General features: G+C 40.2%; 44 protein-coding genes (1 of these 44 running past the window's edge). 8 read left to right on the top strand and 36 right to left on the bottom strand.

What is annotated here, in order from left to right; translation table 11 throughout:
- From cysI to PTI45_RS14450, 6 genes are all read right to left on the bottom strand, one after another.
- Positions 1-1,635, bottom strand: partial view of an assimilatory sulfite reductase (NADPH) hemoprotein subunit gene (cysI, locus tag PTI45_RS14475; protein ID WP_069328315.1) — the 5' portion only. 93 nt of this gene lie to the left of the window's left edge; only the first 1,635 of its 1,728 coding nucleotides appear in the window; the start codon lies at positions 1,633-1,635; its stop codon lies off the left edge, out of view.
- Between the two features lie 63 nt (positions 1,636-1,698).
- Positions 1,699-3,540 (bottom strand): assimilatory sulfite reductase (NADPH) flavoprotein subunit, encoded by a 1,842-nt coding sequence (locus PTI45_RS14470; protein ID WP_069328320.1) that lies wholly within the window; start codon positions 3,538-3,540, stop codon positions 1,699-1,701.
- Between the two features lie 164 nt (positions 3,541-3,704).
- Positions 3,705-4,883 (bottom strand): alanyl-tRNA editing protein, encoded by a 1,179-nt coding sequence (locus PTI45_RS14465; RefSeq protein ID WP_069328314.1) that lies wholly within the window; start codon positions 4,881-4,883, stop codon positions 3,705-3,707.
- Positions 4,884-5,075: 192 nt separating this feature from the next.
- Complete coding sequence (locus PTI45_RS14460) at positions 5,076-5,516, bottom strand: GNAT family N-acetyltransferase (RefSeq protein ID WP_069328313.1); 441 nt, start codon at positions 5,514-5,516, stop codon at positions 5,076-5,078.
- A gap of 23 nt (positions 5,517-5,539) precedes the next feature.
- Entirely contained in the window at positions 5,540-6,562 is a 1,023-nt protein-coding gene (locus tag PTI45_RS14455; protein ID WP_069328312.1) for an acyltransferase family protein, read from the bottom strand.
- 304 nt (positions 6,563-6,866) lie between these two features.
- Positions 6,867-9,614 (bottom strand): alpha-L-rhamnosidase, encoded by a 2,748-nt coding sequence (locus tag PTI45_RS14450; protein ID WP_245703489.1) that lies wholly within the window; start codon positions 9,612-9,614, stop codon positions 6,867-6,869.
- Positions 9,615-9,767: 153 nt separating this feature from the next.
- Here PTI45_RS14450 and PTI45_RS14445 point away from each other — a divergent pair, with 153 nt between their 5' ends.
- Complete coding sequence (locus tag PTI45_RS14445; RefSeq protein WP_069328311.1) at positions 9,768-10,646, top strand: AraC family transcriptional regulator; 879 nt, start codon at positions 9,768-9,770, stop codon at positions 10,644-10,646.
- Here PTI45_RS14445 and PTI45_RS14440 read toward each other — a convergent pair.
- Together PTI45_RS14440 and PTI45_RS14435 are read right to left on the bottom strand one after the other, a co-directional pair.
- On the bottom strand, positions 10,643-11,701 hold the full coding sequence (locus PTI45_RS14440; RefSeq protein ID WP_069328310.1) for an LLM class flavin-dependent oxidoreductase: 1,059 nt from the start codon (positions 11,699-11,701) through the stop codon (positions 10,643-10,645). The two genes, PTI45_RS14445 and PTI45_RS14440, sit on opposite strands and share 4 nt — an antisense overlap.
- Before the next feature lie 119 nt (positions 11,702-11,820).
- Complete coding sequence (locus PTI45_RS14435) at positions 11,821-13,488, bottom strand: diguanylate cyclase (protein ID WP_069328309.1); 1,668 nt, start codon at positions 13,486-13,488, stop codon at positions 11,821-11,823.
- 298 nt (positions 13,489-13,786) lie between these two features.
- On the opposite strand from PTI45_RS14435, the gene coaA reads away from it, so the two are divergent.
- Both coaA and PTI45_RS14425 read left to right on the top strand, forming a co-directional pair.
- Positions 13,787-14,716, top strand: a complete 930-nt coding sequence (coaA, locus tag PTI45_RS14430) for a type I pantothenate kinase (RefSeq protein ID WP_069328308.1) — start codon at positions 13,787-13,789, stop codon at positions 14,714-14,716.
- A gap of 33 nt (positions 14,717-14,749) precedes the next feature.
- On the top strand, positions 14,750-15,118 hold the full coding sequence (locus tag PTI45_RS14425; RefSeq protein WP_069328307.1) for a DUF423 domain-containing protein: 369 nt from the start codon (positions 14,750-14,752) through the stop codon (positions 15,116-15,118).
- A 165-nt stretch (positions 15,119-15,283) separates the two neighbouring features.
- Here PTI45_RS14425 and PTI45_RS14420 read toward each other — a convergent pair whose 3' ends face one another.
- From PTI45_RS14420 to PTI45_RS14390, 7 genes are all read right to left on the bottom strand, one after another.
- Entirely contained in the window at positions 15,284-18,133 is a 2,850-nt protein-coding gene (locus PTI45_RS14420) for a chitinase N-terminal domain-containing protein (protein ID WP_069328306.1), read from the bottom strand.
- 316 nt (positions 18,134-18,449) lie between these two features.
- A complete protein-coding gene (locus PTI45_RS14415) occupies positions 18,450-19,562 on the bottom strand; it encodes an NADH:flavin oxidoreductase (protein ID WP_069328305.1) in 1,113 nt (370 codons plus the stop codon).
- Positions 19,563-19,758: 196 nt separating this feature from the next.
- The gene (locus PTI45_RS14410) at positions 19,759-20,772 is read right to left on the bottom strand and encodes an AI-2E family transporter (RefSeq protein WP_069328304.1); all 1,014 of its coding nucleotides are present in this window, start codon (positions 20,770-20,772) and stop codon (positions 19,759-19,761) included.
- A 155-nt stretch (positions 20,773-20,927) separates the two neighbouring features.
- Positions 20,928-21,980 (bottom strand): aldo/keto reductase, encoded by a 1,053-nt coding sequence (locus tag PTI45_RS14405; RefSeq protein WP_069328303.1) that lies wholly within the window; start codon positions 21,978-21,980, stop codon positions 20,928-20,930.
- 153 nt (positions 21,981-22,133) lie between these two features.
- The gene (locus PTI45_RS14400) at positions 22,134-22,931 is read right to left on the bottom strand and encodes a helix-turn-helix transcriptional regulator (protein ID WP_083243549.1); all 798 of its coding nucleotides are present in this window, start codon (positions 22,929-22,931) and stop codon (positions 22,134-22,136) included.
- Between the two features lie 39 nt (positions 22,932-22,970).
- On the bottom strand, positions 22,971-23,864 hold the full coding sequence (locus PTI45_RS14395; protein ID WP_069328301.1) for a fumarylacetoacetate hydrolase family protein: 894 nt from the start codon (positions 23,862-23,864) through the stop codon (positions 22,971-22,973).
- Between the two features lie 83 nt (positions 23,865-23,947).
- Entirely contained in the window at positions 23,948-24,259 is a 312-nt protein-coding gene (locus tag PTI45_RS14390; RefSeq protein WP_069328300.1) for an L-rhamnose mutarotase, read from the bottom strand.
- Positions 24,260-24,539: 280 nt separating this feature from the next.
- Between PTI45_RS14390 and PTI45_RS14385 the strand changes: the two genes are divergently transcribed.
- From PTI45_RS14385 to PTI45_RS14375, 3 genes are read left to right on the top strand one after another with little or no spacing between them, the layout of a single operon-like run.
- Positions 24,540-25,664, top strand: coding sequence for an ABC transporter ATP-binding protein (locus tag PTI45_RS14385; protein WP_069328299.1), 1,125 nt, complete (start codon positions 24,540-24,542; stop codon positions 25,662-25,664).
- Positions 25,664-26,317: an ABC transporter permease gene (locus PTI45_RS14380; protein WP_069328298.1), complete on the top strand. Its 654-nt coding sequence runs from the start codon at positions 25,664-25,666 to the stop codon at positions 26,315-26,317. Before PTI45_RS14385 ends, PTI45_RS14380 begins: the two co-directional genes overlap by 1 nt.
- A 26-nt stretch (positions 26,318-26,343) precedes the next feature.
- Entirely contained in the window at positions 26,344-27,255 is a 912-nt protein-coding gene (locus PTI45_RS14375) for a glycine betaine ABC transporter substrate-binding protein (RefSeq protein WP_245703488.1), read from the top strand.
- Positions 27,256-27,326: 71 nt separating this feature from the next.
- On the opposite strand, the gene bshB2 is transcribed toward PTI45_RS14375, so the two are convergent.
- From bshB2 to PTI45_RS14335, 8 genes are all read right to left on the bottom strand, one after another.
- Positions 27,327-28,019: a bacillithiol biosynthesis deacetylase BshB2 gene (bshB2, locus tag PTI45_RS14370; protein ID WP_069328296.1), complete on the bottom strand. Its 693-nt coding sequence runs from the start codon at positions 28,017-28,019 to the stop codon at positions 27,327-27,329.
- Positions 28,019-28,363 (bottom strand): YojF family protein, encoded by a 345-nt coding sequence (locus tag PTI45_RS14365; protein ID WP_069328295.1) that lies wholly within the window; start codon positions 28,361-28,363, stop codon positions 28,019-28,021. The genes bshB2 and PTI45_RS14365 overlap by 1 nt, the downstream gene beginning before the upstream one ends.
- A 248-nt stretch (positions 28,364-28,611) precedes the next feature.
- Positions 28,612-29,778, bottom strand: a complete 1,167-nt coding sequence (locus tag PTI45_RS14360) for a rhamnogalacturonan acetylesterase (protein ID WP_083243548.1) — start codon at positions 29,776-29,778, stop codon at positions 28,612-28,614.
- A 237-nt stretch (positions 29,779-30,015) separates the two neighbouring features.
- Positions 30,016-30,444: a universal stress protein gene (locus PTI45_RS14355; RefSeq protein WP_069328294.1), complete on the bottom strand. Its 429-nt coding sequence runs from the start codon at positions 30,442-30,444 to the stop codon at positions 30,016-30,018.
- 68 nt (positions 30,445-30,512) lie between these two features.
- Positions 30,513-31,604 (bottom strand): YhgE/Pip domain-containing protein, encoded by a 1,092-nt coding sequence (locus PTI45_RS14350; RefSeq protein WP_069328293.1) that lies wholly within the window; start codon positions 31,602-31,604, stop codon positions 30,513-30,515.
- A 99-nt stretch (positions 31,605-31,703) separates the two neighbouring features.
- Positions 31,704-32,135, bottom strand: coding sequence for a MarR family winged helix-turn-helix transcriptional regulator (locus tag PTI45_RS14345; RefSeq protein ID WP_069328292.1), 432 nt, complete (start codon positions 32,133-32,135; stop codon positions 31,704-31,706).
- 89 nt (positions 32,136-32,224) lie between these two features.
- The gene (locus PTI45_RS14340) at positions 32,225-32,476 is read right to left on the bottom strand and encodes a YolD-like family protein (protein ID WP_069328291.1); all 252 of its coding nucleotides are present in this window, start codon (positions 32,474-32,476) and stop codon (positions 32,225-32,227) included.
- A gap of 174 nt (positions 32,477-32,650) precedes the next feature.
- Entirely contained in the window at positions 32,651-34,639 is a 1,989-nt protein-coding gene (locus PTI45_RS14335; protein WP_069328290.1) for a glycoside hydrolase family 127 protein, read from the bottom strand.
- A gap of 200 nt (positions 34,640-34,839) precedes the next feature.
- Between PTI45_RS14335 and PTI45_RS14330 the strand changes: the two genes are divergently transcribed.
- On the top strand, positions 34,840-36,174 hold the full coding sequence (locus PTI45_RS14330; protein ID WP_069328289.1) for an MATE family efflux transporter: 1,335 nt from the start codon (positions 34,840-34,842) through the stop codon (positions 36,172-36,174).
- 98 nt (positions 36,175-36,272) lie between these two features.
- Here the strand turns inward: PTI45_RS14330 and PTI45_RS14325 are convergent, their stop codons facing one another.
- Complete coding sequence (locus PTI45_RS14325) at positions 36,273-37,037, bottom strand: SDR family NAD(P)-dependent oxidoreductase (RefSeq protein WP_069328288.1); 765 nt, start codon at positions 37,035-37,037, stop codon at positions 36,273-36,275.
- 206 nt (positions 37,038-37,243) lie between these two features.
- Between PTI45_RS14325 and PTI45_RS14320 the strand changes: the two genes are divergently transcribed.
- Positions 37,244-38,911: a putative bifunctional diguanylate cyclase/phosphodiesterase gene (locus tag PTI45_RS14320; RefSeq protein ID WP_069328287.1), complete on the top strand. Its 1,668-nt coding sequence runs from the start codon at positions 37,244-37,246 to the stop codon at positions 38,909-38,911.
- Between the two features lie 110 nt (positions 38,912-39,021).
- Here PTI45_RS14320 and PTI45_RS14315 read toward each other — a convergent pair whose 3' ends face one another.
- The 12 genes from PTI45_RS14315 to PTI45_RS14260 all read right to left on the bottom strand — a co-directional run bounded on the left by PTI45_RS14315 (position 39,022) and on the right by PTI45_RS14260 (position 57,521).
- A complete protein-coding gene (locus PTI45_RS14315; protein WP_069328317.1) occupies positions 39,022-41,163 on the bottom strand; it encodes a glycoside hydrolase family 6 protein in 2,142 nt (713 codons plus the stop codon).
- 475 nt (positions 41,164-41,638) lie between these two features.
- Positions 41,639-42,604, bottom strand: a complete 966-nt coding sequence (locus PTI45_RS14310) for a glycoside hydrolase family 12 protein (protein ID WP_069328286.1) — start codon at positions 42,602-42,604, stop codon at positions 41,639-41,641.
- 364 nt (positions 42,605-42,968) lie between these two features.
- On the bottom strand, positions 42,969-44,999 hold the full coding sequence (locus PTI45_RS14305) for a Na+/H+ antiporter (RefSeq protein ID WP_069328285.1): 2,031 nt from the start codon (positions 44,997-44,999) through the stop codon (positions 42,969-42,971).
- A 192-nt stretch (positions 45,000-45,191) separates the two neighbouring features.
- Positions 45,192-46,091: an ABC transporter permease gene (locus PTI45_RS14300; RefSeq protein WP_069328284.1), complete on the bottom strand. Its 900-nt coding sequence runs from the start codon at positions 46,089-46,091 to the stop codon at positions 45,192-45,194.
- A 14-nt stretch (positions 46,092-46,105) separates the two neighbouring features.
- On the bottom strand, positions 46,106-47,041 hold the full coding sequence (locus PTI45_RS14295) for an ABC transporter permease (RefSeq protein ID WP_069328283.1): 936 nt from the start codon (positions 47,039-47,041) through the stop codon (positions 46,106-46,108).
- Between the two features lie 10 nt (positions 47,042-47,051).
- Complete coding sequence (locus tag PTI45_RS14290; RefSeq protein WP_069328282.1) at positions 47,052-48,698, bottom strand: ABC transporter substrate-binding protein; 1,647 nt, start codon at positions 48,696-48,698, stop codon at positions 47,052-47,054.
- A 12-nt stretch (positions 48,699-48,710) separates the two neighbouring features.
- Complete coding sequence (locus PTI45_RS14285) at positions 48,711-50,042, bottom strand: LLM class flavin-dependent oxidoreductase (RefSeq protein ID WP_069328281.1); 1,332 nt, start codon at positions 50,040-50,042, stop codon at positions 48,711-48,713.
- A gap of 59 nt (positions 50,043-50,101) precedes the next feature.
- Entirely contained in the window at positions 50,102-51,316 is a 1,215-nt protein-coding gene (locus tag PTI45_RS14280; protein WP_069328280.1) for a M20 metallopeptidase family protein, read from the bottom strand.
- 218 nt (positions 51,317-51,534) lie between these two features.
- Positions 51,535-53,082 carry a sensor domain-containing diguanylate cyclase gene (locus tag PTI45_RS14275; RefSeq protein ID WP_139129256.1) on the bottom strand — a complete coding sequence of 516 codons (1,548 nt, stop codon included), beginning with the start codon at positions 53,080-53,082 and terminating at the stop codon, positions 51,535-51,537.
- 205 nt (positions 53,083-53,287) lie between these two features.
- Positions 53,288-54,235, bottom strand: coding sequence for an NAD(P)/FAD-dependent oxidoreductase (locus PTI45_RS14270; protein WP_139129255.1), 948 nt, complete (start codon positions 54,233-54,235; stop codon positions 53,288-53,290).
- A 247-nt stretch (positions 54,236-54,482) separates the two neighbouring features.
- Positions 54,483-56,549 carry an ArnT family glycosyltransferase gene (locus PTI45_RS14265; RefSeq protein ID WP_069328278.1) on the bottom strand — a complete coding sequence of 689 codons (2,067 nt, stop codon included), beginning with the start codon at positions 56,547-56,549 and terminating at the stop codon, positions 54,483-54,485.
- A gap of 291 nt (positions 56,550-56,840) precedes the next feature.
- Entirely contained in the window at positions 56,841-57,521 is a 681-nt protein-coding gene (locus PTI45_RS14260) for a pectate lyase (protein WP_069328277.1), read from the bottom strand.
- Between the last annotated feature and the right edge of the window lie 150 nt (positions 57,522-57,671).

Here is a 57,671-nt window from a genome sequence, read left to right as displayed (position 1 = left end):
GGCATATTGGTTCACCATCGGACGTAGTGAGTTCAAAATCTCTTCTTCACCAATGTTTTCTTTGTATAGCTTGTTTAGACGATGCCCTGTAAAGCTACCGCCTAAATACATATTGTATTTACCAGGAGCTTTACCGATAAATGAAATCTCCGCGAGTGCTGGGCGTGCGCATCCATTAGGACAACCTGTCATACGAATCACGATATCTTCATCACGTAGACCTGCTTCTTCTAAGATTGGTTCAATCTTATCAATCAATTCAGGTAAATAACGCTCTGCTTCTGCCATCGCCATTCCACATGTTGGTAACGATACACAAGCCATCGAATTACGACGAAGAGCAGAATAATGAGCACCTGCGGTTAATTGATGACGCTCAATCAGTTCTTCAATCTTTTTCTTTTTGCGATTGCTTACATTGCCGATAATTAGATTTTGGTTAGCAGTGAGGCGGAAGTCACCATCATGAATTTTGGCAATTTCACGTAAGCCTGTCATCAACTGATAATCACCATCATCCATAATCCGTCCATTTTGAATAAATAACGTCAGGTGGGATCTGCCATTACTGCCTTTCACCCAACCGTAACGATCTCCATTATGGTCAAAATGGAATGGACGTGCACTCTGCAACTGCCAACCTAGACGTTCATGTAATTCGTCTACAAACCACTGTAGACCACGATCATCAATCGTATACTTGAAACGAGCATGCTTACGTACCGCACGATCACCATAGTCACGCTGTATCGTGACTGTTTTCTCAGCTACATCAATCATTTGTTCTGGGGTGCAGAATCCGATCACTTTAGACACTTGCGGATATGTTTTGTCATCTCCGTGTGTCATGCCCATACCGCCACCCACTGAAACGTTGAATCCGAGCAATACATCATTTTCGACCACAGCGATAAATCCTAAATCTTGTGAAAATACATCAACATCATTAGAAGGTGGAACCGCAATCCCAATCTTGAACTTACGTGGCAAATAGACTGCGCCATAGATCGGTTCTGGTTCTACATCATTGCTGTCGATAATCTTCTCTTCATCCAACCAGATCTCGTGATACGCTCTTGTCTTCGGATCGAGATGATCACTGACTTTACAAGCCCACTCGTACACTTGAGCATGTACATCTGATTGATAGGGATTCGGGTTACACATCACATTACGGTTCACGTCTCCACAAGCCGCAAGTGTACTCAGTAGCGATTCATTGACTTCACGAATCGTATTTTTCAAATTCCATTTCAATACACCATGCAACTGAAATGATTGACGAGTCGTTAAGCGAATTGTATCATTGCCGTATTTATGAGAAATACTATCCATCATCAGCCATTGTTCCGGTGTCACCACACCACCAGAAGCACGCACACGTAGCATAAATTGATAAGCAGGTTCTAACTTCTGCTTATTACGTTCGGTACGTAAATCACGATCATCCTGCATGTAGCTACCATGATGCTTCATTAGACGGTTATCATCTTCTGGAATCGAACCGGTAATCGGATCTTTCAATGTTTCCTCTAAGCTACCTCGTAAATAATTACTATTGCGTTTGATATCCTCAACATCGCTATGCGCTCGATCATGTGGAGGATACGGTTTTTCTTTTTCTAGATTCCCCATCTAACTGTCTCCTCTCGATATCTACAGAATGAATCACGTTCAACCGCTTGGAACCTTGAACGTTTAATACACATCCCGTTGATAACGTTTTTCCTGTTGCATCCGTGTTAAATATTCAGTCGCTTCTTCAGGGCTTAATTGACCTTCTTGAGCGATAATTTGTTCAAGTGTTAAATGTACATCGTTCGCCATCTGTTTCTCATCACCACATACATAGATAGCCGCACCTTCTTGAAGCCACTCGAATAACTCTTTACTCCGTTCTAACATGCGGTGCTGTACATAGACTTTGTCAGCTGTATCACGTGAAAAAGCAACATCCATACGAGTTAACACACCATCTTTAAGCCAGCGTTGCCATTCGGTCTGATACAAGAAATCAGTAGCGAAATGCTGATCTCCATAGAATAACCATGACTTACCAGAAGCTCCTGTTTCTTCACGTTCTCCAACAAATGCTCTAAAAGGCGCTACTCCTGTACCCGGGCCGATCATAATAATCGGTGTCTCTGGATTCTCAGGTAGACGGAAATTATCATTATGCTGAATATAGACAGGTAAGGTGTCACCCGCTTCTAGACGCTCTGCCAAATGAACCGAGCATACACCATAACGTTCACGACCTCGTGCTTCATAACGAACCGCTCGAACAGTAACATGAACTTCTTCTGGGAAAGCTTGTGGACTACTTGCAATCGAATACAAACGTGCAGGAATTTTACGTAATACTGAAGTGAATTCTTGGGCAGACACGCCTGCAAAAGAATGATCTTGTATCAGATCCAGCAGATCAATGCCGCTGATATAAGCACGAAGGTCTTGTTCACGACCCGGTGCGACTAATGCTTTTAGTTCATCACTTGAAGATAATTCTGCTAATTGCTGAACAATCGGCTTGGTAACTGTTGTAATCTCATAATGATGAAGCAACGCTTCGTGTAGAGAAGCTTGATCACCATGTTTGCTAATCGTAACGATATCATCACTATTCCAGCTCATTGCAGAGATGATATCATTAACTAATTGCGGATGATTCTGTGGATAGACACCCAGACTATCGCCAGGTTGGTATTCCAGATGTGAACCTTCTAATGAAAGTTCAATATGGCGAGTCTCCCGACTGGAACCACGTCCGTTCAGGTTAAGGTTCTCCAATACTTCAGCTTGAAAAGGATTCGTCCGTGTATATTCTGATTCAACTGTACTGGATACCGCGGGTTGATCTGTCATAGCAGGGCTAGCTGAAGCAGTTGCCGATTGCGTCAAAGCAGCCAGTACATCATTCATCCATGCTGTTGCCGGTTCTTCGAAATCCACATCACAATCAACACGAGGTACAAGGCGTTCTGCACCCAACTCTGCTAAGCGCTTGTCGAAATCTTTTCCAGTCTGGCAAAAGAATTCATATGAAGTATCACCTAATCCCAACACTGCAAAACGTGCATGTTCTAATTGAGGCGCTCGTTTACTATGCACAAATTCGAAAAAAGGAATCGCATTATCCGGCGGATCTCCTTCTCCTTGAGTACTCACCACGATCAGCAGATTTTCTACTTTTTTCAATTGATTAGGCTTGAAGTCGCCCATCGATGAAAGTGTAATCTGAAAACCTTGCTCTTCTAATTTTTTAGACATCTTTTTCGCTAAGCCGTTACTATTACCGGTCTGTGATCCAAAAAGGATCGTTACGTCTTTGGAAAAGGATACCGTTTCTGTTGTTGTAGGGCTTGTCTCTACTGGCGTAGCAACAGCGCTTGCTGTTGTCGGACCTGCCGCCGTTTCAGGCAATGCCGCAATATATCCACTAAGCCAAATACGTTGTGTGGTATTTAGCGTAGGCAGAAGACGATTCAGCAGATCGACCTGCTCTTGATTAAAAGGACTATTCATCACTTGAAGTTCCAACAATATCCACCCCATCTGTAGCATCCTGCGATACTAATTCCTAGTATTGTGATCAGAATTAATTTACTTCTTTGAACTTATCATAGTGCGATGTAGCGGTCAATTGACTTCCAATCAGAATGCCTTATAGTACTTATCAGTTCTGCTGATAAACGGTGACCTATTTAATGCACAGTACCGAGTTGTTGTTCTACAAAAGTATAAAAGGCGATGAGATCAGCTTCAGATGTAAATGTAGCTTGTGCAGACAGATCACTTCCTCCACCTTTTCCATTAAATGTCGACAGATGCTCTTTAAAGAAAGCTCCGCATTTTAACTGAGGATGACCGTTCTGAGCTAGAAATACTTTGTATTCACTTGAAGTTGCCAAAAGTACAGTCAATGGTTGCTCAGCCATCAAGTTTGCTGCTATACGTTGCAAATCAGGTAATGTTTTGTGTTCAAACATATGAGTTAATTGTTGATTTTGAATCTGAGACGATAATTGCTTAGCTTCATGTATATCGTTAGCTTTACGCAATTGTTCTAATTCTGTTTTGAGTTGTTGTTGATCTTCTTCCCATTTGCCAAAGCGTTCTAGAATGTCTTTGCGACCAGTATTGAATTTGACAGCAAGCGTATTCAAAATATCCAGACTATCGTTATAATCTTGAAGAGCACGAGCACCGCATTTGAAATATAGACGGATACTCCCTTTTTGTTTTTCAGCTTTGAACAATTTGATGATGCCGATCTGCCCGGTTTGCGCTACATGTGTGCCTCCACAAGCATTATACTCAACACCTTCGATTTCCACGATTCGAATATGTTCAGTCACTTTAGGCATTTTGACGATGGGTAATTGAGCCAATTGTTCTTCATTAACGAAGTAACTGGTTACTGCTAGATTATTATAAATACGTTGATTAACCGCTTGCTCTAATGTAGTCATTTCTGCATCACTAAACGATGAACGGTCAATATCTATCGTGACCATATCTTGTCCCAAATGAAAACTAAGTGTCGGGGCATCGAATAATTGCAGTGCTGTCGCTGATAATAAATGCTGACCGGTATGATGTTGCATATGATCGAATCGACGTTCCCAGTTCAATTGACAGTCTGCTTGATCCTCGATTGGAAATCGCTCTACTTGATGCCAGATAACCTCTTCTTCTTTTACTACATCCAGTACAGCAATATCATTAATAATTCCTGTATCACAAGGCTGTCCTCCGCCATGTGGGTAAAAAGCAGTCTCTGCCAAACGAACAAAGTACTGCTGATCTTGTTCCTTGCGTTCGACAATCGTGGTTGTCCATTCTCGCAAAAATGAATCATTATAATATAAAATAGCTGACATAATCATTTCCTTTCTTCATATACACGTTCTGATTTATACTTCATTATCATATCTTGCCGATAGGGAGTCGTCTAGTGAACGTCATATCTATTCCGTCTCATACCCACGCAATCAATCATAATAAAAAAACGTTAGTGAAGTATCTGCAACAGATTCTACTACTGATCTGTTCAACACATACTTCATTAACGTTTAAGAGAAATGCTTGATCATTTGACGATGATTAATGCCGACTTCAGTAAAAGGTTCTCCGATCGACAAGTAATTCATTTTTTCATAAAAAGGAATAGCATTCTCACGCGCATGTAACATAATCGTTGTATATCCTTCAGTCACTGCTATATGTTCGGCGAGTTCGACCAACTTTTTACCCACTTGCTTTCCTCTAGCCGTTTCACTCACAGCAACCTGCTTCATCTGTAATTGCTGGGAATCAAGCGGACGTAATAACAGAACACCGATAGTGTCTTTATCAAGAGTGGCACAGATATGAATATCGTGTTGCTCCTGTTGCCACGGATCGTCCCAGATACTCAGTCCGAGAGGTTGCCGTAACACCTGATCACGTAATTCCAGACAAGCTCGATATTGATCTGTATTCCAATCAATACGCTGTACTTTCATATCCTCCATATGTTCCTCCACCTATACTTGGTTTATTCAGTCTGGCTTTTGCGATTAGAACGACTCTGGCTATGTTTTAATAATAATTTCATTTTAGGTTCGACTAACCATTTGAAAAGGTAACGGATACTGCTAAAAGATAATACCATCGTTAACATAATGCCTAAAGGAATTAATAATAACTTCTCAGTCGTCGTTGTAAAATGAGCATAAGCATCGCCTGCTGTCAGATACAATACAATAAATCCGTGTAGGAGATACGTATATAGCGTATTTGTCCCCATCGTCGATATCCATGGAAGTGAGCGCTGAGGAATCAAAATCATTACCATTCCACCAATCAGTACAGCAGCCACATAGACAGCAACTCGATAAAGTCCAGCACTCCATTCAGGATGTCCTAACGATTCATAGGAGAAGCTTCCGAAAAACCATTCTTTTTTATACATATAACCATACGAAGATATTATCACATACGTTAATATCAATCCGACGCCTGAAATGATACGCATTGTAGTGGTACGCAACTTCTCGATCCATGATTTATCCATATAATAACCGATGAGAAAGAAAGGGAAAAACACAAGTGTACGCGATACGCTGGCGTAATATTGAGCATCATTTGCATATCCAGCAAGTATAGCGATCCCAATAACAATAGGTAGAGCATAACGAATACGAATAATATAAGGCATTGCGACTTTCCACAAAATCATACTTAAAAAGAACCACATCAACCAGTAAGGGGTAAAATAAGAAAACTTCAATTCTGCTCGATCATATATCCAGAAATCAAATAACGAATATAATGACTCAAACAGCAAATAAGGCACAATTAATCGACTGATAACTTTATTTAAATAATCACCGCTACCAATATTTTTAGCAAAGTAACCGGATATCAGCACGAATAAGGGAATATGAAATGTATAAATCATCAAATAAATCGGTCGCAGTACTGGATCTTCATTTAAAGGCTCAATTAAATGACCAATAACGACCAATGTAATCAGAAGGAATTTTAAATTATCAAAATAATAATCTCTCGTGTTCATCTCTTTCGCTCCTTTGCTAGAAGAAAAATGCTATCAAAGACTAGCCGTTCTTCTAGTTCTGTGCTGAGAGGGCACGTTATTATAGGGGTATCTATAGGAATTGAATTGTAAATTTATGCATGTTTTACCCTACAATATTGTTCGTGAATCGCTAACACATTTCGTACGATTATAACAATGCTTGTATGACTATGCCACTTTAGCGTATCACCCAGATCATTTTCCAAATGCAAAAAGCCCTGTTAAATGATGCATTAACAGAGCTTTTTGATGTGATTATAAATGGAGAATACATCTGATGTTATCAACTGATAGGCTTCTGTGTATACGTGAAATGATAATGACCAGAACCAATCGTTACAGAAACAGCGCTTTGGATTTCTTGTACAGTCTGAATCCCTTGAACATCCTGTAATGACTGATCATTTTCTTGGATCGAAGATAATAGCGCATTCTCTAAGATAACGTCAGCAGTGGTATTTGGCGGAATAATGACTTCCAGTTGCCGCTTCTCCCCACTTTCTATCCAACTACATAAAATAGTACCGTAAGCAGACTCTAACGTCGCCCGGGCAGAAGTAATCTCTCCTTCTCCATACAGCGGATGAATCTTAACTTTCTTGTAAGCTGGAAGACTCTCATCCATATCGAGGCCTGCTACATAACGATACAACCATTCTCCTATAGCGCCATAGGCATAATGATTATACGAGTTCATATCGTCCGGCCAGAATGAACCGTCTGGCTTAATACTGTCCCAATGTTCCCAGATCGTTGTGGCGCCTTTGGAAAGAGGATATAACCAGGATGGGTATTGTTCTTGGAGTAATAACTTGATCGCTGTATCGTGATACCCATGATCTGACAATGCAAAGCACAGATACGGTGTGCCTACAAATCCAGTTGTTAAATGATAACCATTTTGGATCACTAAACGATTCAATTCTAAAGCAGTACGTTGTTGATCATGTTCATCTAGCAAATCAAACATTAAGGCAAGAGCATGTGCAGTCTGTGTCGGTGCAGCTAAACGTCCGGCAGGCGTTACAAATTCATGACGGTACGCTTGAATAATCTGCTGAAGACGTTCGCTGTACAATTGTTCATCTTCTACTTCTCCCAACACGACAGCCGTATCACGTACAATCCGTGTAGAATAAGCAAAATAGGAAGTCGCTACCAGATCCGTAGGCGTTGATCCCATATAACTATTTTCTTTAGCATCCAATGCTAACCAATCGCCAAAATGAAATCCTGTATTCCATAGATGCTGATTATTGCCTTGATTGTAAATATAGTCGACCCATGCCTTCATACTGCTATATTGTTCTTGCAATAACTTCTTATCTCCATAATGCAAATACATAACCCACGGACAGATAACAGCCGCATCGCCCCATGCCGCTGAACCAGGCAGTTCTGTATCCCCTTTCTCCTCGTCTAACACACTTAGCACATCAGGCACAACAAAAGGTACGCTACCATTAGAGCGCTGATCTGCACTAAGATCACGTAACCATTTCTGGAAAAAAGGTGCGATATTATAATTGTAAGCTGCTGTACGTATAAATACCTGTGCATCACCTGTCCAGCCTAAGCGCTCATCTCGTTGTGGGCAATCGGTAGGCACATCCAGAAAATTTCCTCGCTGCCCCCAGACAATATTGCTTTGCAACTGATTGATTAGCGGATGAGAACATTCAAATGAACCAGCAATAGGCATATCTGAATGCATCACTTCTCCAGTGAACACTTCCAGTAATTGCCGATTAGTGAGATGATCCAGTCCTTCGACTTGAACATAACGAAATCCTTGAAACGAAAAACGAGGAGCATGACTGATCTGACGATCTTGTGTATCATCAGCTATATAATGAACCGCCTGCTTGGCAGTTCGCAAGTTTCCTCGATAAAAGTTCCCTTGTTGATCTAGAATTTCAGCATGATATAAGGTATACGATGCGCCAGTAGGTAATACACCTGTAAAACGTACTCGTCCTACCATATTCTGCCCCATATCCAATACTGTTTCTCCAGCAGGTGTATGTATAACATCTACAGGAGTCAACACTTCAGTCACTCGAACAGCCCAATTTTCTTGAGCAATCAGATGATGATAAGGTAGTTCTAACACCTTCACTTTGGACCACTCTGAAGCATCAAATAACGGTTGATCCCAACCTTGCTGTTCTAAGGAAGCATCATAATGTTCTCCATCGTAAATAGAAGCTAGTGTAATAGGACTGGGTGCACTTTGCCATGATGTATCTGTACCTATGATTACTTCTTGTCCATCCTCATACCGAAGATGAAGCTGTAACAATAACGCTGTATGTTCTCCGTAATGCTGACGCTGATTCTCCCAACCGAGACGACCGCTATACCATCCATCCGCTAGACTTACCCCTATCGCATTGTCTCCCATGTGCAGATATGCTGTCACATCATAAGTCTGATACTGATGACGATGGTTATAACTTGTCCATCCCGGTGTAAACCATTCATTTCCTACACGTGTCCCATTGATCATCAGCTCATATAATCCAGCCGCTGTGGCATAGATACGTGCAGAGATCGGTTGACTGGGTAGATCCAATGACTTGCGTAGTTGAAAAACAGATTCGGGTTGCGCATTATGCCATTCTTGCTCAGCCGTAATCCACTCTGCTTGCCACTCTGACTGATCAAAGAAAGCCGTCTCCCACCATTGAATAGCACTCCATGCTGACGTTCTTTCCGATTGATCTTGAACTTGGACACGATAATAATAACGTGTTTGAGATTGTAAAGGTGAGCCTGCATACTGAACTTGAATCGATTGATCGCTTTTCACATGTCCAGAATCCCAACAGAGTTGTTGCCAGTTCTGGATATCTTGCGATACCTGTATCCGATAACTAGCTTGTACAGTGGCTCGCTGATCCGATTGAATGATCCAGCTAAATTGAGGATGAGATTGATCGCTACCTAACCATTCGTTACGATATTCGCATTGCAGTTGTATCACTTCTAATCCACTAGGTTGTAACAGAGTATCTTTTATTCGACCCACGCTCCTTCTATCCTAAGATATATACATCTACGAGATGATCTTTTCTTGAGATGAATTCCTTTTTATCATACGATAGTTGTAAGCGTTTAACATGGCGTATTCGGACATCATTAGATGGTGAATCAGACATTAGAAAGGACAGAATAACATCTTATGACAATCAAACGCAGAATAGATACGCTGATAGGCGACTACTTTTTCAACAAAGAAATTCCGATCTATATTAATCGAGTCGCAGAATCATATGAACTGCATGAACATATTCATGATTTTTTAGAATTAAATTATGTAAGTGAAGGTACAGGAAGTCATGTCATTAATGGTGTGACCTCTTCTGTCAAAAAAGGAGACCTATTTCTTCTGCCGATGGGCATCTCTCATGTATATCGCCCTTCCACAGCCAGTGATGCCGATCCGTTGATTGTATACAATTGTGTGGTTGATGCGGATTCGCTATTAGAGGTGTTGTCTACTTATCCGGGAAGTGAAGTGATTAAGCCTTTATTAAAAGAAACGCAATATCGTTACTATGATGATCGCTGGCAACAATTTCAGCGGTTATTTGAGCAAGTGTACGAAGAATATCAGCGAGGTCGTGAAGGTTGGGTGATATCGGTCTATACCTATGTTATTCAGATTTTGATTCATTTACAGCGCTTGGATACAGAAACTCAATTACGGATACAACCCTCCTCTTCAGGATGGGAAGATATAGTGCATGAACTTCATACTAATTATGCCGGGTCTATTACTGTATCGGAGATGGCGGCAAAAATGAAAGTCAGTGTTCGTCAGCTTCATCGCTTATTTGTTAAGCATACTGGAGCATCAATGTCTCATTATGTACAGAAGATACGTATTCAAGCAGCTTGTGATTTGTTGCGAACTACAGATCTGTTGATTAGTGAGGTCAGCGAGCAGGTTGGGTATCATGATGTATCTTATTTTCATGCTTTATTCAAAAGAAAAACCGGCTCTGCTCCGAAAGCATATCGCCGGTTAGTTCGTTCTAGGAGTTTAGAAAATGATTAACTATTTACAGTATTACGAATCTGAGCCACTTCGCTAATAATTTCATAAGAGCGTAGTCTAGCCTGATGATCGTACAACATACCTGTTACAATCAATTCATCTGCACCTGTATCTGCAATATATTGTGTTAATTGTTCTTTTACTTTTTCAGGGCCACCTTTGATCGTAGAGCGTAGTTGTTGCTCCACTGCATCTTTTTCATAAGGTGTCCATTTGCTAGACATATCTGTAGGCGGTTGAACTTGACCTGTTTTGCCACGAATAATATTCAAGAATTGCTGTTGCATCGTGGTACCTAACCATTCTGCTTCTTCATCGGTATCGGCAGCAATTGCATTGACACCCACCATAGCATATGGTTTGTCCAAAATAGCAGATGGTTCAAAATGATGACGATAGACAGCTAATGCACGCTGTGTATAATCTGGTGAGAAATGACCTGCAAAAGCAAACGGCAATCCTTTTTGACCAGCTAATTGAGCACTAAAATCACTAGAACCTAACAACCAGATCGGAATATTTAAGCCTTCGCCGGGTACAGCACGAATCGGTGCGTGATAAGAAGTCGCTGATGCATCAAAAAAGGAAGTTAATTCTTGTAACAATTCAGGGAAATCTTCTCCACTGTCCAATTGACGGCGTAATGCAAGTGTTGTACGACGGTCACTACCTGGCGCACGTCCAAGCCCTAGATCAATCCGACCTGGATACATCGATTCCAAAGTACCGAATTGCTCTGCAATCACAAGTGGCGCATGGTTTGGAAGCATGATTCCACCAGAACCGACACGAATAGTTGAAGTTCCTGCGGCTAAATAGCCAATAACTACTGAAGTTGCTGAACTCGCAATCCCGGGCATATTATGATGCTCGGCAACCCAGTACCGATTGTAGCCCCATTTTTCAGCATGTTGTGCCATATCTAGACTGTTTTTAAAAGCTTCGCCTGCGGTTGATCCTGCTGTAATAGGCGCAAGGTCAAGTACAGATATTGGTATATTTCCTAATGTATTAGTAGAATGTGATGAATCTGAATGTTGGTGTTGTTCAGACATAATGAATACCTCCTTCTTGTTAATTATGGATGGTCTTATGGATTCACTATCTCTATAGTATACACCTAATTGTTATTAATTATAAGTTATTTATTAAAAATAACTAAATATCTTCTCAATCATTCTATATTTTTGGATATATCTTCGCCACAAATGACCTGATTACGACCTGCCTTTTTCGCTTCATACAAATAATGATCAGCAATAGCGAGCAATTCTGAACTCGATTGAGCGTGATCGGTAATCGTCGCAATACCGATACTGGCTGTCACCGGTAAGTTACCTGTAATCGGGCTCCAATCTGCTGAACGAATCGCTTCACATAACATATTCGCATACACACGTCCTTGCTTAAGATCCGTTTCCGGGAAGACGGCTACAAATTCTTCTCCACCAATTCGGGCTACAGCTCCAAGCGATGGAATCGTCAAAGACAGTATCTTAGCGACATGAACAAGTACAATATCGCCGACTTCATGAGACAATGTATCATTGATTAATTTGAAAAAATCCAGATCGATCATCGCTACGGTTAGAGGTTGATTGAGTACAATGCACCGTTCTAGCAATTTGTTCATATGCACATCCATAAAACGGCGATTATGCAATCCTGTCAACGGATCACGCAGTGCCATTTCTTTGAAATACTCACTATCTCGCTTCGCTTCTTCAGCATCGTACACAATCTGCAATATCCGTGCTCTGGTCTCGCGCTGTGTAGAACGTAACGTTTCGTTTTCTTTGAAAAACATACGATGTTCTTCATAAGCTTCTTGGTAGCGATTGGAAGCGGCATACCATTCTGAACGTTCCAACCGTACTTTGACACTAAGACGACCCAGCCCGTGTTCTTCTGAAATATGAGCAGCTTCATTTAGCGTTTTCTCAGCTTCATGCAACTTTCCTTGCAGACGTTGTGCTTTGGCAACCGTTAATAGACATTCGGGCAATGTAGCCAGTTCACCTAATTTGCGTCTACCTACCGGCTCATCTAACAAAGGTTTTAACGTTTTTTCAGCTTCTTCTGGACGACCGGCTTGAATTTCAATAACAGCGATTGTATCTAATTGTTGCGCTTCTAAAGGTACTTTATGTTTAACACTGAGTTCACGCATTTGATCAATTAATTTGAGTGTCTCAGGAATATTTTCACGTTCATAATGGGTATACGCCATATTATTGAGAACGAACATCGATATCTGAAAATCATTAGTATTGGTAGCGATCTCTAGCACTTCTTGAAAACGATGCACTGAATCTTCATATGCGCCTACTTCATCTAACGTCAAAGCCAGTGTCATTAGATGATCTGCACGGATCGGCAAAGAAGCATCTTCTGGCAAATATTTAAAGCCGATCACAGCATTTTCCAGAGCACTTTCGCTATCTCCGATACGTCTATAAAAAGCGGCTAATAAGCGATGACTACGTGCTAATAAATAATGATGATTATGATCAAGTGCCCATTTATTGATCGTACGGATTTTGCGTCCACCTTCTGCAATTTTACCTTGTCTGCCCATAATATCTGCATGAATGAGTTGAGTACGAATAATCAAATCTTCAACATTAAGCGACTTAGCAATTTCCAGACTTTTGCGAACTTCATAGACCGAAAGATTAACATTACGATAAGGCATCATTTCAAGCGTTTCTAGTAGTGTGGCAAAAGACTCAGGAGTATGCACAATAGATGCATCGCTCAATAAGGATTTGGTATGCAATTCACGATTAAATATAGCTTTGTCCTGATCGGAAGATTGTGAGTATTCATATTTTTCGGACAAAATATTTCCTCCTTATAGCCCGTCATCATGAGATCATTATGCATAGGGTTTTATAAACTTAACAATGTAATACTTATATTACCATTATGTATATCTAGAAAGAATAGTGTCTTGTCTACCTTATGCTATTCCAGATACAAGAAGCAAGATTGATGTTAGCTATTTGTAAGGATAATCAGCAATATTAGCTTAACACCAGTATTTAGAAGGTCAATAGCGATGCAAATAAACCTTTAGAGGTTTTTCATTGTAAAGTTTGGTACACTAGAAATAAAAAATTCTCAGAAAGTGAGAGCACATGAAACGATATTCGCCATACATCGAGTTTGATCGTAAGGAATGGGCTTCCTTAAAAGATCACGATACACCACTATCTTTGACCGAGGTTGAATTAGAAAAACTACGTGGATTAAATGAACAGGTCTCTCTCCAGGAAGTGGAAGAGGTCTATTTACCGCTGACTCATCTGATTCATCTTTACGTGGGTGCTTCTCAACAGCTCCACCAACTAACGACTTCTTTTTTACAGAAAAAAGCCCGTAAAACGCCTTACATTATTGGGATTGCTGGTAGTGTCGCTGTAGGCAAAAGTACCACAGCACGCTTGATCCAGACCTTGCTTACCCGCTGGGACACGCATCGGAAAGTCGATCTGGTGACCACAGATGGTTTTCTGTATCCGAATGCGGTTCTTGAAGAGAATGGGATTATGAATCGGAAAGGATTCCCTGAAAGTTACGATATTAAGCGCTTAATTCAGTTTATTGGAGAAGTGAAATCCGGTAAACCGAAAGTAAAAGCACCTAAGTATTCACATTTAACTTATGATATTCTGCCCGATGAAGAAAGTGTCATCGATCATCCTGATATTCTGATTGTTGAAGGAATCAATGTTTTGCAGGTGAAAAAAGACAGTCCGCTATTCGTGAGCGACTTCTTCGACTTCTCGATCTTTATTGATGCAGAAGAGAAAAATATTGCTCGTTGGTATGTAGAGCGCTTCCAATTGTTACGCCAGACTGCTTTTCAGAATCCAGACTCTTATTTCCATTCTCGATTTGCAGATTTGTCTGAAGAAGAAGCTTTAGTGGTTGCTAACCATACATGGGAATCGATCAACGCCAAAAATCTACATGAAAATATCCTTCCTACCAAAGGACGCGCACAGCTGATTTTGAAAAAGGAAGCCAATCATACGATTCAAAATATCTATTTACGCAAATTATAAATAAAGAGATAGTTACGACTGGAGATGAATGAGATGCAAACGATACTGATTATAGGTTGTATGATGATGGTTTTAGCGGTCGCATTGGGGGCTTTTGGCGCTCATGCCCTTAAGAAAAAGCTAAACGCAGATATGATGAAAGTATACGAGACAGGTGTACAATACCATATTGCGCATGGATTAGGTATGTTAGTGATAGGGACACTCGGACATAATCTCACCCATTCTTCGCTGGCTGTAACCGCAGGTTGGTTGCTGTTTGTGGGAATTATTTTATTTTCAGGAAGCTTATATGTACTTAGCTTTACCGGTGTTCGGAAATTAGGTGCGATTACTCCTCTCGGTGGTCTTGCTTTTATCGCTGGATGGATCGTATTGTTAGTGGCTGTTATGCAAGGGTAAGGATTTCTCACTATCTGGATGAATTGATAGAATCTACTTGAAGATGACTTTCCACAATCTCCAAAAAATAAAGCCTTGAACTTCGATACGGTTATGCGATATGCATACCGTTGAAGTTGAAGGCTTTTTTGTACATCATATTTGCTTCATACAGATAAAGTGCGATTATTGAGTAACTTTTACAGTGATGGCTTCGCTTTTCGTAACGCCAGAAGCATTGACCAATTCAGCCACATACTCATACGTACCTACTGGACGATCTGTGATACCACTAATGGCATGTTGCGCTTGAGGTGAACCTTCTTTTAGAGATTGAGTATCGATCAATTTACCATTTTCATATAAACGATATTCTGATCCATTCGTTCCCCACCATAGGTTCATACTCACTTGATAGTTACCGTCTCCATCCCAGTTATCATTCGATAATACGGACTTGGCAGGAGAAGCATCGGTTACGTTAACCACCAAAGGTTGGCTTTTCGTTGTACCGAATGAATTGGTTAATTCTAAAGTATACGTATACGAACCATTTACTTTACCTTTGATATCAGCTTGTACTACTTGTGCATTAGGTGATTGATCGGCAAGCTTTCCACTGCTGATCACTTGATCATTTTCATACAATTTATACGTAGAACCGTTATTGCCCCACCACATATTCATTGTAACTGTATAATTACCATCTTTAATTCCTGTGTCATGCCCATTATTGTCAGATAATACAGGTGTTCCTGGTACATCTGTTGCTAATGGATCTGTCACAACGGGTGGTTCTGTTGGTTCTGTAGGATCTGTTGGGTTGGTAGGATCAGTAGGTGTTGTTGCCACAGATGTAATGTCTGCTGCACTTCTTGGCTTCAATTGGAATACACCTTTGAAAATAGTAGCTACTCCAGTAATATCTACAAACTGTCCATTTTGATAAGCAAAGTTCGCTTGTGTTAAGCCTGTGCGTGCGTCTACACGTGCATGTGTAGTTGCAGGTTGATCACCATATACATTGCTTGTTACATCAAATTCGAAAGAACCTGTAGGTGTAGCTGCAACGATATTGCTGATCTGTACATTTTTCAATTGTACCAATTGTCCTTGATTATACGTGTCTACAGCTACTGCTGTTTTTGCTGTAGGCAATGATGCAGTACCTGTTTTCTCGATACTTACCGGATCGGTCAATTCAAGCTCTGTATTGTACAAAGCTAATGGAGCTGTGACTTTGATAACATCTCCTTGATGAAATCCAGCTTGATTCTGGTAAACATAAATACCTGCTGTGTTATCTTGCAAATAAAAAGCTTGTCCACCAAAAGCACCTGGCTCTGTCGTTACAACGCCTTCAATCGTAACCACTTTACCTTCTGCTTGAGTACGAGCATTCGCTACGGTTGTTAATGCCGGTGCTGGTTGTACTCCACCATTTTCCGCTGGCAAAGGTTCAGCAGGCACATTTGCAATCGTTACCGGAGTGGTTACTAGATTGCTACCATTCAGTCTTACACGTAGACTTGCTGTTCCTGTTGTGCCCGGCTTCACGCGGACCGTAATGTCTTTGTAAGCATGACCTTTGCTATCTGCGGTCAAGCTGTACGTTGAGCTGTATCCATAAGAAGTAGGCCATGTACCATCAGGATTCTGTACTTGCCCTACTTGTGTACCTCCTGTTAAGAAAATACCGCTACTGTAACCTGTGACTGTACTATTTGCTGCTAGGTTGTCAGCGACAATACGAATCTGGAAAGGTTCAGCATTTGGCAACTCTGCTTGATGTACAAGACTATAAGTTGGCGATGTTACTGATACTGCACTGCCATAAGCACCTGGCTTAAATGTGGAAGAATCCCACCATTTGTATCCAGCCGCTGGAGCTGACCAAGGTTCTGCTTGAGGTTCAGTTGATGTCTGTGGAGCCTCGATTGGCAATAATGTCGTTGGTTGATCCAATTGTAGACCTTCTACTTGATCAAAGCTTGTATAGGTTTCTTTATCGGATAGCCAGTTGATCGTATTCACAAGCAATACGCCATCATCTACTTCTTTAAATCCATCATACGTTGTTTTTTTAGTGCCTGTTTCTTCACGTAGATATTTCGGAGAAGCATCTTCTACAGGTGAAGAATCACCGATAAATGCTGCTTTACCTCCTCCTAATTTGGAGACTGCTACATAAGGGCCTTCTGCAACACCGCCACCATTGTATACCCCTTGATCGACAGCATTACCCCACGCTGCATTCGTTTCTGGCAAGTAAACAATTCCTTTAGCTTTGGCTGGATCTGTAATAGCAAGTGTAGAACCGGCATGCATCGCTACACTACCTACACCTTCTGTAATTCCAAAAGCTTGATTCGGTGCAACCACTTGGTTAGCATTGATATCTCCTAAAGCGTTATAACGATAACGAATCCCGAAGTTATCAGATAACCAATCAGAGCTTGCTACCCCTTGCATCGCCGCAGAATTTTTCTCTTCTGTGCTCATGCCTTTCGTTGGATCTTCCCAAGCGCCACGACGGAAACCATTGATTGCTTCTGATCCGTCCCAACGGTTTTTGTTACGATCGGCATTATAATGATCACCTACGAAGAAAATACTGCCACCGCTTTCAACATATTGTTTCATCGCAGCTTGTTCTGTTGTTTTGAACGGAACGTTAGGTTCTGCGATAACAAATACATCGTATTCACTCAAGTCACTGTATGTGATTGGTGTACTTTTGCGAAGTTCTTTCACATAGTAACCATCATTTGCGAGTGCATTTGCAAAATCTGAAAATCCGCCGTCGATGACCCAATCGGCTGCCCCTGCTGTCTGAGCATGACTGTTATCGAACAATACTTTTTTACCTGCATTCTCGTTAACCACTTTGGCTGCGATAAAAGGTGCTGGATCTGTAGGTCCTTCAGCATGAACTGCTGTTAATCCACCAAGCAAGCCTGTTTGCATTGGTAAAGCAATTGCCACCATTAGAGCATACTTTACCCAGCTTGATTTTATTCCACTACGTGTTACCATGTTTTGCCTCCTATGTACTGAAAGAATAGATATCTAACTCATATTATCATGGAAATATATTCAAAAGTAAGCTATTTTGTAAAAAAAGCAAAATAATTGGGTAATATTTTATTTTATTTTTACATTGTGAGGCAGTTAAGTTTACATTACTTTCATACATTCAGTTCAAATCACCAAAATAGATCATTATATCGATAACATGTATATAAATACCTGATTTATGATCAAAAAAAGAGCAACCCTTATGAAAAGGTTGCTCTTCTTAATTTATATGGTTTGATTTTGTTACCTGTTTATTTAATTTGATACCTTCAGTTTAGCGTAAAGATTTCAGATCTTCTTGATCAAATGTTTTGATATCATCTGTACGTTGTTCATGCAATTTGGTAGCCCATGCTGCATCACCAATCAATGCACGACCGACAGCCACTAGATCAAATTCCCCTGCATTTAATTTCGCATCCAATTCTTCAAGACGGATACTTTCAGAGACATCTTCAGTCTTATTGCTTAAGAATACCTGATTAAGTCCTACAGAACCAACTGTGATTGTTGGTTTGCCTGTGATTTTTTTCGTCCAACCGGCAAGGTTAAGATCAGAACCTTCAAATTCAGGTTCCCAGAAGCGACGTGTAGAGCAATGGAAAATATCTACGCCAGCTTCAGACAACGGTTGTAAAAATTGAGTCAACTCTTCGGCTGTCTCGACAAGACGAGCATCATAATGATTCATTTTCCATTGTGAAAAGCGGAATACGATCGGATAATCAGGCCCTACAGCAGCACGACAAGCTTTAACCACTTCAACGCCAAAACGTGTACGTGCTACAAGATCGCCACCATACTCATCAGTACGTTGATTCGTTTGTGACCAGAAGAACTGATCGATTAAGTAACCATGTGCTCCATGAAGTTCTATACCATCAAAGCCTACTCGTTTGGCATCGGCAGCGGCTTGAGCATACGCTTGAATGACTTCTTGAATCTCTTCTGTTGTCAACGGCTCATTTACTTTCTCACCGTTAATATCAAGACCGGATGGGCCGATCGGCGCAGCTTCTACATTCGGTAATGAACCGACTGGGCGAGCCATACCAACATGCCAGATTTGAGGCATGATTTTGCCACCAACTTCGTGTACTTGTCTAACCACTTCTGCCCAACCATTCAAAGCTTCTTCGCCATGAAAAACAGGGATATCCGGGGAAGAGACAGCCGCAGGATGATTGATCGCTGTACCTTCTGTAATAATCAATGCGACTTCATTTTCAGCACGACGTCTATAATAAGTCGCTACATCTGCTCCAGGTACACCATTAGGTGAAAAATTACGTGTCATCGGAGCCATAACGATCCGATTGGACAATTCTAGCTGTGGTGTATGAAAAGGAGTAAATAGTTCTGATGTTTTTGGTGAATTGACGCTCATATAAAATCCCTCCAAATATGAATAATTGTATACCTAAGTAGATCGATATGTTTATAAGGATATCATGCGCGATAATGAAAAGCTAATCGTAAATGTAAAATTTTTGTAAAAGCAAAAAACGTTTATACTCCATACAGGCAGCATAAACGTTTCAAATAGACTGTGATTACAACCCTATTTTATAACTAAAGATCCATTAGACACTGCCTTTTTTCTTACGAGTAACCCCGATCAAATCAAGGAAAAAGACAAATAACGGAATACCGATAATCAATCCCCATGGACCGATAAAGTGTTCAGAAAAAATAAGAACTACAAAAGTATAAAAAACAGGTAGATTGGTTTTACTGGACATTAATTTGGGATTTAAGAAATAAGCTTCAATCGCATGAATCACTACAACCAGAATCAGCAGATAGACAATGTACTTCACTCCACCGATACTGAAAGCAATCAATCCTAGCGGAACAAGCGATATAAATACACCTGCAACCGGTATTAACCCCAACATAAAGATAATCAAAGCCAGACCTAATAAATTCGGGAAGCCCATAAACCAGAGCGCGATAATCGTAATAATACAGTTGATCAATGAAATCAATAATTGAGCTTCAATGACTTTACCAAACGTATCTAAAAACATTTTGCCGAAATAACCGACTTCTTTAAAAAACCAACCTAACTTACTTTCTTGAAAAGAAGACGTAAAACGTGTAATGTGCGCACGATCCAACAAGAAAAATAAGCTAAGCAATAATGCTATAAGTAACTGAGAACCTAATTTGCTAATTTTTAAAATAACATTAAAGCCAGGTTCGATAAAACGCTGTACATTTAACGTATTCAAAAAGTTAATAATGTACGGGTTCCATTCACTTTCGTGAGGATGCCGATAGGCTTCAATAATCATTTCGTATAACTGAGTGACCTGCATAATCACTGTAGGCACCATTCGGTACACGCCCCAGGCAATAACAGCCAGCAAGATCAGATACACTAAAGGTAAAACAAAAAAGCGTGAAACATTAGGAATGAACGTTTGAAATAACTTCATAAGCCCATCATACATACTACCGATTAGAATCGTCAGCAGTAATGTAAGTAAAATAATATTCATCATACTTTGCATAGCAAAAATCACCAGAACAAGAATCGCAAGCACGATAATGCGCCGGATTCCATCGTGGTTAATCCATTCCCTTACCTTCATTCATAGACCTCATCTCTATTTATGTCCGCTCCTGTTATCATAACGTTTTTCTGCTTTCTTGTCATCGTAGCAACAAAAGGCAAAACATCATACACATAAAAAAAGGAACCCACAAGTATATTACCTTGGGATTCCTTTTTTCAGTGTAATGTATATCACGAACGGGTATGACGCACCTGTTGTAATTGTTCTATTCTTGCCTGACTCCACATATCTATCATCCAGCCCGGATATTCACTAGGAATCTGACTGATCTTATCAAGTGTCTGTAATTCTTCTTCAGAAAATACAATATCGATGGCGCCTAGATTATCTTCTAACTGATGCATCTTCTTCGTGCCAATAATGACGCTGGTCACTGCACGTTGATGTAACAGCCATGCTAGAGCAAGTTGAGCTACCGAGGCTTCTTTTTGATTAGCCATTTCGATCAAATTATCAATAATATCATACGCACGGACTTTATCTACAGGCGGGAAATCAAAATCATTGCGTCGACTGCCTTCAGAATTTTGCTGATCACGTGTAAATTTACCGCTTAATAAACCTCCTGCAAGTGGACTCCATACGAGCAATCCCATATCGTTATGACTATGTAGCATCGGGATAATCTCACGTTCCAGCTCACGACCTGCAAGTGTATAATACGCTTGTGTAGAAACAAATTTTTCAAGTCGATGCTGATTCGAAATGCCGATCGCTTGAGCGATTTGCCATGCTGCCCAGTTGGATACACCAATATAGCGAACTAATCCTTGGCGTACAAGGTCAGTTAAAGCTTGTAGTGATTCTTCTATCGAAGTAGCAGGATCGAATCCATGAAGTTGATACAGATCAATATGATCCATTTGTAAACGTTCCAGACTATTTTGGACACCATCCATAATATGATTGCGAGAAGAACCTTTCTGATTAGGAGAAGATCCCATGACACCGAACACTTTCGTAGCGACAACCACTTCTTCTCGTTTGATGCCTAAGTTGCGTAGCGCTTGTCCAGTAATTCTTTCTGAATTGCCTTCAGAGTAAATATCTGCGGTATCAATAAAGTTAATTCCTGCTTCCAACGCACGTGCTAGTAAAGTATCTGCTTCTTCTTGCTGTACTTTACCAACGATATCAAAATTTTCTCCGCCTCCGAACGTCATTGTGCCAAAGCATAATTCAGATACAAATAGCCCGCTTGGACCTAATTGATTATAGTGCATCTATCGTTCCTCCTGTTCAATCTATACAATATAGTGTGGTTACTTTCTATATCCTATTCCATATGTATAGGTTCAACCACAGTACAGTTATGCTAGTAAAAAAACTAACAGGCAGCATGTGAGCTACCTGTTAGTTTAGGAACATAATATTCATTATGAGGAGACTGGTGAATAGATACACATATGATAATTGGGACTGTTGTCGAGTGTTGCCATCGAATTAGAGTCAAAAGTAACTATCTGTTGGGCACTAGGCATATGAATGTGTAAAAGACATGCTTTTTGAAGTTGAACATGATGTAAATTCCATATCGCTTCAAATTCAGGGCTATCCATACATAAACGTTGTACAAATTCTCTAAAAAAAAGATTTTCAGGATGGCGATTGTAATAGCTACGATAGACAGCGACACAACTAATCGTATACTCTTCCAAGTTCACGATCCGACTCCGAAATTCTTCGTTTAGAAAGACTAACCTCATAAAAAACCGTTCTTCAGGTAACATTGCGTCTAGATTGGAAAATAATTCATTGGCTGCTGGATTCCAAAAAATAAACTCTGACATATGATTGGTAATAATAGATGGGGAATGAAGTTGATTCAGAATATGTTGCCAATGCGGGCTTATCGTAGAGACATTTGCAATCGTCTCAGGCTCATTCGGATTCCAGAGCTGAAGCAAATGTACTCTTTCATCAGGATTCAATTGTAGCGCTCTGGCTATATTTTCAATCACATCGCGTGAAGCAGTCACATCTCTTCCCTGTTCTAACCACGTATAATAGGTAGCACTTACACCAGCAAGTACAGCCACTTCTTCCCGTCGCAATCCCGGTGTTCTACGTTGACCGTAAGAATGACTGAACCCTGCTTGTTCTGGTTGTAATTGATTCCGACGGGATTTGAGAAACGTTCCTAGCGTTCTCAGTTTGGTATTTTCTTGGATCATAGCGATCCCCTCCTGTGCCTTCCAAAATATCGTTTGATTCTATTTAGCCGATACAAATGTATTCGTTAATCTGCCTAGCTTTTCAATTTCAATTGTAACTTCGTCACCAGACTTTAACCAGACTCGTTCTTCTTTTGGTTTGCCCAAAATCACGCCTTCAGGTGTACCCGTCAAAATAATATCACCCGGATTAAGCGTCATATGCTGAGAAAGATAATGAATAATATAACGACAATCGAAGATCATATCAGATGTATTGGAATGTTGGACTTGTTCTCCATTTAGATAGGCGCTGATCTGGAGTTGGTTAGGATCGCCAACTTCATCAGCTGTAACCAGATAAGGACCAATCGGTGCAAAATTGGGACATGTTTTGCCCAATAACCATTGACTGGTCAGCATCTGTAGATCACGTGCAGAGACATCATTAGCGGCGCAATAACCAAATACATAATCTAAAGCCTCTTCTGTACTTACCTGACTCGCTTGCTGACCGATTACTATACATAGCTCTGCTTCGTAATCGACTTGTGTGCTGGCTTGTGGGAGCGTTACAGATTGTAGATGACCTGCTACCACATCAGAGAATTTGCTAAAAACAACAGGTGTTTGCGGAATCGGTGCCTTTGTTTCTTCTGCATGACGGCGATAATTAAGACCAATACAGATCAGCTTACCGGGGCTTGGTATTACAGGCAACCATTCGATATCTTGTTCAGCAATCGCTTGAGCTAAAAGTTCAGTGGTGTGTTGTTCTAAGATGTGTTGAAGCTGTGTATGTAAGCCATGTTGAGACCAGAGATCGTCCATGTGTACAGGAAGGGTTAACGAGGAATCGACAAAAGGTTGTAAAGCAGATATAGGTACAATCACATCATCTAATGCGATACCTATGTGTTGCTGTTGTTGATAACTAAAATGAACATATTTCATATCAGAACACCTCCAACACTAATCATGACAGGCTGAAGGTGTTCTTTCAACTATTCTCTAATAGGATATCGCTAGAAATAAGATTAATTATGGTAATGAAACACTTCAGGAATGACTTCAGATGTGGTTCCTTGCGGATTAGCAATCAACATATCTGACATAAAAGTCTGCCAGCGCTGATTAGCAGGATGCACAGCTAGTTGATCCATCGCTGATTGATAGTGATCTACTTCCATATAAGCAAATAGAGTGCCTTCATGCAAAAAAATACTATACGTATGAATCCCTACTTCTCCAAATGCTTGCAACAATTCTGGATAAACCGCTTGATGGCGTTCAATATACTCTTTTTGATCTTTTGGATCAATATGTAAAACAAAAGAAACGCGTTCCATCTTCAACATCCTTCCTTTTATTTGTTCGATAGATTCACTTTAAATTGTAAGCGTTATACCTCAAATAATCAAAAGACTTCTTCATCTTTTTTTAGACATTTTTCGACCGTTTTCATAAAATTATGACTTTGTATATTGTTTCAAATGTATAAATTAGGTCTAAATACATGGAGCTCAATCAATTGTTATACGCATGATGAACCTAACTCTTTTTTAGAATCATTATTGAAATGTCAATGGTTGTACATACCAAAATAAAATAGATAAAGGAGTACAAGTTATGATTAAATTCGAAAATGTAAGCAAAACGTACCCCGATGGTTTTCAAGCCGTCAAGTCACTTAATTTTGAAATAAAAGATGGAGAATTTTTGGTGTTTATTGGCCCCAGCGGATGTGGTAAAACAACTACGATGAAAATGATTAACCGCCTAGTCTCTCATACAGGAGGTACTTTATCTGTAGATGGCAAAGATATCAAAAAGCAAGATCCTGTGAAATTACGCCGTACGATGGGCTATGTGATTCAGCAAGCAGGACTGTTTCCTCATTACACGATTGAACAAAATATTGCTCTAATGCCTGAACTTAAAGGCTGGGATGAAAAGAAGAAAAAAGATAGAGTGATTGAAATGCTCAACTTGGTAGGTCTTGATCCTGAACTATTTGCCAAGCGTTATCCTAAAGAATTATCAGGTGGACAGCAACAACGTGTCGGTGTAGCCCGTGCTCTAGCCGCTGACCCTGATATTGTACTGATGGACGAGCCTTTTGGAGCACTTGATCCTATCACACGTGAGCAATTGCAAGATGAGTTATTACGTCTACAACGTGATTTGAAAAAAACGATCGTTTTCGTTACGCATGATATGGATGAAGCTTTGAAATTAGGCGATCGAATCGCAGTTATGAAAGATGGCGAGTTATTGCAACTGGATACGCCTGATATGTTACTACGCGAACCTTCTCATGGTTTTGTAGAAGAATTTATAGGTAAAAATAGATTGTATCAAAATCCTGAGTATATTCCGGTTACCGATCTGATGCGTAAAGATCCTTCCACTTCTCTTCCAGATCGTAGCCCGGGTAAAGCTATTACCTTTATGCGCCAACGCAAAACAGATACGTTATTGATTACCGATACACAAGGTATATTGCTAGGGATTGTATCTGCCTATGATGTATTGGCTAATATCGATACAGTAGCTACGATAGGCGAAATTATAAAGCCTGTCACACATATGTTAAAACCAACAGATACCGCACAAGATGCTTTGCTAAATGTCGTTGAAGCGAAAAACGGTATTCTACCTGTTGTCGATGAACAAGGAAAATTAGTAGGTATAGTGACTCGTGGGACTTTGCTGACCATGTTTGCTAATCACTGGGCTGGAGGCGAAGTATAATGGAAAACATATCTTTGTGGGAGCAATTTATCCGTCAATTTAACCTTCGTGGTCCAGAACTGATTGGAGCAACAGGGGTTCATATCAAATTAGTATTAATATCGATGTTGATTGCTATTGTTATCGGGGTACCGGCAGGTATTCTAGTCGCACGTGTGAAAGGATTACGCACACCCATTATTGGAGTCGCTAGTATTTTGCAGACGATTCCGGGACTGGCTCTACTGGGCTTTATGATTCCGATCTTCGGTATCGGTACGATTACAGCCGTAGCTGCATTGTTCTTATATTCTCTGCTACCTGTGATTCGTAATACATTTACAGGGATCAAAGATGTCGATCCAGCTATTATTGAAGCCGCCAAAGGTATGGGTCTAACCAGCCGTCAAATATTGTTCCGTGTTCAGCTTCCACTCGCATTATCTGTGATTATGGCGGGAATTCGGACAGCAACTGTTATTAATGTAGGTACAGCAACGTTAGCTGCTTTTATAGGCGCTGGTGGTTTAGGTGACTTTATCTTCCTTGGAATTACTCGTAATATTGATGCCCTTATTCTATTAGGTGCTATTCCTGCAGCTATCCTTGCATTGGTATTTGATTACTTGCTTGGGTTGGTAGAACGTTGGACAACACCACGAGGATTGAAATAAGGAATCTGAACGCAGGAGGAATGATGATGAAGCGAAATAAACGCTGGATAACGTTATTGATATGTATAGTGACGATCACAAGTCTGCTCACAACAGCTTGTAGCAGTTCATCCGCTACAGAGGGTACAACTGGCGGTGAAATTACCATTGGCTCCAAAAACTTTACCGAAAACATTATATTAGCTTATCTAATGGCAGATATGATTGAAAATCGTACCGGTATCAAAGTCAACCGTAAAGTCAATCTAGGTGGATCAAGTGTTGCCTGGACCGCTCTTCAAAATAACAATATTCAATTGTATCCTGAATACACAGGAACGATTGTTGCCAACTATTATCAACAAGAAACTACCAATTCTAAAGAAACATTAGCAAGCGCTAAACGATTGATGAAAAAAGATAATTTGCAATTTATTGCTCCTTTTGGATTCAGTAATACGTATTCTCTAGCGGTTAACCAAGAAACCGCACAAAAGTATAACTTAAAAACATTCAGTGATCTAGCCAAAGTATCGCCTAATCTTGAATTAGCGTCAGAATTTGAATTTACCGATCGTGCAGATACGTATCCTGGATTGAAGAAGAAGTACAATATGATCTTCAAAGATGTTAGAGGTATGGATCAAGGTATTAAGTACCGTTTGATCGGACAACATGATACTGATGTGGTGAGTGTCTATTCTACTGATGGTCAGATCAAGCTTAATAATCTATTTGTACTCAAAGACGACAAGCACTTTTTCCCGCCTTATGATGCAGGCGTAGCTGTTCGTTCAGAGACACTTAAAAAATATCCAGCGATCAAAAAAGCTTTGGATGCATTACAAGGTCAAATCAATGAACAAGAAATGCAGATTATGAATGCCAAAGTCGATCAAGGTTACCGTGAAGATGATGTTGCTCATGAGTTCCTGATCTCTAAAGGATTAATTAAATAATCACAATAAAAAGCCGCCCTACCCTTCTGATGTGAAGGAATAGGGCGGCTTTTTTTATAACAACATACGTCTTAAACAGAATGTGTCCAGAAACGTTCTTTACCAAAACGTTCTTTGATTTCTTTATCTTTTAATTTGTTCTGACCTAGCATTTCTACCGCTTGAAATTGCGAGCGATGGGCTTGGATCGATTTCATTTTATTTTCTAAAAAGTCGCTGACATCATTCTCAATATCAGGTTGACCTAATTCAGCATAGCAGTTTTTGGAAAATGCCATTGTATGCAGTAATGGACGTTCGCTTTGAGGCAGACGTTCTACAGCACGTACAACAGCGGCTCCTGTCGCATCATGATCAGGGTGAACGCTATATCCTGGAGAGAAAGTAACGATCAAGGATGGCTTGAGTTCAACGATTAGATCGTAAATAGTACCATCTAATACTTCTTTAACTTCAAACTCGATCGTTTTATCATGGAAACCGAGCATGCGTAAATCTTGAATGCCTATCGCTTCTGCAGATTTTTCCAACTCACCTTTACGAATCGTAGGCAGACCAATTCGGTTAGTAAATGGTGGAATCCCCATATTACGTCCCATTTCGCCAAGTGTGAGGCAAGCATAAGTCACTTGTCCTCCTTGTGCAATATGCTTCGCTAGTGTACCTGATAAACTGAATGCTTCATCATCAGGATGTGGCAATACGACAAGGATACGAGAATCAGCAGGAATTAGAGAAAATGTAGTTTTTTTATTATTGTCCATTAGAAAGGCTCCTTACTGAGTTGCAAAGCAACTACTAATTTACCTTGCGTATCATGACCAGCTAGAATCAGACGCTCTTGTTCGGTTTCTTCATAATGAGTAAGTCCTTCTGAATAAACCCAACCTTTTTCTGTTTTAAGTCCAACACGATATGGACCTTCGCCAGAAATAGAACCATGAATATAGCGTAATGTCGCATTACTGATAAAAGTAGCGGCTGGATGCTTGGTACTATCCAAATGAGCGGCATAGGCTCCAGTGGTCATTTCCAAATGAATATACAAATCTTGATCTTGTAGATCATCGATTCGTTGTTGAATCAAAGTTGGTTCGATAAGTAACATAATATATCCTCCATCAGGTCTGACCTTCTATAGCAGAAGATCGGATTAAGTTATTCATACAATGAAAAAGCTCAACGTATATAGTCTACCTTTCACAGTCGAGCATAGCAATACTTAAGGTATTATACTATAGTTTCTTTAGTTATGTATGAACATAATAAGTCATCGTATATGAAAAAAGCTTCTCCCTATATAAGCGAAGAAGCTTTGGATATACAGAAGTACCACTTTCATTCCTCGTTCAACGATTAATATAACCCTTGGGCTTTCATATTTTCAACAACAATACGAGCAAGCTGTGTGGCGCCAGCATAATTAGGATGTAATGTATCACCGTTCATATACAATGCTAATGTAGCATTTGCCCCGATCGAAGTGAAATAAGCAGAACTGAGTACATTTAGATCGATCAACGGAACATTGGTTTCTTGAGCCACTGCTATCGTTGCTCCGCGGTACCAGCGACCTTCTGCATGATGGACGCCTGCACTATCAAAATCGGTTGCTCTGCCTTGAGGTGTAGATAGAATAACTGTAGCACCTTTGGCTTTCACTTGATTCACCATATCTCGCATAATATCTTTGAATTGTGCTTCTGTCGTATTATTTTTGACATTCGTATCATTGATACCCAGTTGCACAATAAAGTAATCGCCCGGCTTAATGTATTTCAAAATGGCTTCCAGTTGTCCATCATCACGGAATCCACGCGCAATTTGTCCACCGGATGCCATATTGCGTACGAGATAATCGTTCTTGTTAATAAATTGAGGTAACATCTGCCCCCATCCACCTTGTACACTGCTAGTCAAAGGATAATAATTTGCTACCGTGGAGTCGCCACCTACGTAGATCGTTGGATGAGTGGTCGGATTGGTCGATACTTGTGTAATTTCAAGTGCACTTAATGTAAAGGCTGCCCCTGCTTTGCCTTCTGTGACTAATAAGTTAAGCTGACCACCGGTAATCGGAATCTGGAATTGATCAGTCGCATTGTTCCCCGTCATATTAATCAACTGATATACCCCTTCTGCGGCTACACTAGAACGTGTGGTGTTACCGAGTGTCACTTTCACTTCATACAATCCATTAGGTAGATCAACGTTAAAAGTATTACTACTTTTCGTTCCAAAGGTGACAAATTGTACTGCATCACTAGCTATACCTGTCCCTGAAGCAGATACATTTTTGATATTGGCTGGTGTGTTAAATCCATAGCCTGTTGAAGCATTATAAGCGGTCGAAGCTTGTACGCCTGTATATCCAGAAGTCACTGCACCACTACCAAAATCAAATTTGTAAGCGGTTGCAGAAGCGTCTACAGAAGAAGATGTTCCCCACGATGTACTTAATAACCCTCCGATCAACATCATACAACTGATTTTGCCCCATTTGTTAAGTAATTTGCTGTTCATGATTTGTCCTCCTTCAAAATGTTAACGTTTTCATTTTACTCTGTAACTATTCGCTTTGTACGATATTTTATCCTTTATCTGGATCAAAATATCATTTATAGAAATGTAGAAATAGTCTGTATAAGAATATAGATCCACTAATTGATCATGAATATAGACGCCTACAAAAACACCCAATACCCTTCTCTAACTGAGAGAAAAGATATTGGGTGTCTGTACATCCTTTATTTGATTCGTTTATTTCACAATCATAACAGGAGATTTGGCGCGCTGTGTTACATAATGACTAACACTACCCATTACAAATTCACTTACAGTACCTAGCCCACGACTACCCATAATAATCAGATCGGCTTCAATGCTGTCTGCATACTTAACGATACTTTTACCCGCACTGCCTTGAATCACTGTGGCTTGAGCATTAGGAATAGTGGAGATCAATTGACGTAGATTAAGGCGTACATCCTCTTCTTCATGGTCAAAATAAGATTCTAGTTCATGTGTAGGAATCACTAACGGTTGTTGCAAAATCTCTGTAGACGTTGAATCTACATACAATACTTCAATCTGAGCTTTTAGTTCTGTTCCAAGACCAATCGCTTTCTCTAACGCTTTTTGAGAATGTTCTGAGCCATCATAAGGAACTAGAATGTGTGATAATGACATCGTTAACGCCTCCTTTTGGAATAGTACAGATAATACATACACAACAACCTTGTTCAGTCTACTGGAGATTAGTGACTATTTGCCGGATGATTGATAGGGCTTGGTGCTGGCTTGATCAGCGCTGTACGAATCCATGTGATTCCAAAAGTGACAATCGCTATCCATAGTAAATGAATCACAAATGAGGATACAGAAGCCCCACTATAAATTAACCTTAAATAGCCTTGTATAGCATTTGGAGCTGGTAAAAAGTGTCCTACATTTCGATATAAAGGAGATAACATAGCAGCAGGGATGATATTTCCTGCGGTCATCAACTGAAGCGGAATTAACGCTACGTTGAATAATGGAGCCACATTGCCGAATAAAGCGAACGCCATTTGTGTAACAGCAATACAGGAAATGTAGACCAATAGATGAAAGCTCCACATTTGCCAGAATGAAGCGGCTGTATCTGCGAATAGCGTGGCTACTGTCGTAATCAGTAATGAAGCTACGATAGAGATTGCCAGCAGTAATATCTGTCTCCCCCAAAAGATCTGCCACTTACTATGATCACGCTTTAACATCATAGATGCAATATTTAATTGGATATTCATGGTCATAACACCAACATATGTGACAAAACCTAAGATCATAGGCAACATTGAAATGGCAAAATTAGAAATATCATGTGTTTTGACCACATTTGTAGTCACGATTTCTTGATGAACATCAGCAAAAGCATGTTCGCCTATCGTCGAGGAAATTTGTGCAGCAGAACTTTGTACGATGGACTTCGCAATATCGGAGTTCCCTTGATTGATATAATAATTCATCTGAGTACTGCCATTGCTCGCTACATCTTCGGTGAAATGAGCAGGAATAGAAATAACCATGGTCAGTTCACCATTATCCATATGTTGTTGTGCTTCGTTTAACGACGGATAAGATTGAGTCTTGTATGGAACCCCTGTAGCGATCGCTTGAGCAATATTATCACCTGCTGTTCCGTCTTCATTGACAATACCTACCACCAGTTGATCCACTCGCTCTGTAGCTCCGTGATAACCCGTCATCCAGAATAATAAAAAGACTAAAGGTACAAAAATAGAAAATACGATCCCTACCTTAGTCTGGGTAATGCCCAAAAAATCTTTAAACGTTTTGAATACAGTCATTCTTTTCTCCTCCAAATACAACTTTTCTTTTTAAAATTACATGCATAGGATATAAATGGTTATGCATGTATTACGTCAAAAAATATCCAGCTGATAGTATCAGCGGGATAAATGGTCAAACAATTGATTGATTGTGGCAATAAACTGTTTTACTTGTTCCGGTGGAAATAGGCTATTGATCTCATCATCAACCTCTTTCATAATCGGCTGTGTGGTTGCGATCAATGCTTGTCCTTGCGCAGTCAAATGCAATAATACAGCTCGGCGATCAGCAGGATCTACTGTACGTGTGATTAACTTTTTATTTTCCAGTCGATCAATCGTTTTACCAATACTGGTCTGATCTTTAGAAAATAATTCAGCTAACGCTTTCTGAGAAATGCCTACGTGAACCACAAGGTTGTTCAGAACTCCAAATTGTTCTGGAGTGATATTATAATCCTGTAAAAGATGAGAAGCTTTTTTCTTATAAGCCAAATATGTTCTGGATAACAGCAAACCTAGCGGGTCTTGCTCTTGATTAAATGACATAAGTTATCCTCCAAAAAATATACTAGCATAGCAGATAATCGGCTATGCTAGTATATTCTGAATATCGTTATTTTGTCAAAACAATTTATTTAATCTCTCGGGTAATTTACACCCATAATATCCATAAATTTGACTTTATGAAGTTCTTCTTCATATTGTACATGTACTCGACCTGTACGTGGATCCATATTTACAATCTGACCGCGTACAGGTTCTTCTGTACCCCAGACAGTCAGCAAAATTTCCGATTTTTCTTGATAGGCTTCAGTAAGTTGATTACCGATCTCTTCTAGTACAAATTCATCCCGTGTTGGACGCTTTGCTACTTTTGCTTTAGCCAAAATTAACCCCCCTTTACACTTCTCTATTCTATTTTACATTTAACTGCATATTGATTCAATAGTTTAAGCTAAAAAATAAGCACAAATGTTCGCTTTTTTCGTTAAATTGACATTTTTTCATACTATTTTCTGCAAAATAAAGAGATGCGACATCTAAATATCGCATCTCTTGTCCTACTTGGTTGATGAAGTTGTAGAAAAGGCTTCACTTTTACGAATCCAGACCGCCATATCGCCTTCACCACGATTTGCCCACAGGAAGTAAGGAATCGCTGTAAATGGTTGTTGTTGAGGTGTCGGAGCACTATCTTGATATAGATTATCGCCCCATCCCTCTTCTTGCTCTCGCACAGCTGTACCTTCAATGACGATCGTTCCTCCTAGCAACTGTGGATCGAATCGGGCAGTCAATAGCTTTTCAGGATGAATAGATAATGCTGAGATCAATTCTCCATTATCTGCTTGCTCCAGACAGTATACTAATGGGCCATATTGTAAAGCGACCTTGCCCGCTGTAGCCCGTAGTCTTGGATGACTATGAATCACTTGTACGTGCATCTCCATATTCCATTCTATAACATCACTTGCTGACCATTCTCGCTGAATATAAATATATCCATCACGCAATAAGGAGTCATAAGTTATTGCTTCACCGTTGATCGTAAGCGTAGCTTGTTTGCACCAATTGGGTAAACGCAAAGCCAATGTAAACGATTGAGGTTGTTGTAATTGAAAAGAAAAACGAGTCGCTCCATTCCACGGGTATCCACTTTCTTGCTGAATAACGACTTGGTGTTCTCCAAGTGTTAATTGTGCTTCTCCACCGATATACAGATGCGTATATATCGTATCTTGATCAGTACTATAGATGTATTGCCCTAATGAACTGACCAGACGTGCAATATTAGGAGGGCAACAGGAACAGCCAAACCATTTCTGACGTACAGGCTTTACATGATGCTTGCCTGGATTATGATGACAAGCAGACGGCCAGACTTCTAATGGATTCACATAGAAATAATGCTTACCATCCTGCGCCATTCCGCCAATGACTGTATTGTATAAAGCTCGTTCTAACACATCGGCATATTCGCTTTTGGCTTCAATCTGTAGCATTCGATGAGCAAAAAAGACTATTCCTACTGCTGCACAAGTCTCTGAATACCCTGTATCATTAGGAAGATCATAATCAATAGTAAAAGCCTCACCATGATGCGTAGAACCAATTCCGCCTGTGATATACATCTGCTTGTGCACCATGTTGTTCCACAATGTCTGGCAAGCTTCATATAGACTTTTATCGTCGGTTAAACCAGCCAGATCAGCCATCGCTGTATACATATAGACTGCACGAACAGCATGCCCTACTGCTTCTTTTTGTTCACGTACTGGCACATGAGCCTGACTGTATTTCAGATTAATTTCATTTGTTTTACCTACAAAAAAGTTGATGCGATCCCGTTGTTCCCATTCTTGCTCTAGAAAGTTAGGTTGTTGTCCACGTTCATCAATAAAAAATTGGCTCAGTTGCAAGTAACGTTGTTCTCCGGTTAAACGGTATAATTTTACAAGTGCTAGCTCAATCTCTTGATGACCATCATAGCCACGTAATTGACCTTCTTTGGTGCCAAATACGGTATCAATATAATCCGCTAGACGGCAGACCACATCAAGCAGTTTGCGTTTACCTGTTGCTTGGTAATAAGCTACTCCAGCTTCAATCATATGCCCTGCTGTATACAGTTCATGACAATCCGCTAGATTAGTCCAACGTTTATCCGGTTCTTTGATTGTAAAATATGTATTTAGATATCCATCCTCGCCTTGCGCTTCAGCAACAAGATCAATCACTTGATCGGTCATTTGTTCTAATGCAGAATCAGGATGTGTCATTAATGAATACCCTACGGCTTCGATCCATTTCGCTACATCGGTATCTTGAAAAACAAATCCATTAAATTCCCCTTCTTTGCGACCCGCAGCAATCTCAAAATTCTGAATAGCATAACTGGGTTCAGCATCAGCAATACGGTCATGTAGAGCATCATATTGATAAGGAATCACAACTTCACGTACCAGTTTATTATATTTCGTCCAAAATTCATCTTGAATACGGACTTCTTTCGGTGTAACTGTGGTCAACACGTTATCATTTTTGAGCATAGGGATTCTCTCCTTTATAGTGGTAGTAAAGTACACTTTCTTTCTAATATGATTACGCTTTCAATATTGTTGTTTAGGTTGTTATTAATTAATATCACATTCATTAACGATACACAATGATTTCCAACTATAAATTCAACAATCTATTCACAAATTGTTTAATCGTATTCATTTCGATTAATTTATGGTATAACAAAAGTATGAAAACATTACAATCTTCTACTCCACCTAATTATCGTAGTTATCTTGCTTTAAGTATTCCGTTAATTATTTCTACCGTGACTACTCCCCTTCTTGGTGCAGTAGATACTGCTGTTGTTGGTCATTTATCAAGTAGCATTTACATAGGTGGCGTTGCAATTGGTACTCTTATCTTCAATACATTGTACTGGTTATTTGGATTTCTAAGAGTAAGTACGTCTGGATTTGCAGCACAAGCCAAAGGCGCCGGAGAATTAGAGCGTGGCTTCTCCGAGTTGGTTCGTCCGACCATCATTGCTCTGCTTATCGGTTTCCTATTTATTGTGTTACAGTACCCCATTTTGCAAGGTGTACTGGCATGGATTAGACCTGATGCAGATATTCGTGAGCAAGCTTCTATTTATTTTCATATTCGTATCTGGGGTGCTCCGGTAACCCTGCTGAATTATGTTATTCTGGGTTGGCTCATCGGAATGGCGCATGTGAGGCAGACTTTATTTGTCCAGATAGGGATTAATGTACTCAATATGATTTTGGCGATCGTATTTGTACATGTATTTCACTGGCAAGTTGCAGGTGTCGCTTCAGCTACATTGATTGCAGAGATTATCGGGCTAGTATTCGGGATCTTTCTGATCTGTCGTTCTCCTTATTTCAAATGGGGATCGATATCGCAAGCAGGTCTATTTAATCGTGAAGCTTTACGCCGTATGATCAGTGTGAATAGCGATCTATTTATTCGTACGATCTGTCTGTTAGCAATGTTCAATATCTTTACAGCGAACAGTACTTCATTCGGTCCTGAGATGTTGGCTGCGAATGCTATTTTGTTACAAGTCCATTATATTATGGCTTACTTTTTTGATGGATTTGCCAATGCGAGTAGTATTTATGCGGGTCAAGCTGGTGGATCGCGTAACCCATTGTTACTACGGCAGACGATTCGGTGGTCATGGTACAGTTCATTTCTGCCAGCGCTATTGATCGTGATCGTCTACTGGGTGTTCCATCAACCATTATTGGGATTATTTACAGATTCAGCATCTACGATTGCACTGGCTAATGAATATAGCCCCTGGTTGTTACTGTTTCCTCTAGTGACAGGTGCAGGTCTTGTATTCTATGGATTATTTACAGGGTTATCTGTCACTGCTCCTATTCGTAATTCTATGATAATCTCTTTTGTATTATTTGTAGCGGTGCTCTGGATTGCTGTTCCTCTGTATGGCAACCATGGATTATGGTTAGCTTTTATCGTCTTTGGTTTAGCGCGAAGTGTATTTTTGTTAATACGTCTTCCTCGCTTGTTAGAAGCTGTTCCTACCAAATCATAAAAGTCCTCTGCATAAGTAAGATAACTAAAAGAGCCACACTTATGATAAGTGTGACTCTTTTTTGGTATCTATATACGTTTGTCTTTTATTATATCATCTTAAAATTCTTGATCGGTTGGGCGAATCAATACTTCATTGATAGCCACATGCTTAGGACGTGTCACTACATATTCGATAGCATCTGCAATATCTTGAGATTCTAGCGGTGTAATATCACCAAATAGCTTACCCATCTCTTCCATAACTTCAGAGCGGACATGTGAAGATAATTCGGTCTGTACAACGCCTGGCTCTATTAAGCCTACACGTACCCCACGACCTGTCACTTCTTGACGAAGAGCTTCACTAAAAGCAACAACTCCAAATTTGGTCATATTGTAGACAGCAGAACCTGCGCCTGCACGACGACCTGCTACCGAACTAATATTGATCAGATCGGCTACTTTGCGCTCTGACTGTTCTGCGGCTTTCAGTAAATGTGGCAATGCAGCATGAGAAATATGCAATAGTCCATTCACATTGATCGACACCATACGATCCCATTCTTCTGTCGGTGCATTTTCTGCTGGACCTAATAACATCACACCAGCATTGTTGATGACAATATCCAAACGATTATATTTTTGAATCGTTTGTTCAATCGCTTGTTGTGCTTGTGCTTGATCGGTAATATCTGCTTCAATCACGAATGCTGCTCCACCTTGAGAAGTAATATCAGCAGCTAATTGATCGAGACGGTCTTTACGACGTGCTACGACCACTACGGTTGCGCCTTGTGCAGCCAGAGTCTTAGCGGTTGCTTCCCCTATTCCACTACTTGCGCCTGTAACGAGGGCTACCGTTCCTTGTAATTTCTGTGCCATCTATAACACTCCTTTTATATGGATAAAATACACATATCTATAGTCATATACCCTTAAAAAGAATAGCACAATCAAATTTTGAACAATTCATTTAAAAAAAGAAGTTCATTTTTTCTTCATATATGCTCTATACATACCGATGAAACCTATTATATATTAAAAATAATTTTAAGATTATGATTTGTATGGTAAAGGAGTGGACCTAAATGAATAACGAAGATTCACTGATTCATCCGCTTCTTAAGTTAGCTTTTGATGCTATGGAAGATCTAGTGTATATTATGGCTGTCGAGAATCGACAATTCGTATATTGTTATGTCAATCGGAAGGCAGAATTGTCTAGTGGAATAACTAGCGAATATATGGGTAAAAACTTTTTTGAGCTATACAGTGAACGGAATCAATATGAAATGGCTCAATATTTGCATAACAAATATTCCAAAGTACTTATTCAAGCACAAAGTGTACGTTTTGATGAAGGGCATCTTTTGCCTACCGGAACATTAAGCGGAGATAGTATCATTTCTCCTATCTTTGATGAACATCAAAATATCACTCATCTCGTCTGCATGACTCGTAGTTATGATGAACGTCATCATTATCAAGAGAAAATGCAGTATTACGCCTATCATGATGAATTGACTCAATTATTGAATCGGCGCTTTCTGTATGAGTTTGTGACTCAACCTGCTTATTTATTTATGTTTGATATTGATAATCTTAAGTATGTAAATGATACTCTGGGTATGGAAAGTGGAGATACTTTATTAGTTGAAGTTGCTGGTCGTCTTAAACGCAATTTCAGTTCCGACTATATCAGTATTCGTTTGAGCGGGGATGAATTTATACTGGTATCTAATCGAGAACAAGAACATCCCGAACAGATGGCGAAGATTATTATCTCTCTTATGAATGAACCTTTTTTATTCAACAATCATCAAATTAAGATTAACGTCAGTGTAGGGATCGCTTTCTTCTCGGAAGATATCAATATCTCGATTGCTTTGAGACGTGCTGATATTGCCCTATACCATGCCAAAACAAGCGGACGTAACAAACATCATTTGTTCTGTGAAAGTACGCAGTACGAGCAAGTGGTACGTTTTAATTACGAACTGGCACTGAACAGTTGTCTGGAAAAAGAAGAACTGCAATTATTGTATCAGCCGATCTATGGCAATAAGCAAAAGCAGGTCGTTGCGGTCGAAGCTTTATTACGATGGAAAAAAGATCATAAATATATGGTTTCTCCAGCTGACTTTATCCCTGTCGCTGAACAAACAGGTCTGATTATTCCGATAGGGGAATGGGTGATTCGTCAGGCTTGCTGCGATCTGACTATTATTCAAGCCAAATATGGACAACAGACGAAGATTGCTATTAATATTTCTAGAATCCAATTAAGTGAACCTGATTTTATTGATCGAATTAATCAGATTCTCAAAGAAGAAAACGTTAATCCACATTATATTGATCTCGAAATTACGGAAAGTGTAGCTATGATCGATACGGTTAGTGAACGCTCTTCACTACTCAAATTACGTGAACAAGGATATACGATCTCTATTGATGATTTTGGGACAGGGTATTCTTCACTCAGTACACTTACTCGTCTTCCCATCGACAATATCAAAATAGATCGTTCTTTTGTGGCGCAAATGAACCCTCCTGTGCTTAAAGCTCTACTTGCGATGGCAGAAGCGCTAGAGCTGCATGTGGTTGCTGAAGGCATTGAAGAAGAAGAACAATGGCGGCAGTTGATCGAATTGGGATGTAACGACTTTCAAGGATATTGGATCAGTTATCCGATGCCACTTGCAAGCTTACCGGATCTTCCCCATTTTCTTTCTTCGTTTTCAAACGATTACTTATAATTCTTGTCATGCTTATGATAATTATACAAAAGACCTTATCCCTAAAAGGACAAGGTCTTTTGCTATTGGGCATAGTTAACAGATGGTCATATACGCATCATGCTTATTTATTATTGCGCTACACCCCATGTTAATGTATTGCCTTTGTACAATGTTACTTTGTTCCAATCTGCATATGAAGTCTTGGTTGCGTCAAAAGAATAATCGTTGCTTTCATCTAGTGGAGACCAATCATTTTTGGCCATACGTAGTTGAATATCGCCTGTCTGTGCACTAGGTTGAAGTGCTCCAGCGCCAGCAGTAAAGCCTACTTCTACGTAATTAGGTGTAAAGGTAGTTGTTACGTTGCTTTGACCTACTTGCGCCCAATCGACCCAAGCAGTCATATCTGCTGATCCTTCTTTAGAGAAATAATAACGCAATTTGAGATCGCTAAGATTGACAGCCGCTATACCATTGTTTTTGATATTAAAATAAGGTTTGATCTGGCTATCATTAACATTGGTATCTCCCGCACGATACTGAACCACAAGATCACCTGCTGGTGTAGGTGTTGGATCTGTTGGTGTCGGTGGGTCTGTTGGTGTTGGCGGTGTAGTTGTAGTCGCTTGTGGCTTAGCACTCACCACAGACGAATTTACACTTGAACCTGCTGTGTTATTTGCAGTAATAGCATAATAATACGTTGTTCCATTTGTAACCGCTTTGTCTGTGTACAATGTGGTTGTAATATTAGCACCAACAGTAGTTAAAGCTCCTGTGGCACTCGTTCCTCTTTTCACCGTATAGCTAGTAGCTCCTGTTGCCGATGACCAGTTCAATTTGACTTGACCATCTTCAGCAGTTGCTTTAAGACCTGTTGGTGCAGTAGGAACCGTTACTGGAACTGGAGTTGTAGGTGTTGTAGAACCGCCTACAGCTGGATAAGAATTGTTGATTAACATCACGAATTGATCATGGAACCAAGCACCAGAGATAGGAGCGTTAGGCAATGCACCGGTTAATACGCCATCGGCTGTTGTAAATGTAGGATCACACATACGGTCAAAGCCTTTGCCTTCATTGTTCGGAATCAGTGAGCTAGAACCATCGGATTCACCTGGAGGTTTAACCCATACATACGCATCCAAGTGAGCACCTGGAGCTGATGTTGGAGCTACGCCGATACCTGCTCCACTAGCATTACACCAGTTACCACGGTGATCGCGACGGTCTACACGTCCAGAGTTCACATAGGTATTGATATCATTTCCGATAGCGGCAACTGGACGGTTAGGTCCACCCCATCCGTTACGGCCTGTATCAATCAAGAATCCAATCCCACTTGGCCAGCCTGCACTGACAAAATCCTTATACAATGCGCCTGTAAAATCAGTTTCGTCAAAGTAAGGATTCCATTCGTAGAATTTGGAAGATTTGATCGGTTGTCCACCGACATTTAGATCAGGATTAGGAAGATTAGGTTCATTCAGCGGTGTTGTATTCGCTGTGTTAGTTACAAATCCATCTACACTCGCAAGACCTGCTGTTGTAGATTGCACCACTTTGGTATACAAAGAGACCGTTGCTGTACGGTTGTTATCCCATCCCAACCAACCGGAGTGACCGATATCAAGGTAATTGTATACATTTGGGATTGCATGAAGTTTGTTTAAAGCGTATTTTACGCCCGCTTCATAGATTCCAGTTGAACTAGCTTGAGCACAACGTGCATCACTCAAGTTCGTCACCAGATTGGGTAAGCTATCCGGTTCGATTACGTTTACAATACGAATATCTTGATATTTAGGATTAGCGAAAATATCGGCAATCACATCAATATATTCTGTTTTGTATCGTTCTAACCCTGCCGGTGTTAAAGGTAGTTCGCCATTAGAAGCTAAAGCATGACAATCCCGTCCAGGAAGATCATAAATTACAAAGCTTGCTGTAATCGGGGTATTTCCTTTTTTCTGGGCTAACGCTGCATCCAAATGAGCTTCCAAGCTAAGACGACCTGCATTGTTCGCACCACCGCCTATCGCGTCAATCCGATCTAACCAGACGGATGTAGGATAGGACTTTATGGTTTCCATTTTTGCTTTGAGTGAAGCATCACTTACTTTCGCAATTGAGGCATTAACTTCTTTGGCATAATCAGGATTCACATACGCAGTCGCGCCAACAAACGGATTATCGACATGGGCTTCAGCATAAGCTGCTGGAGTAGAAAGTACAGGCAAAAGACTTCCAGTTAATAGTGAAACGGCCATCGTGTACTTCAATGTTTGCCAGATACTTTTTTTGGATTTCAAAAAATTCACCTTTCTTTCTTAAGTAATTTGGGTGGATCATGTGTATCCATTCGAAAAGTAAGCGTTATCTTTTTGGCTTACGTTTGCTTGTTCCCCTTCTGAATCACCTCCTCAGGGCTGATTATACTGAAAGTTTTTACTGGTGTAAATTGGTAATTATGGATTTAATTTGTTTATAATATTTAAAAATGTTAACGTTTTCATCTGTTTTTTTATATATCACAATGACACATATGTTAGTTTATGCGGAATTCATTTATAGACCGTTTAAGTAAGCCACCTTTACCATTTCCTAATTACCATATAATTCCATGTAATTTTTTCACTGTCAAAATGCAAAAAAAGTGCTTCTCTCACCCGTAGGCAAAAGAAACACTTTGATTTTATTCAGAAATGATATGAATTTCAGTACTATTTTAATTCTAAAATGATCTTATTGAGCTGTAATCGACCAGTTTGTCACATTCAATTTACCGCTACCACTCATCACATCTGTACCGAATTTCACGCCACTTACATAATCAAAGGAGTTCAATTCGTTACGATCTAACAAGTTTTTGATAAAGGTAGAGATGTTCAAGTTTACGCTATCTGCATTCTCTGTTCTTACAAAAGTATATACATTTCCATTCATACTATTGAAGTTCGATTGACCTTCCATATCACTATTCATACCTTTACGATACACATCCCAATTAGCGCCATCTAGACTCACTGTGCCTAGAGATTCACCCCATGTTGCTGTGGTCGTTTTCATATCTTGGTTTGTTGTTGAAGTAGAATCATTTTTATTCTCGACTACAGTTGAAGCATTCTGTGAAGTAGAAGTGACTAATTTTACAATATCAGAAGGTTGAGACTCTGCTCCTGCCCACTGCGTATTATGGATAAATACCGTATATCCTGTGCTATAATCACCTGTTGCTTCTTCAGTCGAATAGCTCACTGAAGTATTGATATCTTTCATTTGGCTTTGACGAGAGCTAGAGCTACTACTATTACTGCGTCTGTTCTCGTTGTCTTTATAGATTTGGACAGGGAAGTTACCTGCATTCTCATAACCTGGTGTCCAGTTCCAACCGTAAGAGATTGCTGGAGAAGATTGTGTACCTGTCATGTCTGCTGCATATGCCCAGTTATAACCGAAAGATGAATTGGTATCATAGAAGATCGACTGCGCAGAATCTTGATTTTCACCAGTCATCGTACTATTTGAATTATTCATGCCCGACCAACCTGTATTCGCTAGATAACCATTCGTACCCAGACTATAACTGCCATTTACATTATTTGAAGTCTCAGCTGCTGCTGAAGCTGCACCGGGTAGAAGTAAAGAAGCACTGATTGCAAACGTAGCTAATGCAAAAATAGGTTTTTTGAATGTCGTTGATTTTTTCATGATGTTACCTCCAGTAGAATTATAGTTAGTGAGTATCAGGAAAAAATGCTATCGATATAGATCAAGAAAGAACGATCTATTTTTAACTGTGCACAAAAAAAGCACAGTATAGACCACAGAAGAATATGTATCATTCTTGTTCTCTCTATTTCAAATGAAGAGATCGTTTATCCCAAAGCATAATACGGTATGTACTACCATCATGCTTCGAGATAAACGCTTCATTTGGATAAATCTTCTTTAACGTAGAAGATAATATATCGACTACTTCCTATTTATAACTTACCCAACACCGGTTCAACATAACCGAATTTGATAACCATTTTTTGTAAAAATATCATTTCGTCTTAAATTTGACATACTTTTAATTTTCCATCAGTATCCACTTTTCTAAATCTTGAACAAAATGTCTCATTTTACGAGCGTGTTGACGGTCAATTTCTCCACTTTCATACAGTTCTTGTACTTTATCACGTTGATTTTGGATCGCTGTCGTAATTAGATCTAGTTTTCCTTTATCTAGTGTAATATCAGGTAGTGATTGCCCTGTCTGGTACTGAATGGCATGAATCACTTTTTCATAACGAGCTATAATTTTGGTCGAAGCTGTTCTGTTATCTGGAGTCATCTGTTGCTGAATCGCTTCAATAGCCGCAATCGATGTATGCAGTTTTAACTTTTTCAGCATATGTGTTCGTGCTGCTTCATCATTCGGCTCTAACGTTTCATGCTGTTCTGAATTGTTCAGTGGAATCATCCCTTTCCACTTGTCCAGACATTCGGCTATACCCGTATCTGATCGATCTCGAAGAACCGTTTCCAGACGATCTAGTCGATATTCAAAAGTCATCGCAATCTCTGCGGTGATCTCCCCGCGATTACGTAACCGTCTGACTTCTGTACGTTCAGCTTGAATACCGTGCAGATAAATCTCCATTTCCTGTGGTCCCATACCGTTAATCTCCATGATCCGCTTTTGGAACACATCGCTTTTGGACATATAGCCTTTCACTTCAGCGATAAGATTACGAGCGGCATCACGGTTGGAATCGTTCATATTAGAATGAACCGATTGTACAGCCGCTTCTAAAATTTTGAGTCGAATATCTTTTTCTGATTTTTTCTTTTTATCAGCAAGCGTCACTACAGGTTCTGGATCAGAAGATAATAATGGCAAGAAAATACTCGCTAAGATCAGACTCAGTAGAATAACTCCTGCTGCAATAAATAAGATCAATTCCCGTTCTGGAAATGCAGTCCCATCATTTAATACATATGGAATAGAAAACGCAGCTGCTAAGGTTAAGGCACCACGAACTCCAGATAAAGAAGTTAATAATATCCCTCTAAGGCTAGGTCGATTGGATTCGGAAGGCGCTTGTAACAAATAGCGTACACTCCAAAATGCATAAATCCAGATAAAACGTAGCACATACAGAAGTAATGTAATAAGTACGACATAACCCAGTACTCTTCCGTTGTCGAAATTGACATTTTGGAATATAGTTCCCATGACTTCTGGAATCTGTACACCAAGAATCATAAATACCAGACCATTTAATACAAATACAAGCACAGACCATGTACTGGTAGACACTAATTGCATTTTAAGTTGTACGGATTCAGCACGATCACGCTCCATCGCATGAACAATACCCCCGGCAACAACAGCTAAAATACCAGATACGCCAATTTCTTCGGCGAGTAAGTAGATTACAAATGGAGTGAGAATTTGCCACAATACATGCACCGTAATATCTTCCATTCCCCAACGTCGTAACCACACCTGACAACGAATAAGGATAAAAGACATCAATGCGCCAAGAGCCAATCCGCCCAAAGCCACAAGCACAAAGCTAAAAGAAGCTTCCCACCACGAAAAAGCACCGGTGACTGTAGCTGCTACAGCAAATTTAAAAGCTACCAGACCGGAAGCATCATTGAGCAAAGATTCTCCTTCGAGTAACCGATGAATGGATTGTGGTAAATGGACTCGCTTTGCGAGCGAACCTACAGCGACTGCATCGGTAGGCGATAATATAGCCGCTAGAGCAAACGCTGCGGGTAACGGAATACTTGGAATTAGACTATGAATGGCATAACCTGCAATCAATACCGTAGCAAATACAAGCCCAAAGGCTAGCGCTATAATAGGGACTCGCAGATTCCATAACTCATCTCTAGGTGTACGCCGTCCATCGTTATACAATAATGGCGCAATAAATAGCACAAGGAATAATTCAGGATCAAGGGGTAACTCTACGCCTACGATCGAGACAATGATCCCGAGTGCAATTTGGAATAAAGGTACTGGCACCAAAGGAACCAGTCGATTCAAAATATTAGAAATACCAATCATTAAAAGTAAGACAAGTACAGCGATAAAGTACTCCATAGCCTTCCCCCTCTTTATGTTCTAGTCGATATGGAATAAATCTTGTCATTATTCCCCTATACAGTCAAGAAAGAAACAATCTTTTTTCACGCCAAAGAACGTATACATCACAACCTCATCCTATGACGGACTTTGTTGTAGCGTATACGCTCTACTTTTTTTCACATGGTATAGACTCAAAATTATCTATGATTATAGATAAGAACTTTGGGGATCTAACCGATCTCTGAGATCATCTCCTATAATATTGATCGCAAGTACAAATACAGTAATAGCTAGTCCGGGGAAAGTACAAATCCACCATGCTACAGTTAGATAGCCTCTACCTTGAGATAACAGTGCACCCCAATCGGGAATCTCATGGATCACACCCAAGCCTAGAAAGCTAAGCCCTGCGCCTGTGAGAATCGCTGTACCTAGACCTAGCGTTCCCATCACTAGAATCGGTGAGACTGCATTAGGAAGAATATGCTTCCAGACGATACGCAGTCCAGAAGCTCCTAGAGAGCGAGAAGCTTCTACATACCCTCGACTACCCAGACTCACCATCTGACCACGCATCACACGCGCATAACCGGGAATCGCCGAGACAGAGATCGCAATAATAATATTCAGCAATCCCGGACCCAGGGCAGCCGCAATCGCTAAGGCTAACAACACACCGGGAATAGTCATTAAAATATCTATAAAGCGCATTACGATCGTATCCAGTATACCCCCAATGTAGCCTGCCACTGTGCCTAGCAATACGCCTACAAGTATACCTATAACGACTGAGCTAAATCCGATTAACAACGAATCCCGAGCGCCATAGACTACCAGACTGAATATATCTCTTCCAAAATAATCAGTACCTAGCCAATTGATAGCATTAGGTGCTTGTAAAATGCGATCGGCTACCATGTCTACAGGTGAATATGGAGCAATCCACTGGGGCACAAGCGCACAGAGTACAATAAATGCAATAAGAGCTAATGCGATATACCACATATAACGAGTCGTTGTTGCTTGCCATGATAACTTTTTCGATCGTACCGTAGAAGACGATTCATTTTGCCAGTCTGTTGTTAATGTTGGTGTTGCCTGCTTCATAGATACCCTCCCTTTTATCTCGAAGTACTCGAACGACGGATACGAGGATCAATATACGTATATGAGATATCTACCAGTAGATTAATAACTACGTATAGAATAGCTGTAAAAAAGACAACTCCTTGTACCACTGGAATATCACGTGCCATAATCGCATCTGCTAGAATCCGTCCAATACCTTGTCTGGAAAAGACCGTCTCGATTACTACCGTTCCGGCTAGCATTTCTCCAATCTGCATACCGACGACTGTCACCACAGGAATCAGTGCATTACGTAGAGCATGCTTGTACATAATGACATGACGTGATATTCCTTTTGCCCGTAAAGTCGTGATAAAAGGTTCACTTAGCACTTCCAACATACTATTACGAACCATTCGAATCACAAAGCCTGCTCCAACAATCCCGAGCGTAATCGCAGGCAGTACCAGTGTCGATATCCCTTCCGAACCCATTGCCGGGAACCAGCCCAATTGAATAGAAAAGATCAAAATCAGCAAAATACCTGACCAGAATGTAGGCATCGAAATTCCGAATAAGCCAACGGTTCGTGCTACAATATCAATCCAACCGTTACGATGAACAGCCGATAATATCCCAAGCACTACACCAATGATCACAGCTATACATGTACTGGATAAAGTCAAAATCAATGTAGACGGAAAATTCGCTAAGATTTTGGGTAATACAGGATCAGAATTCACCATCGATACGCCAAAATCACCACGTAACATATCTGCGAGATAATGACCGAATTGAATATAAAATGGCTGATCTAATCCTAACTGTACCCGTAGGTTTTCGATCATTTCAGGCGTGGCATATGTGGGATCAATCATTGATAGTACAGGATCACCGGGTAGCAAGTAAAAGATCGCAAATACCAATGTTAATGATCCTACAATAACCAGTAACGATGAGATCGTGCGTGTTATGATCGTCTGTACCATAGATCCCTCCTTATCCTCCGATACGTACATCGTTAAATATCGGATAACCTAGATAATCAAATGTAATGCCTTGTACAGTCTTCGATGCTGCTATCGTATACGGGAAAATGTAAACAGGAATAATCACAGACAGTTCGCTAATACGTTGTTGTACCTTGCGATAGGTTTCAGCACGTTTGTCTTTATCTTTTTCAATAGCTCCTTGTTCTAGCCATTGATCGACTTGCGGATCAGATAAACCGGGTAATGTCGGACGGGCTGACGGATCAGCAGTATGATAGAACGCCGACAATGCATTAGGATCAGAATTCACCTGACTATTACCGTACAGATCGTACTCTCCATTTTGATAGACTACTGTCGCAATATCTTTAGTAATATTGACTTGCACATCAATACCGACAGGTTTTAATTGCTGTTGGATCATCGCCGCAATATCATTGCGCTTTTCTCGGTTAGGAGAACCATCTACATATTTGAGCGTGAGACGCTTGCCGTCTTTGACACGGATACCATCTTGTCCTTTGACCCATCCCAGTTCATCTAGCAGAAGGTTAGCACGAGCTAGATCAGGTTGGATTTTATTTTCCAATGACTCATCGTAACCTAGAATGCCTGGAGTCAATGAAGACCATGCGCGTTCATACGTACCTAGATATAACGTTTTGACGATCGCATTCACATCAATCGCAGATTGTAGAGCTTGTCTTGCTTTGACATCATCCCACGGAGCATGACGTTCATTGATGAATAAGGTGTACGGTAAGCCGAGTGTGTTGGCTTGCAATAACTGAAGATCCGGGCTGTTTTTGAGTGCCAATATATTTTGTGGAGGTACTGTCTCAGCAGCAAGTACCTGCTTACTTTGTACACTACCGATCCGTGTGGCTTCTTCAGGAATAATTGAGAATGTAATGCCATTGATATAAGGTGTGCCTGTATTTTTCACGGTTTCAGGAGCCCATTTGTAATCCGGATTTTGGTTTACTTGAATGAAAGTATTGTCTTTCCAATCAACATATTGATAAGGACCTGAACCGACAGGATGCTTACCAAATTGTTCGCCTTCTTTTTTCGCTGCTGTTGGAGACACGATTCCTAGCATGGCTTGACTAATATTGCCTAGAAAAGCTTCGGAAGGTGTCGATAGATTCACTTGCACGGTATATTCATTAATCACTTTAGACGATTCATAAGGACGAATAAGTGCTAGTGCATTGGCTGCTTTGGTCGCTGGATCGATCACACGATCAAAGTTGAATTTGACTGCTTCTGCATTAAAAGGAGTGCCATCATGAAACTTCACATCTTTGCGTAATTTGAATGTATAGCTTTTTCCATCTTTGGAAGTTGTCCAAGACTCTGCAAGCCACGGCTTAATCGAACCATCAGCAGTCTGCAACACAAGACTATCGTACAATGTACGCATCACCCTCACCGATACCGCTAGACCACTACGATGAGGATCAAGTGTATCGGGTGAAGTAGCTAGCGCATACGTTAAATTCCCTCCATTAGCTGTAGCATTGCCTTGAGCACTACTTTTCTCTGCTGCTACGCCTCCGCAACCGGATAATACCAATGATAAAGCTATCAATAGAATACTTGCTGTCCATCCTAACGATGCAGGTAAATATTGTTTTTTAGTATATGCCATAAGTGATTCCTTTCACCGTGTAACCGGAGAGGTATGTGGAGTATAACGATTAGCTGGAATATTCAGCCCTAGATTACCTCGCAGCGTATCTGCTTCATATTCGTTACGATAAAGACCTCGTGCTTGCAAAATAGGAACAACTTGATCAATAAATTCAGCTAATCCTTGCGGGGTACCTCCGCCGACAATAAATCCGTCTGCCGCTCCTGCTTCAAACCACTGTTGCAACTGATCTGCCACATGCTCTGGAGTTCCGATAAAGGTAGGTCTAGGTGTTGCCGCTTGTAATGCAACTTCTCGTAGTGTTAGCTGATGTTGACGAGCATTACGCTTGATGCTGTCTGTTGTACTACGGAAACTATTTTCACCCAATTCACCTAACTCGGGAAAAGGTTCATCTAAAGCATATTGACTGAAATCGTGATGTTCAAAATAACGACCCAGATAATCTATCGCATTTTCAATCGTGACTAATTTCGCCACCTGCCAGTATTTGCGTTCTGCTTCTTCATCTGTCTGACCCAGAATGACACTGATTCCCGGTAAAATGAGTAATTCATCTGCTGCACGTCCATATTGTGCGAGCCGACCTTTAAGATCACGATAGAAACCAACTGTTTTTTCCAGACTATCATGACGAGTAAATACCGCATCAGCTTCTTTAGCCGCCAAATTTTTACCATCTTCAGAAGAACCTGCTTGGAAAATAACAGGCTGTCCTTGACGAGATCGTCCAATATTGAGTGGCCCTTGTACTGAGAAATGTTCACCTTGATAATGAAGGGTATGCAGTTTATCAGGATCAAAAAATACTCCTGATTCTTTATCCCGTACAAAAGCATCCTCTTCCCATGAATCCCATAATCCTTTGGTCACTTGTAAATACTCATCGGCGATCTTATATCGTTCAGGATGAGAAGGATGTTCAGGCTTACTATAATTGCGCGCTGAACCTTCAAGTGGCGAAGTAACTACATTCCAGCCTGCTCGCCCACCACTGATATGATCGATGCTTGAGAACTGTCTAGCTACTGTAAAAGGTTCACTATATGATGTGGATAGTGTACCGACTAAACCAATACGTGAAGTAATCGCTGCTAGAGCAGATAATAAGGTGATCGGTTCAAAGCGATTCAGAAAATGAGGAATTGATTTTTCATTGATATACAGACCGTCTGCGATAAATAAAAAGTCAAACTTGCCCGATTCTGCTTTTAACGCTTGTTGACGATAATAATCGAAGTTAATACTCGCATCAGCAATCGCTTCTGGATGTCTCCAAGCTGACATGTTACCGCCTACTCCTTGAATAATAGCTCCTAATTTCAATGTCTTTTGAGTCATGATCATCCACCCTTTATCTTTAATAGAATTGATCTATAGCTTGTAAGTCATTGTTGTGATCAAGTCAGTGCATCTAAAGCAAACTGAATATGCATTTTGGTTCCTAAAAGAAGAACCTGTTCATCGATATCGAACTTGGGATGATGTAAAGGATACGCTGTTGTCGCTTCTGGTGAACGGCAACCGATAAAAGCAAATACCCCCGGACGATGCTGAGTGTATAGGGCAAAGTCTTCACCGGCAAGAAAAGGTTGCTCTAACGTCAGTACATGCTCTTTACCAAAAATAGGTTCTGCCGCTTTCCTAGCTGTTTGTACGGCTGAAGATTCATTATTCAGTACCGTACCGGTGCGCTGAGTTATGGTTGCTTTTCCTCCATGCAGGCAAGCAATACTATGGGCATAATCAACAATTGCCCGAGTGATTCGCTCTACTGTTTCTGTTCGAAAAGCACGAAACGTTCCCGTCACTTCACTTTCGCCTGCAATCACATTTTTGACAGTGCCTGCATGTAGTGTTCCAAAAGATAGCACTTTGGCTTCGCTAGGATTAATACCTGTTGTCATAAAAATCTGCATATCATTTACAAACCGTGCCGCCATAATAATAGCGTCTGACGATAAATGAGGAGCACTATGATGACCTGAAGTCCCTTGAAAATGCACTGAAAAGTGACAAGATGCCGCCATTGCCGTCTCTTCATGTATCCCAATACTCCCTACAGGAAGATCAGGCCAGACATGCATTGCGAAAGATTGCGACACTCCTTGCAAAATACCATCTTCGATCATATCTCGTCCGCCACTAATCCATCGTCCATCAATAGGTGAAAGCAGTGCCCCTTCTTCAGCCGGTTGAAAAACAAATTTGATCGTTCCACGAATCTGTTCTCGATGTTGACTTAATACTTTAGCCGCACCAAGCAACATTGCTGTATGAGCATCATGACCACAAGCATGCATATAACCTTCACGTTGAGATCGGTACGGATACTGATGTTCTTCTTGAATCGGTAAAGCATCGATGTCTGCACGTAATAGAATAGTCTCGCCTGGTTCTGCGCCATGCAGGATACCTACTATTCCTTTGCCAAAATGCTTACCCACGCCATGTTGTACGTCCAATCCCCATTTGCGTAATAGTCCAACAATCAGTGTAGTCGTATGATCAACATCGAAAAGAACTTCAGGATAAGCATGCAATTCGCGGCGAATACGAATCACGTCCGATTCAAGCGTATCCGGCAAAGATAAAGCTATAGCAAGTTCACTCATCCTCTAGATCCTCCCTCTTTTTTTCTAATGTCTTTAATTCCTATCTACTTAATTGGTATTGTCACATAAATGTAGACCTAATCGGGGATAAGGTCAATGAATTCGCTTATAGATAAGATTGATACAGATATAGAACATATCAATCGGATCGTTCAAATGAAAGAAAAGCATACATAACAAAAAAAGCCTGCTCACGATCTCACGTGAACAAGCTTTGGTTATACATTGATTTCTTCAGGAGTCGGTTCTTTTTCTACTTCTTCAGCAACTTCTATCGGTTGGTTGTAATAAATCGTTGTTCGATTTCTACCTTCACGCTTAGACGTATACATTGCTTCATCCGCATGACTAATCAGATCATCTGGAGTTCGGCCATGTTCAGGGAAAGCTACCACTCCACTAGACACCGTAATTATTTCACCTGAAGGACTCACCGTTCCTTGAAGCAATTCACGCAATCGTTCTGCTACAATATAAGCACGAGTTACATTACATCCACGTAGTAAAATACCGAATTCTTCCCCACCGTATCGAAAACAAACGTCTCCTTCACGTGACACGTTACGCATAATGACCGCTAAAAATTGCATCACTCGATCTCCGGTAAGATGACCATACGTATCATTCACTCGCTTGAAACGGTCAATATCTAACATGACCATGGCAAAAGGTTCATCCCCAATACACCATGCTTCAAGTGTCGAATCGAAGTTACGACGGTTTGCAAGCCCTGTTAGACCATCCAGAGCCGTTTCATTTTTTAGTTTCATAATGTACTTCTGTAATTGACGTGTAGTAAATCGAATACTTTGATATAGGGCTTTCACTTCATACGTTCCCGAGTTGATCGGTGGTAAAGCTTCACTACGCCAATCATTGACCATCCGGTTCGAATATTCAGCCAATACGTGCAACGGTCGAACAGCCAAATACGTAATAATCCAACCTGCCGCTAACGTAATCAGCAATAAAGGCAAAGATAACAGAATACTCTTCTGCAATAATTCACGCAAAGGAACATCAATCACCGATGCAGGCGTTTGGACAATCACACCCCAGCTGCTTTTCATATTATAAGCATAGCCAGTATAGAAGGTCTGATCTTGTTGATCGGTAAATTCAATTTTGCCTGCTAGACCCGCCATGACTTTCCACACTGCTTCATCCGAAGCTTTGCTTACTCCGACTAAGTTGATATCCGGATGGAAAATAATATTCCCTTTAGGCCCGACGGCATAGATATACGAACCATCCGAAGAATAATCATGTTCTAAAATACCTTGTAATACATTTGATTTTTGCAAATAAATCGTTCCGGCAATATACCCATAATAACGTTCTTGCTTATCAAATAAAGGGCTGGTTACTAATACAATCCATCTACCATCTTTACTTCGAAAAGGCTCAGTGATATGAGGAATACGTATCTCTAACAACATATTGTTGATAGGTCCACTTAATTGTTGCCCTGCTGTGACACCTGATGTAGCAGGTACCGTATTATCTACAACTAACTTCTTATTTACAATGACAATCGAATTAAAGTAATTTTTGTTATTAGAATACAAATCTTCTAACAAATCTTGATCGATTTTACTTCCACGTTGCCATATTGTAGCGAGTCCATCGACACTTTCTTGCATTGTATCTAACACATTACCCGCAGCATTAGCCAGTTCACTAGCATGCTGGTAATTGCTTTCCAGATAATTATCAACAAGCGCTTGTTTACTAACCAAATAAGCGGAGTAAACAGAAATAATCATCGTGAGTAGGATTGAGAAAACGATGATAGTGCTTACAATGGTGACAAGCTTGAATCCCTTTTTAGGATATAAACGCAATATGACACCCCACCTGACCAATTAAATAGTAATCCATCTCAATTTTAACACAACCGTTTTCACAAAAGAAAGCAAAAGCGCACTTAAAGTGTCTTTTGCTTTCTAGAATATTATAGAAATATAGTTATTAATTTACTGTTTGCTTTTGTGGAGTACTTTTCATTTTTAATAATGTTTTATTAATCCATATCGCCGCCTGTGCTCCTTCGCCCATTGCAATATTCGCTTGTTCTGAATGTGCCCCTAGATCACCAGCAATCCATACATTTTCAATATTGCTCATTTTAGAGCGTGGATCGGTCTCTATATGATGATTATGAATCGTTTCTACACCTAATTGCTCGGCAAGCTCTGAATTGACATGATTTCCGCCAAAAGCAATAAATCCACGTTCCACTTCAATGGTCTGTCCATCTTCTAGCTCTACACTATGGATAATACCACCTTCATGATAATCCACTTTAGCTACAGCCGATTCGATATACGATATTTGTTTGTCTTGTAAATGCTCCATCGTTTCTGGACGGAATGGCTTGGATTCATGATTGATATAGATTAAGTCTGAAGTACGCTCTGACAGAATAAGAGCCATTTGTGCTCCTGCTTCTCCTGCACCGATCACGACTGTACGACGATCTTCAATCTCATAACCATCACAATCCGGGCATACATATACACTATAACCCAATGTTTCAACTAATCCCGGTAATCGTGGGAAACGGTCAATTAAGCCTGTAGCTAACAATAGCGTTTTGGCTTTATAACTTTCTCCTTGTGCACCTTTGAGTAGAAAATGATCTTCTTTTTGTTGAGCTTCCAAAATGCGATCTTCATGAAATTGTACACCTAATGGTTCTGCATGTTCACGTCCAAGCTTACGCAACTCTTCGCCTGAGACACCATTTGGAAATCCAAGAATGTTTCCGTAGTTCTGGCACAAAGTAGAACGTCCATGTCCAGCGTCAATCACCAGTACTTCATGTGCAGAATATCTGCCTAACTGAATAGCCGCCTGTAATCCTGCAATGCCTCCACCTACAATAATGCAATCATATAATGTGTTATCACTAATCATAAATATTACCCTCCTATAGTCCTTTTTTCTTTTTATAATCAACACTGACTTTGGTTTCTCCATATAGATCATTCACGTACAAGTGTATGTTAGTAGATGTTCGATACTTACTTACATTTAAAAAGATCGTATAAGATAATATGTAAACCTCTTATATATTATGAAACGCAATCGAATCAATATTACAAAAATCCTCTTCTTCTGTAGAGTGAATCTACAAGAAAAAGAGGATAGTATTTATACAATCTTATGAATTAATATCTGCGGGTGTAATTTCATACAATGTGCCACTCATCATCCCACCGAATCCACCGCCATTATGGGTACGATTCATCCCATTTAGAGGGCTGTTCATAGTAGAACTTGTAACTTTAGTATTATTAGCTCCAGAAAGGCTATTTTGTAAAACCGTACTGGTCGTATCTTGCCACTCTTCCGTAGGAACTTCTGTGCCGTGTGCTTTAATCCATGTGATCACTTCACTAGCTTCGCCACCACGACCCCCTATACCATTGATCATAAAGTATTTGATTTCTCCTTTGCTGATCAAATCTTGTAAAGAATCTATGGTGAGAATCGGATCACTGCCTCCGAATCCACCCATTGCCATCACAGGCTTGCCTGTTTGGATAATATAAGGGGCGGCTGTACTTGCATTAGATACAGCGAATAGATATTTTTCCCCTGTATTGTGCTCCATCGCATATTGTAATAATTTCTCATTGGCACTCTGATACATACCACCACGATTAGGCGTTCTCGCAGGAGGTGTTTCTCCGGGAGCTGTTAGACGGGCAGAATCACCTCCGAATCCGCCCAATCTTTCTTTCGCTTCAGGGCCACCTGCTGGAATAGCTACGTTGCCAGTAGCATTTACAATAGAGAATGATGACCAATACATTGGAGTTAACATAAGAACTGCCATCGCCATAGAAGCTAGATACGCTTTTCTTTCTTTGAAGATAGAACGACGTTTGCCTAAGATCAAGCCTATCGTCAACCCTAATCCTAAAATGCCAATAATATAAAACCAACTTGAACCGATCGTTTCATTAAATGGATAGATCACATACAGTTGAAAAGCGGTTGTTACTGCCATATTGATAGGCAACAACCATGATAGCCATCCACGCTCTTCACGGTATAATTTCCATTGAGCCATACATCCTGTTGCAGCCAGTACAGCGACAGGGGGTGCTAACATAATCAGATAATATTGATGAAAAAATCCTGCAATACTGAAGAAGCCAGCAACAGGAAGCAACCATATCACCCAGAATATAGTTTCTAGATGATCTGGACGACGCCATTTTCGGCGTAAACCTGCAAATAATGCAATCAATGAGATGATCGCAAATGGTAATAATAGACTTGCTTGACCGGAAAGACTGGATTGAAATAAACGAAGCGGGCCTACATCGCCAATATTAAACATCGTTCCTGTATTTCTACCTCCTTCTGGAGGAGCAATCTGACTGCTGTTCAGCTCATTCGCTGGTGCAAGTACAGACGTCTGTCCGGTTAGACGATTCAGTCCATTATAGCCAAAAGCTAATTCCATCACAGAGTTTGTCTGACTACTTCCTTCATAAGGTCGCTCACTAGCCGGTACACTATCGACTACCATTGCCCATGATACTGAAATACCTGCTAACAATACCGTTCCGATCGCTAGAACAGATAGTTTCTTTTTCCAATGAACTTGGTAAGCCAAAAGATAAAATACATATAAGGCAGGTAAGATCATATACGCTTGTAGCATCTTGACGTTAAAAGCAATACCCACCATCGAAAATCCGGCAATAATCCATAGTACTTTATGTTGCTTCACGCCTTTGAATAACATCCATGTTGCTAGTAGCAAACAGAATACTAATAGACTATCTACATTATTCGAACGTTGTACGGCTATTGCTACAGGGGTGATCGCCATCATTAGTGCTGCTAAACGTGCTGTAGACGTTCCAAAAGTGGGTTTGACAATAAGATAAATTAAACCTACCGATCCAACACCTGCTAATGCCATCGGCAATGTGACGCTCCATCCATGCACTCCAAAAATAGATGCAAATAACGTCTGCACCCAGAACGCTACAGGAGGCTTATCAATCGTTACAAATCCTCCGGGATCAAATGAAGCATAGAAAAAATTATGGAAACTTTGAAGCATACTGGTTACTGCTGCTGTATAGTAAGCATTTGCATTTCCGTTTTCCCAAATCTTCCATATGTTCAGAAAAGCAGAAAGGATTAAAATAAAAATAAGTGGGATATCTATCCTCGATTTGGATACTGCATTTGCTCTTATTTCCATAGGTGTTCCTCCCCCGACTATAAATAGTACATGTATGTCTTTTATGTCATTTCATTGTGGAGGATAAACCTTAAATTCAGATCATGAATTACTTAAAAAAAGATTAAATATGCAATTTCTGCGATACATAAAGCATAATTATGCACAAAAAAAGAACCTCCTAACTCACTACGATGTGAGTTGGAGGTTAACTGTTCTATTTATAGTAGCAAAGGGGGATTTGCTAAGAACAAGGACAAATCAGGGTTAGAGTTGGGAAAACATGTACACCAATAACTGGATCGTTAACTATTAATATTGAGTGTTACCACTTTCCGTAATGTTTTTAACACCAATAAATTTAGTGCCTACATTGTGGTAACGGGTATTCGTCATTTTCACTGTACTTGTTGAACTATCTGTACGGAAAATAGCTTCTTTCATATCAGAGATATCGCAATTGTCGATTGTTACATTCACTTTGAATGTACTTCCGCCCAATTGACGAATAAATTTACCTGCTTTGGAACCTTTAAAGTTACTCACTTTAAACGTAGAAGCAGCATTGATTTGGAACATTTTATCGTCACCATTGGTAGCTGAACCGCCTTTAAGCGTAACTGTTCCGCTCTCTTTGATTGTCATTGCATCTTCACCGATATCTTCCCAGACAATGTTCTCCAGAGTGGCGTTGCCATAAGTATGTACGCCATCAGCCGCTGGATAACCCAGTACTACATTTTTTAATGTACCCCCATTTTCAACACGGAAAATAGGTTTTTGACCTTCTTTTTGACTGCCATCTCCAAGAGCACTTCCTGCGATGAAACGTGCTCCTTTGCCATCATACACTTCCCCTGCTTTCACGATAATGGTAGTGTTTTGTACTCCTGCCGCTTCAACAGTTGTTGTTGGTACAGCAGTTGTCGGCACAATTGTAACTACTGATGCTAACAAAGTAGCCGCTAACGCTGTTGTTAACCATTTTTTCATCAGTGATATCGCTCCTTTTGAGGTATAATATGCAACCTGTTACTTAAAATCATGTTTATCAGGTTTAAGTTAACGATATCATCGAATAATAGTTCTATCTATATGAATATAAGGAAATATTTAAGTTATAACCCTATAATTATATATCTT

Origin of the sequence: Paenibacillus nuruki (assembly GCF_001721045.1) — a bacterium.
Taxonomy (GTDB): Bacteria; Bacillota; Bacilli; order Paenibacillales; family Paenibacillaceae; genus Saccharibacillus; species Saccharibacillus nuruki.
The sequence above is the reverse complement of the archived record's forward strand: the minus strand, read 5'-3'. Positions and strand labels throughout refer to the sequence as shown.

Excerpts from the sequence above, each read along its gene's own strand:
- PTI45_RS14465 (WP_069328314.1), bottom strand. The coding sequence starts at position 4,883 with ATGTCAGCTATTTTATATTATAATGATTCATTTTTGCGAGAATGGACA.
- PTI45_RS14455 (WP_069328312.1), bottom strand. The coding sequence starts at position 6,562 with ATGAACACGAGAGATTATTATTTTGATAATTTAAAATTCCTTCTGATT.
- PTI45_RS14420 (WP_069328306.1), bottom strand. The coding sequence starts at position 18,133 with ATGGTAACACGTAGTGGAATAAAATCAAGCTGGGTAAAGTATGCTCTA.
- PTI45_RS14345 (WP_069328292.1), bottom strand. The coding sequence starts at position 32,135 with ATGTCATTTAATCAAGAGCAAGACCCGCTAGGTTTGCTGTTATCCAGA.
- PTI45_RS14360 (WP_083243548.1), bottom strand. The coding sequence starts at position 29,778 with ATGAACAGCAAATTACTTAACAAATGGGGCAAAATCAGTTGTATGATG.
- PTI45_RS14405 (WP_069328303.1), bottom strand. The coding sequence starts at position 21,980 with ATGCACTATAATCAATTAGGTCCAAGCGGGCTATTTGTATCTGAATTA.
- PTI45_RS14290 (WP_069328282.1), bottom strand. The coding sequence starts at position 48,698 with ATGGCATATACTAAAAAACAATATTTACCTGCATCGTTAGGATGGACA.
- PTI45_RS14410 (WP_069328304.1), bottom strand. The coding sequence starts at position 20,772 with ATGAAGGTAAGGGAATGGATTAACCACGATGGAATCCGGCGCATTATC.
- bshB2 (WP_069328296.1), bottom strand. The coding sequence starts at position 28,019 with ATGGACAATAATAAAAAAACTACATTTTCTCTAATTCCTGCTGATTCT.
- PTI45_RS14305 (WP_069328285.1), bottom strand. The coding sequence starts at position 44,999 with ATGGAGTACTTTATCGCTGTACTTGTCTTACTTTTAATGATTGGTATT.
- PTI45_RS14330 (WP_069328289.1), top strand. The coding sequence starts at position 34,840 with ATGAAAACATTACAATCTTCTACTCCACCTAATTATCGTAGTTATCTT.
- PTI45_RS14390 (WP_069328300.1), bottom strand. The coding sequence starts at position 24,259 with ATGGAACGCGTTTCTTTTGTTTTACATATTGATCCAAAAGATCAAAAA.
- PTI45_RS14320 (WP_069328287.1), top strand. The coding sequence starts at position 37,244 with ATGAATAACGAAGATTCACTGATTCATCCGCTTCTTAAGTTAGCTTTT.
- PTI45_RS14385 (WP_069328299.1), top strand. The coding sequence starts at position 24,540 with ATGATTAAATTCGAAAATGTAAGCAAAACGTACCCCGATGGTTTTCAA.
- coaA (WP_069328308.1), top strand. The coding sequence starts at position 13,787 with ATGAAACGATATTCGCCATACATCGAGTTTGATCGTAAGGAATGGGCT.
- PTI45_RS14355 (WP_069328294.1), bottom strand. The coding sequence starts at position 30,444 with ATGTCATTATCACACATTCTAGTTCCTTATGATGGCTCAGAACATTCT.
- PTI45_RS14315 (WP_069328317.1), bottom strand. The coding sequence starts at position 41,163 with ATGGCCGTTTCACTATTAACTGGAAGTCTTTTGCCTGTACTTTCTACT.
- PTI45_RS14285 (WP_069328281.1), bottom strand. The coding sequence starts at position 50,042 with ATGACTCAAAAGACATTGAAATTAGGAGCTATTATTCAAGGAGTAGGC.
- PTI45_RS14280 (WP_069328280.1), bottom strand. The coding sequence starts at position 51,316 with ATGAGTGAACTTGCTATAGCTTTATCTTTGCCGGATACGCTTGAATCG.
- PTI45_RS14395 (WP_069328301.1), bottom strand. The coding sequence starts at position 23,864 with ATGAAATATGTTCATTTTAGTTATCAACAACAGCAACACATAGGTATC.
- PTI45_RS14415 (WP_069328305.1), bottom strand. The coding sequence starts at position 19,562 with ATGAGCGTCAATTCACCAAAAACATCAGAACTATTTACTCCTTTTCAT.
- PTI45_RS14375 (WP_245703488.1), top strand. The coding sequence starts at position 26,344 with ATGAAGCGAAATAAACGCTGGATAACGTTATTGATATGTATAGTGACG.
- PTI45_RS14425 (WP_069328307.1), top strand. The coding sequence starts at position 14,750 with ATGCAAACGATACTGATTATAGGTTGTATGATGATGGTTTTAGCGGTC.
- PTI45_RS14265 (WP_069328278.1), bottom strand. The coding sequence starts at position 56,549 with ATGGAAATAAGAGCAAATGCAGTATCCAAATCGAGGATAGATATCCCA.
- PTI45_RS14270 (WP_139129255.1), bottom strand. The coding sequence starts at position 54,235 with ATGATTAGTGATAACACATTATATGATTGCATTATTGTAGGTGGAGGC.
- PTI45_RS14380 (WP_069328298.1), top strand. The coding sequence starts at position 25,664 with ATGGAAAACATATCTTTGTGGGAGCAATTTATCCGTCAATTTAACCTT.
- PTI45_RS14260 (WP_069328277.1), bottom strand. The coding sequence starts at position 57,521 with ATGAAAAAATGGTTAACAACAGCGTTAGCGGCTACTTTGTTAGCATCA.
- PTI45_RS14365 (WP_069328295.1), bottom strand. The coding sequence starts at position 28,363 with ATGTTACTTATCGAACCAACTTTGATTCAACAACGAATCGATGATCTA.
- PTI45_RS14310 (WP_069328286.1), bottom strand. The coding sequence starts at position 42,604 with ATGAAAAAATCAACGACATTCAAAAAACCTATTTTTGCATTAGCTACG.
- PTI45_RS14295 (WP_069328283.1), bottom strand. The coding sequence starts at position 47,041 with ATGGTACAGACGATCATAACACGCACGATCTCATCGTTACTGGTTATT.
- PTI45_RS14300 (WP_069328284.1), bottom strand. The coding sequence starts at position 46,091 with ATGAAGCAGGCAACACCAACATTAACAACAGACTGGCAAAATGAATCG.
- PTI45_RS14275 (WP_139129256.1), bottom strand. The coding sequence starts at position 53,082 with ATGATTATTTCTGTTTACTCCGCTTATTTGGTTAGTAAACAAGCGCTT.
- PTI45_RS14335 (WP_069328290.1), bottom strand. The coding sequence starts at position 34,639 with ATGCTCAAAAATGATAACGTGTTGACCACAGTTACACCGAAAGAAGTC.
- PTI45_RS14440 (WP_069328310.1), bottom strand. The coding sequence starts at position 11,701 with ATGTCTGAACAACACCAACATTCAGATTCATCACATTCTACTAATACA.
- PTI45_RS14325 (WP_069328288.1), bottom strand. The coding sequence starts at position 37,037 with ATGGCACAGAAATTACAAGGAACGGTAGCCCTCGTTACAGGCGCAAGT.
- PTI45_RS14460 (WP_069328313.1), bottom strand. The coding sequence starts at position 5,516 with ATGGAGGATATGAAAGTACAGCGTATTGATTGGAATACAGATCAATAT.
- PTI45_RS14445 (WP_069328311.1), top strand. The coding sequence starts at position 9,768 with ATGACAATCAAACGCAGAATAGATACGCTGATAGGCGACTACTTTTTC.
- PTI45_RS14400 (WP_083243549.1), bottom strand. The coding sequence starts at position 22,931 with ATGATCCAAGAAAATACCAAACTGAGAACGCTAGGAACGTTTCTCAAA.
- PTI45_RS14350 (WP_069328293.1), bottom strand. The coding sequence starts at position 31,604 with ATGACTGTATTCAAAACGTTTAAAGATTTTTTGGGCATTACCCAGACT.